Origin of the sequence: Mycolicibacterium houstonense (genome assembly GCF_900078665.2) — a bacterium.
GTDB classification, from domain to species: Bacteria; Actinomycetota; Actinomycetes; order Mycobacteriales; family Mycobacteriaceae; genus Mycobacterium; species Mycobacterium houstonense.
Genome location: NZ_LT546207.1, coordinates 5338397 through 5394668 on the forward strand (window position 1 = coordinate 5338397; position 56272 = coordinate 5394668).

Below are 56272 nucleotides of genomic sequence, written 5' to 3' on the forward strand. Positions count from 1 at the left end.
CCCGTGCCCGCCGCGATCAGGTGCGCGCCACCGGCCGCGCCATCGCCTCGATCGACCGCCTCTTCGAGGCCTCCGGTGCCACCGCGCTGTCGAATGACGCTCCGGTGCAGCGCTTCTGGCGTGACGCACACGCCGGCCGGGTGCACGCGGCCAACGATCCCGAGCGGGCCTACCTGATCTTCGGCAACAACGAGTTCGGCCTGCCCCCGGCCGACACGATGGTCTGATTCATGACTGCTACGCAAGAGATCACCTTCGAATCCACCTCCCGCTACGCGCAGGTTCGCGATGACATGCGCCTGCACTACCACGAGGCGGGCGATCCCGACGCACAGACCATCGTGCTCTTGCACGGTGGTGGCCCGGGCGCGTCGAGCTGGTCGAACTTCGGCCGCAACATCGCCGTGCTGGCCGAGCACTACCACGTGCTCGCGGTCGACCAGCCCGGCTACGGTCACTCCGACAAGCACACCGAGCACGAGCAGTACAACCGCTACAGCGCCAAGGCGCTGCTCGGCCTGTTCGACCACCTCGGGCTGCAGGGCCGGATTCCGTTGCTGGGCAACTCACTCGGCGGCGGCACCGCGGTGCGCTTCGCGCTGGACTACCCGGACCGCGCGGGCAAGCTGATCCTGATGGGCCCGGGAGGCCTGAGCGTCAACCTGTTCGCGCCGGATCCGACCGAGGGCGTCAAGGCGCTTGCCAAGTTCAACTTCGAACCGACGCGCGAGAATCTCGAAGCCTTCATCCGGATCATGGTGTTCGACCAGAAGCTGGTCACCCCTGAACTGGTCGACGAGCGGTTCGCGATCGCCAGCACGCCGGAGTCGCTGGCCGCCACGCGCGCGATGGGCAAGTCGTTCGCCGGTGCCGATTTCGAGCTCGGCATGATGTGGCGCGAGGTGTACAAGCTGCGTCAGCCGGTGCTGCTGATCTGGGGGCGCGAGGACCGGGTGAATCCGCTCGACGGCGCGCTGGTCGCGCTCAAGCAGATTCCGCGGGTGCAACTGCACGTGTTCGGGCAGTGTGGACACTGGGCTCAGGTCGAGAAGTTCGACGAGTTCAACAAGCTCACCATCGATTTCCTTGGGGGTTAGCAGATGAGCATCAAGGCACTCGGCTATATGCGCATCGAGGCCACCGACGTGGCGGCCTGGCGCGAGTTCGGGCTGAAGGTCCTGGGCATGGTGGAGGGTTCCGCCCCTGACAACGTGGGCATCCCTGGCGCGCTCTACCTGCGGATGGACGACTTCGCGGCCCGTCTGGTGATCGTGCCCGGCGAGCAGGACCGGTTGCTGGTCTCGGGCTGGGAGGTCGCCGATGCGCCCGCGCTGCAGAACGTGCGCGAGAGCCTGTCCAAGGCCGGCGTCGATTTCGTCGAGGGCACCAAGGACGAGATCCGCGAGCGTCGGGTCGAGGGCTTCATCCGGTTCTCCGATCCCGCGGGCAATGTCCTCGAAGCGTTCTACGGCGCGCAGTACCTGGGCCGGCGCTTCGTCAGCCCCTACGGCCATAAGTTCGTCACCGCCGAGCAGGGCCTCGGGCACGTGGTGCTGACCTGCGATGACGACGCTGCGGCGCAGGCGTTCTACCAGGACGTGCTGGGCTTCCGGCTGCGCGACTCGATGAGCCTGCCCCCGCAGCTCGCGGGCCGGCCGGCCGACGGCGATCCGGTGTGGCTGCGGTTCTACGGCTGCAACCCGCGTCACCACGCGCTGGCCTTCATGCCGATGCCCAACCCGACGGGCATCGTGCACCTGATGGTCGAGGTGGAGAACTCCGACGATGTGGGCTTGTGCCTGGATCGCGCCAACCGCCGGAACGTGAAGATGTCGGCGACGCTGGGCCGGCACATCAACGACAAGATGCTGTCCTTCTACATGAAGACCCCGGGTGGGTTCGACATGGAATTCGGTTGTGAGGGACTGGAAGTCGAGGATGAGAGCTGGGTGGCCCGCGAGAGCGTGGGAATCAGCCTGTGGGGCCACGATTTCTCCGTCGGCTTCAAGTGACGCGGGTTCTTCTATGACTGAGGCGCAGCCGATCGATCCGCGCACCTTCCGAAATGTGCTCGGCCAGTTCTGTACCGGCGTGACAGTGATCACCACGCTTCACGAGGACGTGCCGATCGGCTTTGCCTGTCAGTCGTTCGCGGCCCTGTCGCTCGACCCGCCGCTGGTGTTGTTCTGCCCCACAAAGCAGTCGAGGGCCTGGCAGGCCATCGAGGCCACGGGGAAGTTCTGCGTGAACATGCTGCACGAGAAGCAACAGCACGTTTCGGCGCAGTTCGGCTCCAAGGCGCCTGACAAGTTCGCCGGGATCGATTGGACCCCATCGGAACTCGGTTCTCCGGTGATCGACGGGAGCCTGGCGCACATCGACTGCAACGTGCATTCGGTGCATGACGGCGGTGACCACTTCGTGGTGTTCGGTTCGGTGCACTCGCTGTCCGAAGTCCCCAAGCGCAAGCCCCGGCCGCTGCTGTTCTACCGCGGCGAGTACACCGGGATCGAGCCGGACAAGAACACTCCGGCGCAGTGGCGTGACGATCTGGAAGCCTTCCTCACCACGACCACGCACGACACCTGGCTCTGACTTTCCGTCATTGACGAAACTGGGCCCCTCCTTCCTGGAGGGGCCCAGTTCGTGTGTGGCGGCCGGTATTTACGCTCCGGCAAATAGGGTAGGCATACCTATTGATATTTAGGGAACGCTAAGCTAATTTTTGGTCGTTCCTCAGTCAAATATCAGCTTTCAGGAGAATTCGTGCCCCATCCCGACCCCTCGTCCCTCGGCGCCACCGCAGCGGTGAGCCGCAAGGACAGGTTCCTTCTCGCCGGCGTCGCCATGGTCAGCGCCAGCGCCATCGCGGTGACCCCGGTTGCCCAGAACTCGACGGTCATCCAGCAGGCGCAGAACTTCGCCTTCGACCTGACTGCGTCGACGATGGACGCCACCGCCTCGCCGGTCGATGTCTACGGGACGCTGGTCAGCAACACGTTCAGCAACCTCGAGCTGCTGGGTGCGGCGCTCGCGGCCAATCCGGCGCCGCTCCTGAGCCAGGTGCTGGAGAACCAGCAGGGGTACGCGGCGAAGTTCGGCGCGGCGTTCCAGGCCATCCCCACCAACCTTCAGAACTGGTACAACGGCCCCAACGGCCAGGCCCGGTTGGCGCAGGCGCAGGCCGCTCTCGAGGCCGGTGACATCGGTGAGGCCTACCGGTGGTTCAACCACTCCATGCTGTACGCGTTCCAGGGCGCCTTCGGCTCGCTGATCGCCCCCGGGTTCATCCTTTCGGGCGTGCCGCGTGGCGGCACCGAGTACCTGGCCGGTATCCCGGAGCAGATCGCTCAGAACGTCACGAACCTGATCGCCGCGACCTTCACCTCGAGCGTCGTCGTGAGCGCGGTGTTCCAGGGTGCCTTCGCCACCGTCAGCGGTCCGGCGTTCGAGCTCGCCCGCATTGCCGAGGCCATCAGCACCAGCGTGGCCGCCGGCGATGCGCAGGGAGCCTTCAACGCAGTGGTCAACACGCCGGGCATCCTTGTCAACGCGGCGCTCAACGGGTTCAAGTACTCCGACCCGGACCCGGAGACGGGCACCGGTGGCTTCACCGAGTGGCCGGCGCTGCTCACCTGGGCCGAGCCCGGCGAGCAGGGCGGCGCCCGGGTCGTCGCGGGTCTGCTGCAGAACCTGCTGGTGAACATCCCCAAGACCCTCGCCGACGCCATCGACAACACCCCGGAGACCCCCGCCCCCTCGGCGGTGCCGGCGAGCGTCACCGCTCAGCTGGTCTCCGCGGTGACCCCGGAGGCGCCGACGACCGCCCCGGTCGTCGAGACGGTGAAGGAGACGGTCCCGGCCGTCGAGGCGCCGAAGGCCGAGACCCCGGCTGTCGGAGCACCGGCCCCCCACACCCCGGCCGGTGAGGCCNTCGGCGGTGCCGGCGAGCGTCACCGCTCAGCTGGTCTCCGCGGTGACCCCGGAGGCGCCGACGACCGCCCCGGTCGTCGAGACGGTGAAGGAGACGGTCCCGGCCGTCGAGGCGCCGAAGGCCGAGACCCCGGCTGTCGAAGCACCGGCCGCCGAAGCCCCGGCTGTTGAGGCCCCGGCTGCGGAGACTCTGAAGGTTGAGACGCCGGCCGTGTCGGCCGTCGCGGTCCCGAAGGCTCCGGCCGCCGTCAGCACCACGCCGGCGGCTGCCGAGACCACCGACGAGAGCGGCACGGTCACCGGCAAGGCCAACATCAAGGACCGGATCAAGGCCAAGATCAGCGAGGCCAAGGAAGCCCGGCAGGCCAAGCCCAAGGCCGGCGAGTCCAAGACCGAGTCCAAGACCGAGTCCAAGACCGAGAGCAAGGCCGGCGAGAGCAAGGCCGAGTCCAAGGCCGGCGCGAGCAAGACCGAGAGCAAGGCCGGCGCGAGCAAGGCCGGCGACGCCAAGGGTGCCAAGTCCGGTGACTCCAAGGGAGACTCGGGCTCCTCGTCCTCCTGAGTAACGCGAAAGCGGGCCTCCTTCCGGGGAGGCCCGCTTTTTTGTGCGCCGGATTGGCCGATCGATCAATCGCGGCATTGACAACACATCTGCCAGATGTCACTGTTTGATCGACCGATCAAATTTAATGGAAGGATGTCCATGGCAGGCAGAGTCGAGGGCAAGGTCGCGCTCGTCACCGGAGCGGCACGCGGGCAAGGGCGCAGCCATGCGCTGCGATTGGCGCAAGAGGGCGCCGACATCATCGCCGTCGACGTCTGCCGGCCGGTGACCGATACCAGTGCGATCCCGGCGTCGACCCCGGACGATCTGGCGGAGACCGCGGATCTGGTGAAGGGGCTCGATCGCCGCATCGTCACCGCGGAAGTCGATGTGCGCGACTTCGACGCGCTCAAGGACGCGGTCGACGGTGGCGTGGAGCAGCTTGGCCGCCTCGACATCGTGGTGGCCAACGCCGGCATCGGCAACGGCGGCGACGTCTTGCACGAGACCAGGGAATCCGACTGGGACGACATGATCGGCGTCAACCTGTCCGGTGTGTGGAAGACCGTGAAAACCGCGGTGCCGCACATCCTCTCCGGCGGGCAGGGCGGCTCGATCATCCTCACCAGCTCGGTCGGCGGGTTGAAGGCGTACCCGAACACCGGCCACTACATCGCGGCCAAGCACGGGGTGATCGGGCTGATGCGCAGCTTCGCGGTCGAATTGGGGCAGCACTCGATCCGGGTGAACGCGGTGTGCCCGACGAATGTGAACACCCCGATGTTCATGAACGAGGGCACGATGAAGCTGTTCCGTCCGGATCTGGAGAACCCGGGCCCGGACGATATGGCCGTGGTGGCCCAGCTGATGCACGTGCTCCCGGTCGGCTGGGTGGAGCCCGCGGACATCAGCAATGCGGTGTTGTTCCTGGCCTCGGACGAGGCCCGCTACATCACCGGTCTTCCGGTCACGGTGGACGCGGGCAGCATGCTCAAGTAGCGGGCTGCTCGTTGCCGAACCGGCGCAGGAACCGCTCGACGAAGGCGCGGAACTCGGCGTGGCCCTCGGTCACGCCGACCGCCTCTTCGTTGCAGAGGCTGCGGGCGGACTGGGTGAGCAGCATCGACATCACCACCGGTGGAAACTCCTCCATGTCGACGCCGTGGGCGCGGAGCACGCCGGCCATCGCGGTGGCCTCGATGTCGCGGACCCGCTCGGAGTAGGCCTTGAGCTCGACCCCGATCGCCTTGCGGTGGTTGGCCAGCGCCATGAACTCGGTGTTCAGCCCCGTCACCCGCGAGTCGGAGTTGATCAGCCACAGCGCTCGGAGTGGGTCGTCGGTGGTGATGGCCTCGCGCAGCCGGGCCAGGGCGGCGTCGGCGCCGCTGCGCAACACCGCGATGTAGAGGTCGTCGAGGGTGTCGAAGTAGTAATAGACCAGCGCCGAACGCACGCCTGCCACGGCCGCAATCCGTCGGGTGGTGGCCGCGGCGTACCCCTCGTCGCGGATGACCTGGGCGGTCGCCTCGATCAGGCGCTTGCGGGTGCCGGCGTCCTTCTCCTTGGCCGCACGTGCCGCCGGCATCAGCGCCGCCTCCGAAAATCATTGCCCGACAACAGATGTTTCTGGCCGGGTGACATCCTTGACCGCCGAAGGTCGGGGGTGGTAAGCATGAGCCATCCTAACGGTTTGATCGAGTGATCAAATTTGGAACTGAGGAACCAGATGCCTGAAGACATGAGTGCGAGCCGGGTCCGGGTGGACGCCGGTCTGTGCGAGGGCCATGCATTGTGCATCCAACTTGCCCCTGAGGTGTTCGACCTGTCCGACGACGAGGTGGCCGGTGCTGTCCCGGCGGACGGACAGTGGGACCAAAGTACCTGGGAAGCCGTGAAATCGGCCGTCGACGCCTGCCCGCGTCAGGCCATCAGCCTGCTCAACACCAGCACGAAAGGCCAGTGAGCCATGACCGATCTCGCCTCCGTCGACTACTTCGCCGACCCGGCCGTCGCCCAGGATCCGTACGAGTACTACGAATACCTGCGCAACAACGGTCCGGTGTTCGCCGAACCCCACCACGGCGTGGTGGCCGTGACCGGCTACCAGGAGGTCATGGCGGCCTTCAAGGACCATGCCTCGTTCTCGGCGGTGAACGCGATCGGTGGCCTGTTCCCGCCCCTGCCCTTCGAACCGGAGGGCGACGACATCAGCGAGCAGATCGAGGCGCATCGCCACCTGTTTCCGATCCACGAGCACATGGTGGTGATGGACCCGCCCCAGCATGAGCGGGCCCGCTCACTGCTGAGCAAGCTGCTCACGCCGCGGCGGCTCAAGGAGAACGAGGACTATATGTGGCAGCTGGTCGATCACCAGATCGACCAGTTCATCGAAAACGGTAGGTGTGAGTTCCTCTCCGAGTACGCCAAACCCTTTGCCACCTCGGCGATCATTGACCTGCTGGGGGTTCCCGAAGCGGACCGGCCGGAATTCCTGGCCGCCCTGGGCGCGGAGCGGCCCGAGGGAAACCGGGTCGGTGCCCTCGACGGTGAGCCGGTCGGGCTCGACCCCCTGCAGTACCTCGACGACAAGTTCGCCGGATACCTCGCCGAGCGCAGGCGCGAGCCACGCGGAGATGTGCTGTCCGGCATGGCCACCGCCACCTATCCCGACGGTTCGACGCCGGAGCTCCTGGAGGTGGTCAAGCCCGCGACGTTCCTGTTCGCCGCCGGGCAGGAGACGGTGACCAAGCTGCTCAGTGCCGCGGTGCAGACACTCGGCGATCGCCCCGAGTATCAGCAGACGCTGCGCGAGAACCCGGAGGGGATACCGACTTTCATCGAGGAAGCGTTGCGGATGCATGCCCCGACGAAGGTCGACTTCCGGTTGGTCCGCAAGACCACCACTCTCGGCGGCGTGCACCTGAAGGCAGGCACCATCGTGATGCTGTGCCTCGGCGCGGCCAACCGCGATCCCCGAAAGTTCGAGGATCCGCAGGAGTTCCGTCCGGATCGCAAGAACGTCCGCGAGCACATCGCCTTCGGCCGGGGCATCCACACCTGCGCGGGTGCACCGCTGGCCCGGGTGGAGGGGCAGATCACGGTCCGACGCCTCCTGGATCGTATGCGCGACATCGGGATCGACGAATCCGCGCACGGTCCGGCCGGGCGCCGGACCTACACCTACGAGCCGACGTTCCTGTTGCGTGGCCTCACCGAACTGAACATCACCTTCACCCCAGCGAGAGGCTGACCGACCCGCCGCGGTGATCGACGCCGTCGAGGATGCTCGAGGGCACCCGGAACACCCGGCCCGGTGAGGCCGGCCACGGCAGGGTTTTGCGGCCGATGACCTTGCCGTCTTGGCGGGCAACCACTTTGGGGATGCGTACCAGCGCATCGGTCCACAGCAGCAGCCGATGCCGTGCGGGGGCCGGATCGCCGGGCCGTAGCAGCCCGGGCGCGACCCAACGCAGCGGGGCCGCGGCCTCGATGCGGACCGCCTGGCCCGGGGTGGGCGTGCCGTCGAGGTAGCGACGCACCTGGGCCGCCACGTGGCGCCCGTCGAGCGCGGCGATGTCGGCGGTGTCCACCGGGTGCAGCAGGTTGCCGATCGCAAACACGCCATCCCGGCTGGTCCGCAGCGCGGTGTCGACGACGGGCCCCAGGCTGCTCGGGTCCATGTCGAGGCCGGCGGAGCGGGCCAGTTCGTGGTCGGGAATCCAGTCTCCGGTGAAGACCACGGTGTCGCAGGCCACGATGCGGCGTTGGCCGGTGCGGGTGTTCTCGATCTCCACTCCGGCGACGAGACCCTTGCCGATGATGCGGGTCACCCGCGTGGTGGTGGCGACCTCGACGCCCATCAGCGGGCTGCGGCCGGCGATGTTGAAGACCGCGTAGGACTCGGGGGAGGGGTATTCGCTTGTCATCAACGCGGTTTCGCATCCCGCGTGCCTGAGGGTGAGCACCGACGAGTAGCTGACCAGTTCGGCACCGACGATGACCGCGCGCTTGCCCACGCTGCGGTGCTGCAGGTGCACGGTGTTCTGCAGCTGCCCAGTGGTGTAGACGCCGCCGGGCCGGTCTCCGGGGATCATCCGGGCCGGGCGGGCGCGTTCGCGGGCGCCGGTGGCCAGGATGACCGCGCGGGCGTCGAGGTGTTCGCGCCCGGCGGGCGAGGTGAGTTCGAGGGATCTGTCACCGGCCCAGCCGGTCACCATGGTGGTGGTGCGGATCTCGGCCCCCGCGGTGGTGGCCTCGCGGACCAGGCGGCGCGCGTAGGCCGGGCCACCGATGAAGGTCTTCATGTCGCGGATGCCGTAGCCCGGATGGTCGCTGTGTCGTGGAATGCCGCCGGCCTCGAACTCGCGTTCCAGCACAACCACATTCAGGTTCGAACCGCGCGCCAGCTCGGCGGCGGCGGTCAGTCCGGCGGGTCCGCCGCCGATGATCGCGACGTCGTAGGTGCTCACTGATGTTTCTCCTGAGATTCCCGCTCGAATATCGACTGCACCTCGGCGCCGCAGAAGAAGGCCTGGCAGCGGCCGTTCATCACGCGGGTGCGGCGGCGGAGGCCCTCGAGGGCCGCGGGTGGGATGACGGAATGGCAGGCGTCGCGCAGTTCACCTTCGGTGACGCGCTCGCAGAAGCACACGATCCGGCCGTAGGCGGGGTCGGCGGCGATCTGCTCGGCCTGCTGGTAGGGACGGGGGAATGCCTCCCCCAGGTTGGGCATCCGCGGCGGGGCGGGCAGTTCACCGGCCGGGATCAACTCGAGTCCGGCCGAGATCAGTTGCTCGCGAGCGTATTCGGCGATGGCCATGCCCGCGGTCAGGCCGGTGGACCGGATCCCGCCCACCAGCAGGTAGTGCTGTGCCGGATCGGCCTCGATCAGGTAGTCGCCGTGGTCGATCGCGGCCCGCAGCCCGGCATAGGTCGCGGTGACCTCTTCCTCCAAAAGCCGCGGCATCAATCCGCGACCCTTGTCCAGCAGGAACTCGAATCCGGTCTCCGAGGTGCCGGTGGCGGTGCGGTCGGTGAGGTCCTCGGAGGTGGGGCCGAGCATGACGTTGCCGTAGATGGTGGGGCTGACCAGGACTCCCTTGCCGCGCGAGGTCGGCACCGGCAGCACGATCTTGTCGACCAGCGGCCGGGCCAGCTTGTCGTAGACGATGAGTTCGCCGCGACGGGGGGTCACGGTGAATCGTGAGAAGCCGAACAGGTTGTCGATGACGTCGGCGCCCAGCCCGGCCGCGTTGACCACCCATCGGGTACGCACGGCGCCCGCGGAGGTGTGCAGGGTGGTGCCCTCGGCGCCGGTCTCGACGCGCTCCACCCGGTGATTCGTGAGCAGGGTGGTGCCGCGGTTGACGGCATCGGTGGCCAGCGCCAGGTTGACGGTCCAGGTGCAGATGATCGATTCGTCGGGCACGGTGAGGCCGCCGAGGGCACCCGGGCCGAGCGCGGGGATCGCGGCGTAGACGGCGGCGGAATCGACGATCTCGCACCGGTGGTACCCGTTGGCCTCGGCCTTGTCCTTCAATCCCGGTAGCGCGGCGAGTTGTTCGTCGTCCCAGGCCACCAGGATCGCCCCGGTGTGCTCGACCGGGATGCCGGTGTGCTTCGCGTATTCGGACAGCAACTCGTAGCCGCGGCTGACCATGGCCGATTCCAGCGTGCCGGGTTTGGCGTCGAATCCGGTGTGCAGGATCGCGGTGTTGGCCTTGCTGGTGCCGTCGCCGACATCGTCGCGGGCTTCGAGCAGGGCCACCGACAGTTGGTATCCGGAGAGCTCGCGGGCGATGGCTGAGCCGACGATGCCGGCTCCGATGACCACGACGTCGAAGCCGTCGGAGGTCGGGGTGTTCATGAAATCTCCTGGTGATACGTGGTCTCGGCGAGTTCGCGCCACGCCGAGCGGAATTCGATGGCGCGCGCCGGGCGCCATCGGGGTTCGTAGGTGGCCGACGGCGCCCAGTCGGCGACGACGTCGGCCACCGACTGGTCGGGCGCCAGGCTGAGCCGGGCCAGGGCNTGTCGACGACGGGCCCCAGGCTGCTCGGGTCCATGTCGAGGCCGGCGGAGCGGGCCAGTTCGTGGTCGGGAATCCAGTCTCCGGTGAAGACCACGGTGTCGCAGGCCACGATGCGGCGTTGGCCGGTGCGGGTGTTCTCGATCTCCACTCCGGCGACGAGACCCTTGCCGATGATGCGGGTCACCCGCGTGGTGGTGGCGACCTCGACGCCCATCAGCGGGCTGCGGCCGGCGATGTTGAAGACCGCGTAGGACTCGGGGGAGGGGTATTCGCTTGTCATCAACGCGGTTTCGCATCCCGCGTGCCTGAGGGTGAGCACCGACGAGTAGCTGACCAGTTCGGCACCGACGATGACCGCGCGCTTGCCCACGCTGCGGTGCTGCAGGTGCACGGTGTTCTGCAGCTGCCCAGTGGTGTAGACGCCGCCGGGCCGGTCTCCGGGGATCATCCGGGCCGGGCGGGCGCGTTCGCGGGCGCCGGTGGCCAGGATGACCGCGCGGGCGTCGAGGTGTTCGCGCCCGGCGGGCGAGGTGAGTTCGAGGGATCTGTCACCGGCCCAGCCGGTCACCATGGTGGTGGTGCGGATCTCGGCCCCCGCGGTGGTGGCCTCGCGGACCAGGCGGCGCGCGTAGGCCGGGCCACCGATGAAGGTCTTCATGTCGCGGATGCCGTAGNCGTCGGTGCCGATCGCCGAGACCAGCTCGGCGACCTGTGCGGCGATGCCCTGCAGGACGGCGAGCACGATATGCCCGCGACCGGTGGACAGGGACATGCCCGAGATCGTCGCGGTGGCTTGGGATTTCCACCAGGGCGCGGCCAGGCCGGCCAGCGCGGGCACACACAGCACCCCGGCGTTGTCCGATTCGGCGATCGCGTCCATCTCGGCGGCCCCGCTGATCACGCCGAGCGAGGCCAGCCATTTGACGGCCGATGCCGCGGTGTAGACCTGGCCGTCGATGCAGTACGAGTCGAGGCCGGCGATTCGCCAGGCCACCGACGACGTCAACCCCGTGGTGGAGCGCACCGGGGTGTTCCCGGTGTTCGACAGCAGGAAGGCGCCGGTGCCGAACGTGCACTTGGCCATACCCGGCTCGAAGCACGCCTCGGCCAGCAGCGCGGCCTGCTGGTCCACCACAATGCCGCCGACCGGCACGTCCGGCCCGAATGCCGATGTGGTGCCGATGATCTCGTCGTTGGCGGCGATGCGGGGCAGGTGCTCGCCGGTCAGGCCGAACAGTGCCAGCAATTCAGGGCTCCACTCGCGGCCGCCCAGTTCCACGGCGGCCGAGCGGCTGGCGGTGGTGGCGTCGGTGACGAACTCGCCGGTGAGTTGGTGCAGCAGCCACGTGTCGGACGTCGTCACCACACCGGCGGACTCGACATTGCGGCGCAGCCACGCCATCTTCGGAGCCGAGAAATAGGGATCGAGCACCAATCCGGTTCTGGCCGCGATCATGTCGGAGTGTCCGGCGAGTTCGCCGCACAGTGCCTCGGCCCGCCGGTCCTGCCACACGATGGCCTGGGTCAAGGGCCTGCCGGTGCGGGGGTCCCACGCCAGCACGGTCTCGCCCTGATTGGCCAGCGACACCGCGGCGATCGGGCGGCCGGCCTGCTCGACGGCGGCGCGTCCGGCGCCGAGCACGGATTCCAGCAGTTCCGCCGGATCCTGCTCGACACCGCCGCCGTCGAGGTAGCGCGGTTGAACCGGAACCTCGGCCAGACCGACCACGCCGTCTTCGGGGTCGACGACGATCGCCTTGGTCCCCGAGGTGCCCTGGTCGATGGCCAGCACCGTCATTTCACGGCGTCCAGTTCAGCATCGATCGAGGCCATCTCGGGCATCTTGAGCCCGTCGCGGCCGCGGGTGAACAGCAGGTAGCAGAGGTAGACGGCGCCGATGGCGACCATCGCCAGCACGTACAGCCACGGATCCTTGAACGATGCGTCGCGGAACAGCGACAGCTCGAACACCAGCCAGACCACGGCCACCACCAGTACCGGAACTTCCCACCGGCCCAGGCTGAATCCGGCGCTGGGCGGCAGCTTCTTTCGCGTCGCGATGTACAGCGCGATGGTGATGGCGTAGATGGACGCGGGCAGCAGCGTCGCCGCGGAGAACAACTTGAACAGTGCGTCGGTGCTCGTCGAGAAGATGCCGAGGATCACCGCCGAGGTGGCTGCCATGAACACGGTGGCATTGGCCGGGGTGCGGAAACGCGGCGAAACCTTGTGCAGGAATTGCCATCCCGGGAAGCGCTGATCACGGGACATGGCCCAGACCAGGCGCACACCGCTCATCAGGATCACCAGCCCGCAGGCGAAGATCGCGATCGCCACCAGGACGAGCAGTGCGGTGCCGACGAACGAGCCGAGGATGTCGCGGATGACGTCGGCGATCGGGGTGCCCGATTGCGCCAGCGCGGTCGGATCGTTGACGGCGGCGGTCACCACCAGCAGGAACAGGAAGCCCAGCACGCCCGAGGCCAGCACGGCCTGCCACATCGCCCGGGGCACGACGATTTCGGGCTTCTTGGTCTCCTCGGCCAGGTTGGCTGCCGACTCGAAACCGACGATGGTGAATGCGCCGAGCAGGAAGCCGAGCATCCACGGCCCCACCGAGGTGGCCGTCCCGAAACTCCAGTAGCCCTCGGCGGGGACGTCGCCGCGGGAGAACAGGTTGCCGACCGAGAGCTTGTGCGCGATCACGCCGACGATGAACAGCAGGACCACCAGGGCGACCATCCCGATCAGCTCCGCGGTGACCGCGAAGTTGTTGACCCGCTCCGTCCACTTGGTGGACAGCCCGACCAACAGCGCCTGCAGCAACAACACCCCGGCGGTGATCTCGAATGAGGTCAACGGCGTCCCGGAGAAGTCGAACAGGGCGGGCACCACAGTGGCGGCCACGGTGTAGTCGACGGCGACCACGACGATGGCCAGAAAGGTGAACGAGATCCAGCCGGTGATCCAGCCGAGGATCGGGTTGGCCAGTCGCGAGACCCACTGGTAGGCATAGCCGGTCACCGGGATGCGGGCGGCCAGCGAACCGAGCAGCAGCGCGACGGCCACCTGGCCGACGATCACGATCGGCCAGGTCCAGATGCCCATCGGGCCGGAGCTGTTGAGCACGCTGCCGTACGTGGTGAAGATGCCGGTGGCGATGGAGACGAACGCGAAGGCCACGGCAAACGAGGCGAACTTGCCCGTGCCGCGTTCGAGTGTCTCGGTGTAGCCGTACGGCGATGTGGAAGAATTTGTCATCGATCGGGCTTTCTGAGGGAAATTGACTGTTTCGCGAAGGAATGGCTCGGTCCGCGGGCGGCGCTGCAACGTCGCCCGCACCCGTTTCAGGCGCTTGCCGGCCGTGCCGGCATGACCACACCTCCCGTCTCCTGCAGGACCGCTGCAACGGCCGGATCGGTGTTCTGGTCGGTGATGAGTCCGTCGACCGCGCTCAGGTCGCACACCCGGTAGGGCGCCACCCGCCCGAGCTTGGATGAGTCGGCCAGGATGTAGCTGCGAGCGCTGTTGGCGATGATCGTGCGACGCACGTCGATCTCGTCGAGGTGGAAGTCGGTCAGCCCGGCCGCCGCGTCGACGCCGCCGGATCCGAGGAAGGCGATATCGGCGTAGACGTCGTTGAAGAACGCCTTGGTGTGCGCGTTCGAGCAGGCCAGATCACCGGCCCGGACGCGTCCCCCGGCCAGCAGCACCTCGATTCCGGGGCGGTCGGCCAGTTCCACGGCGACCGGCAGGGACGGGGTGATCACGGTTCCGGTGAAGCCGCGGGGGATGGCGTGGGCGACGGCGACGGCGGTGGTGCCGATGTCGATGATCACGGTCTGACCGTTTTCGAGCAGCCCCGCGGCGACCCGGGCCAATTGGGCTTTCGCCTGGTGGCGGATCATCGTGCGCTCGGAGTAGGACGGCTCGATGGGCCGGTGGTCGGCGACCGCGGCGGCGCCGCCGTGAACCCGGCGCAGGGCGCCGCGTTCCTCGAGAAGTGCCAGGTCGCGGCGGACGGTCTCGGCGGATACCCCGAGGCGGCGGACGAGTTCGTCCGTGCTGATCGCTTGGGCGGTACCTACCGCCTCGACGATCGCCTCATGACGCTCAACCGGCAGCACGGCTGACCGTCTTTGTGGATTTCTGCCCGTACATGACGGTTATTGTGGGGTGTTGCGTGGCTCACGTCAACCCGATCCGGATGTTCTTCACCTGCTGGAACTCGCGCAGACCCTCGACGCCGCCGGTCCGGCCCGACCCGCTCTGCTTGTAGCCGCCATACGGGCCCTGTGGCGAGATGTCGCTGAACTGGTTGATCCACACCGAACCTGCTTCCAGCCGGCGAGCCATGCGATGCGCGCGGTTGAGATCCGTCGTCTGCACGAATGCGTTCAGCCCGTAGGGGGTGTCGTTCGCGATCTGCACGGCCTCGTCCTCGTCGCCGAACCTCATCACCGACACCACCGGACCGAAGGTTTCCAGCTGAGCCAGGTCCGAGGAGTTGTCCACGCCGCCGAACACCGTCGGCTCGATGTAGTAGCCGTTGGCGAGCTCGCCGCCGATCCGCTTGCCGCCCAACAACAACTCGCCCGCGCCATGGGTCACCGCGGCGTCGATGGCGGCCAGGATCCGGTCGGCGGCCGCCTGGCTGATCACCGGCCCGAACGTGGTGGCCGGATCCGTCGGATCGCCGATGCGGGCCGCGCCCACCACGCCGAGGAACTTCTGCAGGAATTCGTCGTAGACCGCATCCTGCACCAGCACCCGGCTCGCGCACGCGCAGCTCTGCCCCGACTGCATGAGCGGACCCTGATGGGCCGACAGTGTGGCGGCCCGGTCGAGATCGGCATCGGCGAAGATGAGGTTCGCCGATTTCCCGCCGAGCTCGGTGATCACCGGGGTCAGATTCGTTGCGGCGGAATGCAATACCTTGCGTGCGGTCGCGCCACCGCCGGTGAAGGCGATCTTGCCGATGCCGGGGTGCCGCACCAGCGCGTCGCCGCCCTCGGCATCGGCGGGGGCGACAGGGACCCGCCCCCCGGGAAGGGCCCNGAACCGCAGCGCCGCGAACGGCGCGAGCTCGGACGGTTTGAGGACGACGGCATTGCCCGCGGCGAGCGCCGGGGCGACACACGATCCGGCGACCACCAGCGCACCGTTCCACGGCGTGATGACGGCGACGACGCCATAGGGCTCCCGTTCGATGAGGTTGATGTCGAACGATCCGTTGACCGGCGTGCTCGCCCCGTTCGGCTTGTCGGCGTAGCCGGCGAAATGCCGTAGGAACCGTTCGAGCAGTATTGCGTTGCTCGCGAACGAGATCGGTACCGCGTAGTCGGCCACGTTGAGCTTCGCGAGTTCGTCGAGGTGCTCGTGCACCACATCGGCCAGATCGATCAGCAGGTCCCGGCGCCGGTCGGCGGTCAGCGCGGTCCATTCGCGTTGCGCCTTCGCCGCCGCCCGGACTGCGGTGTCGATCTCGGTGGGGCCCGCCAGCATCACCGTCCCGTTCGATTTCCCGGTGGCCGGGTAGATGTGGTCGAAGATCACGCCTCGGCGTCCCATTCCTGCAACACCCGCTGCTTCTGCTCGCCGATCACCTGATTGAGGTTCGAGGCCTTCGGCCAGCCGTAGTAGGCCGCGAAATGCAGTGCCAACTCATCCATTTCCTCGAAGGAGACGTCACGGCTCTTGAGGGCGCCGTACACGTGGCTCAGGATCGGCAGCGGGGCATCCTGGAATGCCACGCAGGCCACCGTCACCAGGCGGCGTTCCTTCATGCCCAGGCCGGGGCGCACCCACATCTCGCCGAAGACGAAATTCAGAATGCCTGCCCCGGAATAGGGGTTGTCCCGGGTGGGCGCGAACGGGATGCAATTGATGTCGCGGAACGACTGCTCGCCGCCGGCCAACCGGTCCTCAGGGTCGCTCGGCGTGGTCAGTGGTAGGAGCGGCTCGGGTGCGGGTGGGATGAGCCCTCGTTCGCGGTGGATGCGGTCCCACTGCTCGTCCACTACGCCATTGAAGCGAGACGCCTTGGGCCAACCGGCGTACACCGCGAAATGCAAGACGGTCTCCCGCATTTCGACGATTGACACGTCACCGCTGTTGAGGGCGGCGTAGACGTGGTCACGTAGCGGGCCTTCGGCATCGGCCGCGGCCACACACGGCAGGGTGACGAATCGGCGGTCCCGGCGGCTCAGCCCGGTGCGTGGCCACACCTCGGCGAACACGAAGTCGATCAGGTTCGCACTCGCCGGGGAACCGTCCTCGGGCGGCGCGAACGTCATCACCTCGGCGAATTCGCGCCTGCCGCGCTCGGCCCGGGTATCGGAGGCGGTCATCGGATCGTCACTCCGGCATCCACTTTGAACTCCAGGCCGGTCACGTAGCGGGATTCGTCGGAGACCAGGAACAGCACCGCGTTGCTGATATCGATCGCCTCGGCCATCACGATGGGGATGGCGTTGCCGAACAGCGGCGCCAGGTCGGGACGTTGCTCGGCGATCAGGTTGTGCAGCGTGGCCGGGCGCATGCCGGTCTCGACGCCGGTGGGGTGCACGGTGTTGACCCGGACATGCTGGGCGGCAAGCTCATTGGCGAGCGCCTTGCTCATCCCGACCACGCCGTGTTTGGAGGCGGTGTAGGGCGTGTGCAGTGGTGTGCCCTTGATACCCGCTGCTGAGCTGATGTTGACCAGGCTGCCGCCGCGCTCGACCAGGTGCGGCAGTGCGGCGGCGCACGTGTTCCAGGACCCGATCAGGTTGATGTCGACGACGGTGCGCCACTGCTCGGCGGTGGTGGTGTCCCAGGTGCCCGCCGTGATCACACCGGCGTTGGCCACCGCGGCCTCCAAACCGCCCAACTCTTCGACGCCTTCGGCGACCGCGTCCGCCAGCGCGTCGGCGTCGCGCACATCGACCACGTAGGTCAGGGCGTGTCGGCCCTGCTTCTCGACCAGCCGTGCGGTCTCGTCGAGGTCCTCCCGCGAGGCTAGCGGATAGTCGATCTCGTCCAGCGATCGGCACAGGTCGACGAGGATCAGGTCGGCGCCTTCCTCGGCGAGACGTACCGCGTGGCTTCGGCCCATGCCGCGTGCCGCGCCGGTGATCAGCACGCGCTTGCCGGTGACCCGTCCCATCAGAGCTTGTTCGTGAAGCCGGCGTCGACGGGGAGGGTGACCCCGGTGACGTACTTGGCGGCATCGGACACCAGATAGCTGATGGCTGCGCTGATGTCCTGCGGCTCCAGCAGCGATACGGGCATCGGGTTCTGCAGGTGCGGCCCGCCGCCGGGGTAGTTCTCCAGGAAAGCGGTCATCGCCGGGTTGACCGCCATCATGGTGTTGACCGCGGTGGGGTGCACGGTGTTGACCCGGATGCTGTGCGGGGCAAGAGCATTGGCCAGCGTGCGCATCAGGCCGACGATGCCGTGCTTGGACGCGGCGTAGCCCAGGCCGCCGCCCTGCAGGCCGCCGAAGCCGCGCAGTCCGGCCGTCGAGCTGGTGAAGACGATCGACCCGCCGCGGCCGCCCTCGATCAGATGGGGGATGGCGGCCTTGGCGGTGTGGAACGAGCCGACCAGGTTGACGTCGAGCACGTCGGTCCACATCTCGAGATCTTCTTCGATGGTCAGCTCGCGGAACGCCATCGTCGCAATGCCCGCGTTGGCGAGCACGATGTCCAGGCGCCCGAACTGTTCGACGCCGGCGTCGAGTGCGCTCTTGAGGGCGTGGAAGTCACGCACGTCGGCGACCGCGGCGATCATCTTGCCGCCGGCGGCCTCGACCAGGGCGACCGTCTCGTCGAGTTCGTCCCGGGTGGCCATCGGGTAGCCGTTCGACGGGATGTCGGCGCAGATGTCCACCCCGATCACGGCCGCGCCTTCGCCGGCGAGTGCTATCGCATGGCTGCGGCCCTGACCTCGGGCTACCCCGGTGATGAAGGCGACTTTTCCGTCCAGATTTCCCATTGATCCTCGCTCCGCCGAATGGCTGTAACCGTGTTACAGCGGTACGGTAACGTGGTTACTCGCCGGCGGCAAGGGTGTTCTCGTGGCAGAAGATCGTGATCGGATCCTCGACATCGTCGTGGACCTCATCGAGACCGACGGCTATGACGCCGTGCAGCTGCGTGAGGTGGCGCGCCGGGCCAAGACGTCGCTGGCCACGATCTACAAGCGCTACTCGACGCGCGACGAGCTGATCCTCGCCGCGCTCGACTCATGGATGGCGGAGAACCGGTATTCGGGAGTGGCCGGGCAGGTGCGCGAGCCTGAGGAGTCGCTGTACGAGGCGCTGATGCGGATGTTCCGCACCATCTTCGAGCCATGGGAGAAGCACCCCGACATGCTCAGGGCGTACTCCCGGGTCAGGGCGGCGCCGGGCGGAGACCGTCTGGTGCGCCGCGGACTCGACGCCGTGGTGCCCGCGGGCCTGTCCATCCTGGCCGGGGTCGACGAGGACTTCGTGCACGACCTCGACACGATCGTGACCAGCCTGGTGTTCGGACTGGTCGGCCGGTTCACCGCCGGCGAGATCGAGATCACCGAGATCCTGCCCAGCCTCGACCGGACGGTGTACTGGTTCACCGCGGGATACGACGCGCGGCGTTAACCGATCTGTGCGTCGATGAACGCCACGATCGCCGCGGCCACCTCGCGGTGCGTGGACTCGTTGAGCACGTCGTGTTTGCCGCCGGGAAACTCCTTGAACTGCAAGGGTTCTATCTGCTCGGCGTACGCCTTCACCGCGCCGGCCGGGGCGATCACGTCGGCCGAGCCGTGCAGCGCCAAGGTCGGCACCGTGAGCTTGGGCAGCTCGGCGCCGAACCGGTCCCAGGCCCGGTCGAGCTCACGCGTCAGGGCGGCGCCGTCGGCATCCGCGAATGCCAGCGGGTCGTTCTCCAGCGTGTCCAGATAGAACGGGTCGGACGACAACCAGCTCGGGTCCAGGTCCAATTCGGTGTCCCTGTCCAGCATTTCGGGTATGGGTACCAGTGGAGCACCCGAGATGACGCCGGCCCGGTATCGGTCGGGGTCCGCCAGCAGCCGGAACAGGGTCACCACCGAACCGAACGAATGTCCTTGCGCCACCAGTGGTACGTCGGGGGACGTGCGCTCGGCGAGCGCGGTGAGCGACTCGGCCAGCGCCGAGCTGTCCTCGAGCGTGCCGAAGTCGCCGCGGGTGCCCGGAGTCAGCCCATGGCCGAACTGGTCGACCGCCCACAGATCGATGCCCGCGGCGTTGAGGGCGAAACCGTAGCGGTGGTAGACGCCGGTGTGTTCACCGAACCCGTGCAGGAAGATGACGGCCGCGCGGGGATCCGGTGTGGCCCAGTGCCGGTAGTAGGCCCGCCCGCGATCGTGCTCGATGAATGGCATACCCCTTACTGTGCATCAGCGCATGCCGAGCAGCACCTCGTATTGGTCAGCCATCCGATCGTGGATCGCCTCGACCACCGCGGCCACCACCGGCCGGCGCAGCGTCTCGGCCCTGGCCACCAGCCAATAGCTCAACCGGACCGTCAGCTCCGCGGGAAGGACCCGCACCAGATCGTCGTGCCGGTCGGCCATGAAACAGGGCAGCAGACCCAGGCCGGCCGCGGCCCGCGTCGCCTCGACGTGGACGAACACGTTGGTCGAGGTCACCGATTCGCGCATGGCCGGCGCAAAACTGGTGGCCATGTCGAGGTCGTCGACCTGCAGCATCGAGTCGATGAAGTAGACCAGGGGGAACCGGGCCAGATCCGCGACATCGGCCGGGGTGCCGTGCTCGGCGAGGTACTCCCGCGCCCCGTACAGCCCAAGGCAGTAGTCACCCAGCCGGATCGCCTCGGCCCGTCGCACCTGCGGTGTGCCGACCACGATCTCCAGGTCAAGGCTCGAACGTTGTTGGGAGGCGCGCCGGGTGGCGGTCACGATCTCGACCGTCAGGCGGGGGTGACGACGCTGCACCTGGGCGGCCGCGGGTGCGGCGATGTATGCGCTGAAGCCGTCGGTGGCCGAGATCCGGACCACGCCCGCGAGTTGCCGGGGGCCGGTGGTCCCCAAGGCCGACACTGCCGACTCGACGGCCTCGGCGGCGGCGAGTGCCTCGCGCCCCAGATCGGTCAGCTCCCAGCCGCCGCCGGCCCTGGTCAGCACCCGCCCGCCGATCGCCTGCTCGAGCGCGGCGATACGCCGCGAGATCGTGGTGTGGTTGATGCCGAGTTCGTTCGCCGCGGCGGTGTAGCGGCCGGACCGGCCGACCGCCAACAGCACGAGCAGATCGTCCGCGCTGGGTCGTCCGGGTCGTTGCACGCCGTCCATTTGTGCATTTTTGCAGACTGATCGTGCGGATTTACCCATTGCCTCGGGTGCAACGTGCATGAATACTCACGTGGGATTGTGGTCCAGGTCATAACAAGCCCAGAAGGAGAGCCGCGGATGAGCACGCCCAACGCGACCGGCCTGCGCCGCGTCGTCGCCGCCTCGATGGCAGGCACGGTGGTCGAGTGGTACGAGTTCTTCCTCTACGGGACCGCCGCCACCCTGGTGTTCAACAAACTGTTCTTCCCGCAGGGCGGCAACGAACTCGACGCCATCATGGCGGCCTTCGGTACCTACGCCATCGGATTTCTGGCCCGCCCGCTCGGCGGCCTCGTGTTCGGGCACTACGGCGACAAATTCGGCCGCAAGAAGCTGCTGCAGTTCAGCCTGATACTCGTCGGCCTGGCCACATTCCTGATGGGCTGCCTGCCCACGTTCGGGCAGATCGGCTACCTGGCTCCCATCTTGCTCGTCATCCTGCGCTTCCTGCAGGGCTTCGCCGTCGGCGGTGAGTGGGGTGGGGCGGTTCTGCTCGTCGCCGAACACAGCCCGAATCGTTCGCGCGGATTCTGGGCCAGCTGGCCCCAGGCCGGCGTTCCGGTGGGCAACATGCTGGCCACCATCGTGTTGCTGGTGCTCTATGGCTGGCTCGACGACGCGGCGTTCCTGTCCTGGGGCTGGCGCGTGGCGTTCTGGCTGTCGGCCGTGGTGGTGCTGGTCGGCTACTACATTCGCACCAAGGTCACCGACGCGCCGATTTTCGTTGCGGCCCAACAGGAGGCCGAGCAGATCAAAGCCAGCTCGTTCAGCGCGATCGAGGTGCTCAAGCGCTATCCGCGCGGTGTGTTCACCGCGATGGGCCTGCGCTTCGGCGAGAACATCATGTACTACCTGGTGGTCACCTTCTCGATCACCTATCTCAAAGAGCACGTGAAGGCCGACACCAGCGACATCCTGTGGTGGCTGCTGTTCGCCCACGCGGTGCATTTCCTGGCGATCCCGGTGGTCGGGGCGCTCTCGGATCGTTACGGGCGCCGGCCCGTGTACTTCGTCGGTGCCGTCGGCGCGGCCTGCTGGGGGTTTCTCGCCTACCCGATGATGGACAGCGGAAAGTACCTGCCGGTGATCGCGGCGATCACGCTGGGCCTGGTGATCCACGCCCTGATGTACGCGCCCCAGCCCGCGATCATGTCCGAGATGTTCCCGACTCGGATGCGCTATTCCGGTGTCTCCCTTGGCTATCAGGTCACCTCGATCGCGGCCGGATCGCTGGCCCCGATCATCGCGGTGTGGTTGTTGAAGACGTACGGCTCCTCGGTGCCGATCGCGATCTACCTCGCGCTGGCCGCGCTGGTGACCCTGATCGCGCTCGCCTTTGCCCGCGAGACCAAGGGTGTGGACCTGGCCGACATCGACGCCGCCGACCTGCAGCGGGCCACGGCATGACCGAACTGACCGGCCGCACCGCCCTGGTCACCGGCGCCGCCAGCGGCATCGGTGCGGCATGTGCCCGCGCACTCGCGTCCCGCGGGGCCGTGGTGACCGTTGCCGACGTCGATGCCGCCGGAGCCGAGGCCGTGGCCGCCGAGATCGGTGGAAAGCCGTGGGCGGTAGACCTTCTCGACGTGGCCGCGCTGGAGACTCTGAAACTCGAGTGCGACATCCTGGTGAACAACGCCGGGGTGCAGAGCATCCACCCGATCGAGCAGTTTCCGCCCGAGCGGTTCAGGATGCTCATGGCGTTGATGGTCGAGGCGCCGTTCCTGTTGATCCGCGCGGCCCTGCCGCACATGTATGCGCAGGGGTTCGGTCGCGTCGTCAACATCTCGTCGGTCCACGGGCTGCGCGCCTCGGAGTTCAAATCCGGCTACGTCACCGCCAAGCACGCGCTGGAAGGTCTGTCCAAGGTGACCGCGCTGGAGGGCGGCCCGCACGGCGTGACGAGCAACTGCGTCAACCCCGGCTACGTGCGCACCCCGCTGGTCACCAAACAGATCGCCGATCAGGCCCGCATCCATGGCATTCCGGAGGCCGACGTGCTCGCCGAGGTGTTGCTCAAGGAGAGTGCGGTAAAGCAATTGGTCGAGCCCGAAGAGGTGGGCGCGTTGGTAGCTTGGCTGGCATCACCGAACGCCCGGATGGTCACCGGGGCGTCGTACACGATGGATGGTGGGTGGAGCGCACGATGAGCACGCAATGGGAACCGACGCCCGAAGGCATCGAGGCGGCCCGGATCACCGATTTCGCGCGGTTCGTCGAATCGCGCACCGGTGTCAGCGCGCCCGACTACCAGAGCCTGTGGCAGTGGTCCGTCGATGACCCGGCGGCGTTCTGGGGCGCGTTGTGGGACTACTTCGACCTCGGCGAGCGGCCGGAGCAGGTGCTCTCCGGCGATCAGATGCCCGGCGTCCGGTGGTTCCCGGGCGCCCGGCTCAACTACGTCGACCAGATCGCCCGTCAGGCCCGTACCGACCGGCCCGCGATCCTCAGTGTGGCCGAGGGCGGCGCGGTCACCGAGCTGTCCTGGGCCGAATTGCTGCGCCGTACTGCCGCTTTCGCGCACACCCTGGATTCGCTCGGCGTGCGGCCGGGAGATCGGGTGGTCGGTTACCTGCCCAATATCCCCGAGGCCATCATCGCGTTCCTGGCCACCGCCAGCATCGGGGCGACCTGGAGCGCCTGCGGCCAGGACTACACCGCCAAGGCCGCCCTGGACCGGCTGGGCCAGTTGGAGCCGACAGTGCTGGTGACCGCCGACGGTTACCAGTTCGGGGGCAAATCCCACGACAAGAGCGCCGACATCGCCGCGGTGCGCGACGGCCTGCCCACGCTGAAGGCCTCGGTGCTGGTGGCGCGATTGGGTGCGGCGCGCGATGACTGGCTGGATTGGGAGTCGGCGACCGCAGGCAGGGCCGAATTGAGCACAACGCCGGTGGAATTCGATCATCCGCTGTGGGTTCTGTACTCCTCGGGAACGACCGGGCTGCCCAAGGGCATCATGCACGGCCACGGCGGCGTGCTGCTCGAACATCTCAAAGCGGTTGCCCTGCAGTCCGATATCGGCCGGGACGACACGTTCTTCTGGTACACCAGCCCGAGCTGGATGATGTGGAACTTCCAGGTCGCCGGGCTCCTGGTGGGCGCCACCATCGTCTGTTACGAGGGCAGCCCCACCTATCCGACGGCCGACGCGCTCTGGAGCATCGCCGCCACCATCCATGCCACGGTGTTGGGCACCAGCCCCGGCTATGTGCTGGCCTGCGCCAAAGCCGGCGCGGTACCCCGCGACGAACATGACCTCTCGGCCCTGAAAACCGTGGGCATCACCGGTTCGTCGCTGCCGCCGTCGTCGGCGCTGTGGCTGCGCGACAACGTCGGCGAGCGAGTCCAGGTCTCCTCCCTCAGTGGCGGCACCGATGTGGTGTCGGCGTTCATCGGCGGTGCGCCGACCGTCCCGGTGTGGCCCGGTGAGCTTTCGACCCGATACCTCGGGGCGGCCGTGGATGCCTGGGACGAGTCGGGCAACCCCGTGCGCGGTGAGGTCGGCGAGCTGGTGATCACCAAGCCGCTGCCCTCGATGCCGATCGGGTTCTGGAACGACGCCGACGGATCGCGCTACCGCGACGCCTATTTCGAGATGTTCCCCGGCGTCTGGCGCCATGGCGACTGGATCACCATCACCGATCACGACAGCGTCGTCGTGCACGGCCGGTCGGATTCGACGTTGAACCGCAACGGCATTCGGATGGGCAGCGCCGACATCTACCAGGCCGTCGAGCGGTTGCCCGAGGTCGCCGAAGCGCTGGTGATCGGCGCCGAACAATCCGATGGCGGCTACTGGATGCCGTTGTTCGTGGTGCCGGCCGAGGGTGTCGAGCTCACCGATGCCGTGCGCGACAAGATCGTTCAGACCATCCGCACCGAGGTGTCCCCGCGGCACGTGCCCGACGACATCATCGTGGCCCCGGCCATACCTCACACCCGCACTGGCAAGAAGCTCGAAGTCCCGATCAAGAAGTTGTTCCAGGGCGCCGACGCGGCCAAGGTGGTCGAGCGCAGCGCGGTGGACGACCCCGACCTGCTGGACTGGTACGCGGCCATCAAGCGGTAGGTCAATCCGCTGCGCCCGTCAGTGGAGCGGGGTAGTATCGAACACATGTTCGAAGGCGATTCCGGTGCCGAGCTGATCGATCAGATCAGTGCGGCCGCCCGCGCGGAATCGGTGGCGATCGCCGCCCGGTTGGCCGCCATCGGGGCATTGGACTCACTGCGCGAACACGAACTGATCGACTCGATCTTGTGGCGCACCGATCCGTTCGAAGAGGTGGCCGCCGAGATCTCAGCAGCAATGCGGATCAGCCGGGGCCGCGCCGGCACCCAGATTCACCACGCCCGGGTGCTGCGCGACAAACTGCCCCAGGTGGCGGCCCGGTTCGCCGTCGGCGACATCGACTACCGGGTGATACGCATGATCATCACCCGCACCGGCATCGCCGATCCCGCGGTGTGGGCCGGGCTGGATGCCGAACTGGCCGCCCGCGCGCACCGCTGGATGCGACTGTCCGAACGGCAGTTACGTGATCGGGTCGATCAGTGGGTCGCCAAACTCGACCCCAACGGGCAGCGGGTCCCACCCGACCTCACCGAAGAACGGTTCGTCCAGATCGAACCGGGCAGCCCCGGCAAATCCACCATCTGGGCCAACGTCGACGCCGCCGACGCGGTGGCATTGGATCAACGCCTGGATGCCCTGGCCGCCACGGTATGCGACCAGGACCCGCGCACCCGTGAACAGCGGCGCGCGGATGCGATCGGCCCGCTGGCCAGGTTGCAAGCCCACCTGTCGTGCCGGTGCGGACGCGACGACTGCCCCGCCGTCCAGACACGGGCGGCCGCGGATGCGGCGATGCTTCACCTGCTCGCCGAGCAGGCCACCGTGGCGGGCACCTCGAACGCTCCCGGATATCTGCTGGGGTATGGGATTGTGCCGGCCGAGACGGTGCGGGATTTGGCTGCCCACGCCAAGATCAAACCGCTGCGGGTACCCAACGGACAGGTCCAGCCCACCGAACCTGCCGGGCCGACCGAACCGACTGGGCCGACCGAACCGGCTGGGCCTGTCGGGCCGAGCGATCCGGCCGCCGAGCCCGGGTATCGCCCCTCGGTCGCCTTATCGGAATTCATCCGCTGGCGCGACCTGACATGCCGATTCCCCGGCTGCAACGCCCCCGCGGCGCGCTGCGACATCGACCACACCACACCCTGGCCGCACGGACCCACCCATCCGTCCAACACCAAGCTGTACTGCCGCGTCCACCACCTGATCAAAACGTTCTGCCCCGGCTGGACCGACCGCCAATACCCCGACGGCACCGTCGAAATCACCACACCCACCGGCCACACCTACACCACCGAACCCCACGGCGCCGCACTGTTTCCCGACCTCGCCGGCCCGACCGGGGACCTCACCCTTCCCGACCCACCCGAACACGGCCCCCACCGCAGCGCCAAGATGCCCAAACGCACACAGACCCGCGAACAAGACCAACAAGACCGCATCGCCGAAGAACGCCGCCTCCGCGCCGAACTCAACAACGACCTCGCCCATGAACGCGCCTACCAAGCCTGGCTCGCCGAAGAATACGGACCACCCCCACCCTTCTGAACGGCAGCATTGGCATGACTTCACGATGCCGAGCAGGATGTCTGCATGAGCATGCCGTGGTGGGAGAGGTACATCGGGCTACCGATGTTGTTGCTGCACGACAAGATCTACAAGGTCACCGAAGGACGGATCGGGCATCGCATCCCGGGTGGCCCGACGACCCTGATCCTGCACACGGTCGGCGCCAAGACCGGTCTGCAGCGGGCCAACTCGTTGGCCTATGCCCGCGACGGCGATGACTACCTGGTCGTGGCGTCCAAGGGTGGCGAGCCGACCGCGCCGGGCTGGTACCACAACCTGAAGGCCAACCCGAAGGTCGAGATCAACGTCGGTCCCAAGCGGCTGAAAGTGACTGCCAAGCCGGTTCTTCCGGACGCAGCCGACTACCCCCGCCTGTGGGGAATCGTCAACGACATGCCGGGCAACAAGAACCGCTACATCGGGTATCAGAAGCGGACGACGCGACCGATCGCGGTGGTGGTGCTGACGCCCGAGGTCACTCCCCGGTGAGCTTCAGCGCGCTCGCGGGGCACAGCTTGACGGCTTCGCGGGCGTGATCGATTTCGTCGTCCGATAGCTCGTCGACGAGGACTTCCACGACGCCGTCGTCGTCCTGATCGAAAACGACGTCAGAGACCATCACGCAGTTGCCCGATGCGATGCAGGCGTCCCGATCTGCTTCTACTTTCATGGCATTCACCACGTTACCGCCAGCGATTTCAACCCGTAGATGAAGTGGAAAGACCGGTAGGAGACGTCCTCGAACGGCTCGGCCAGCGCGAGATTCGGGAAGCGTCGGAGCAGGGCGGGGAAAGCGATCCGCATCTCCATGCGGGCCAGCGGAGCCCCGAGGCAATGGTGCACGCCGTGGCCGAAGGCCAGGTGCCCCGGGGCGCCACGGCTGATGTCGAGCACGTCGGGCGATTCGACGAAACCGGGATCACGGTTGCCGGCTGGCAGTGAGGCGAAAACCAACTCGCCCGCGGGGATCCGCACCCCGGCCACCTCGACGTCGGTGGTGGTGAACCGCGGGATCGCGTTCTGGACGATGGACAGCCACCGCAGCAGTTCCTCGACGGCCGGGCCGACGGCATCCGGATCGTCGCGTACCGCGGCCAGTTGTTCGGGGTGGCGAAGCAGCGCCAGCACACCCAGGCCCAGCATGTTCGACGTGGTTTCGTGCCCGGCGAGCAGCAGCAGCCCGGCGATGCCGACGAGTTCGTCGTCGGTCAGGTCGGCGCCGTGCTCGCGCACCAGCATGCCCAGGATGTCCTCACCCGGCTCGCGACGGGCCCGCTCGACCAGGCCGAGCATGTACTCACGGGCGCTGCGTTGCAGGCCTAGACGTTCCTCGATGGACAGCGACAGGTCGAGTTGCCGTGCCGAGCGATGCTGGAAGTCCTCGCGGTCGTCGTACGGCACCCCGAGCAGTTCGCAGATCACCAGCGACGGGATGGGCAACGCGAAGTCGGCCACCAGGTCGGCGGGCGGGCCCGCCGCGGCCATGGCGTCCAGGTGGGCGTCGACGATCTCGACGATGTGTGGTTCGAGGCGCTTCATCCGGCGGATGGTGAACTCCGCGGTGAGCATGCGCCGCAACCGCTGATGTTCGGGTGGATCGAGGCCCAGCAGATTGCCGGCGCGGGCACTGGCCTGGTCCTCGGCGGACAGTTGCGGTACCCCGGGCAGCGCGAAATCCGGCGGTCGGACGTTGGAGAACCGTTCGTGATCACCCAACATCGCCTTGACGTCCTCATGGCGGGTGACCAGGTACACCGGATTGCCGAGCGCGCTGATCACCGTGCGGACCCCGTCGGTCTCGCGGATCTCACCCAGATCGGGGGTGGGATCGAACGCGTTGCGCCGCATGTGCAGTGGCGGCAGGGCGGGTGCCTCGGTCATGGCATCGACGGTACGCGTGCCGCCGCTAGGGGTCGGCCCGCAAACCCGGCCGCCAGATCCGGGGACCGATCAAGGTGAACAGCGCCGGGATGATCACGGTGCGCACCACGAACGTGTCCAGCAGGATGCCCAGGCCGACGATGATGCCCAACTGCGTCAACACGATCAGCGGCAGCACACCGAGCACGCAGAACACGGCGGCCAGCACCACACCCGCGCTGGTGATCACCGCACCGGTGGCCGATACGGCGCGCACGATGCCCTGGCGCGTGCCGTGGTCGGGGGTCTCCTCGCGGGCCCGGGTGACCAGGAAGATCGTGTAATCGACGCCCAGGGCCACCAGGAACAGGAACGCGAACAGCGGGGTGCTGTTGTCGAGGGCGGGGAAGCCGAACAGGTGCACGCTGGCCCAACCGCCGAGCCCGAGCGCGGCCAGTGCGCTGAGCACCGTGACCCCGACCAGCACCAGCGGGGCGAGCACCGAGCGCAGCAGCAGGTACAGCACGGCCAGCACGATGGCCAGGATCGCGGGGATCACCACCAGCCGGTCGCGCTGGGCCGCCGCGGCGGCGTCCCTGGCCTGGGCATCGGAGCCGCCCACCACCGCGGTCGTGTCGGCGGCACGGACCGAATCGCGAAGGGCGTCAATGGTTTCGAACGCCTCGTCGGAGGCGGGTTCGGCCTTGAGCACCACCGACCACTGGCTGAGGCCGGTCGGGGACTGGCCCGCGGGAACGGCCGAGACGACGCCCGGGGTATCGGTGATCGCGCGCTGCACCGAGCCGGCCTTGGCGGCCGACGCGATGACGCGGGTCGGGTCGGTCAGGCCGCTCGGGAAGTGCGCCGACAGGGTCTGGTAGCCGGTCACCGATTCGGCCTGCACCCGGAACTGTTCGGTCTGCGTCAGCCCGATCGGCGTCGACAACAGGGCGCCGCACAGCACGGCCAACCCGGCCAGTGAGGCCACGGCGACGCGGCCGGGCCGGCGGGCCACCGAGTCCGCGATCCGGTGCCAGACACCGCTTTCGGTCAACGGCGTGGCGCCGACCTGCGGAATGAACGGCCAGAACAGCCGCTTCCCGCACAGCGCCAGCAGCGGCGGCAACACCACCAGCACGAAGATCGCGGCCACCACCAGACCCGCCGCCGCTTGGACTCCGAGGCTGCGGTTGCTCGGTGCCGAGGCCAGCAACAGCGTCAGCAGCGCCAGCACCACGGTGGCGTTGCTGGCGACGATCGCGGGAGCGGCGGCCCGTACCGCGGTGACCAGGGCGTCGCGGTGCCGCTCGGTGCGCCCGAGTTCCTCTCGATACCGCGAAATCAACAGCAACGCATAGTTTGTGCCAGCGCCGAACACCAGCACACTGGTGATTCCGGAGGTCGAACCGTCCGGGCTCATCCCGAACCCGGAGGCCACGGCGGTGCCGACGACGGATCCGACGCGGTCGGCGAACGCGATGACCAGCAGCGGAACCAGCCACAGCACCGGCGACCGGTAGGTGATGATGAGCAGCAGCGCCACCACCGTCGCGGTCACCACCAGCAGCGTGATGTTCGCTCCGGCAAACGAATTCGCGATATCGGCGCCGAAGGCCGGGCCGCCGGTGATCTCGGCCCGCAACTCCGGCGGCAAGCCGTCGGTGGCCTTGGCGCGCAGATCCCGCACGGCGTCGTTGAGGCCGAAGCCGGACAGGTCGGCCTTCAACGGCACGGTGGCCACCGCGGCCTTGCTGTCGTCGGAGACCACCACGGGCGGGCCGGCTTCGGCGGTCATCCGGGCGCGGGCGTCGGCCGTGGCGTCGACGTCGGCCATGGTGAGNGGGAACGGATCGCCGGCCAGCGTGGTGGCAGGCACGGCGAACGCCGCGGCGAGCGACACCACCCCGCGCATACCGGCCCAGGCGACGACGAACACCTGGGCCCGCGGCGGTTCGGGTTCATGTTGGCGGATCCGCTTGGACAACAGCCGGGGCAGATACGTGGTGGCATATACCCACACCATCCGGACCGCGATCACGGTGGTGAGTACGGCGGCCGACGAGATGGCCAGAGTGGCCGCCGAGATCCCGGCCAGCTCGCTGATCACCTTCGGCAGCTGCAGCCCGATCAGCAGGAACGCGAACGATTCCAGGATCAGCTGCAATGCCTTCCACACGGCCTTGTCCTGCAGCCGCGTGGCGTAGCTGGCCTGGGCGTCCCGCTGACCCAGCAGCAGCGCGGCCACGACCACGGCGATGACGCCCGAGCCGTGGATCTCCTCGGCGAGCAGGTAGATGAAGAACGGGGCCACCAGGCCGATCGCGCTCTCGACCAGTGGATCGTCGAGCCGCGTGCGGATGAAGTGCACGACCATGCCGATCACCCAGCCCACCACCACGCCGCCGACCGCGGCCAGGGCGAACGTGCCCAGCCCGCTGCTCCACGTGGCGGCGGTGCCGATCGCGGCGCCGAGCGCCACCTTGTAGGCGGTCAGCGCGGTGGCGTCGTTGAGCAGGCTTTCCCCGCCCAGCAGCGTCATGGTGCGCCGGGGCAGGCCGAGCCTGCGGCCGACCGCGGTGGCCGACACCGCGTCGGGCGGGGCCACGATCGCGCCCAGGGTCAGGGCCGCGGCGATCGTGAGTTCGGGCACGGTGTGGAACGCGACGATGCCGACGACGAACGTCGTGGCCAGCGGCAACCCGACCGCGAGCAACCCGATCGGCCGGATATTGCGGCGCAGCGCCACGTAGCTGCTCTCCAGTCCCGCTGACCACAGCAGCGGCGGCAGGATCACGAAGAGCACCAGCTCGGGATCGAGGTGGACGTCGTGGAAGCCGGGTAGGGCGCTGCCGGCCAGTCCGGCCACCACCAGCGCCAGCGGAGCCGAGACGTCGAAGCGGCGGGCCACGGCCGCCAGCAGAACCGCGGCGACCAGCGCCGCCAGGAGTGAGGCACCCACGTTGTCGTTCCTCCTTCGTGTGCCGTGCCTATCCTTGATCAACATGTTGAGGAGATCACGCCGGCGTGAGCACAATCCGGCGCCTCGTACCTGCGAACACCTCGATGCGGCGGTCGACGAGCCGCAGCCGTTGACCCCCGGGGAGTGCCAGGAATGCGAAGAACTCGGAGAGCACAGCTGGGCGCACCTGCGGATGTGCCTGGCGTGCGGTCACGTCGGCTGCTGTGATTCGAGCCCGCATCAGCATGCCACCAAGCACTTTCAGCAGAGCGGCCATCCGGTCATGCGTTCGGCGGAACCTGGCGAGAGTTGGCGTTGGTGTTATATCGACCATCGGGTTGGGTGATGATCTGGCAGGCTGGGGTGTGCGATGAGTGAATCGATTGAGGACGCGCAGGAGGCTCCGGCCGAGGCAACCGACAACGGATCGGATGTGGTGACGGAGGCGGTCGCTGACGTGACCGCCGATCCGGCCCCGAATCCACCGGCGACGGTGCTGCTGCTCGGGGCGGGCGAGCTGAGCCGTGAGCTCGCGCTGTCCTTCCAGCGCCTTGGCGGTGTCGTGGTGGCCGCCGACCGGTACTACGCGCCAGCACACGGTGTCGCCGACCGATCGGCCGTGGTCAAGATGAACGACGCCGAGGAGCTCGCCGCGCTGATCGAGCGTGAGAAACCGAAGTACGTGGTCGCCGAGTCCGGCGTCATCGCCGCCGACGCGTTGATCGCGGTGGCCGAGCGTGGCGACATCGAGGTGCTGCCGACGCCGCGCAGCATCCGGCTCTCCCAGGATCGCGAAGGTCTGCGCCGGCTGGCGTCGGACGAACTCGGCCTGCCCACCGTGCCGTTCTGGTTCGCGGGTTCGGCGGAGGAGCTCAAGGCGGTGGCCGAGCACGCCGGGTTTCCGTTGGTGGTCAAGCCCGTGGTGGGAGCGCAGCGCGACGGCGAGTCGGTGCTGCTGCGTCCTGAGGACGTCGAGCCGGCCTGGCAGCGTGCCACCACCGCCGGGCACATCGCGCACAACCGGGTGCTGGCCGAATCCGTGGTCGAGGTCGAGTACGAGATCACGATGCTGACCGTGCGGACCACCGGGCCGGTCGGTCCGGGAGTGCAGTTCTGCGAGCCGATCGGGCACCGTCAGGTCGGCACCGACGTGCTGGAGTCCTGGCAGCCTCAGCCGCTGTCACCTGCCGCGCTGGATGCCGCCAAGTCGATCTCCGCGCGCATCGTCAACTCGCTGGGCGGGCGCGGTGTGTTCGGGGTCGAGCTGCTGGTCCAGGGCGAGGACGTGTACTTCTCCGACGTGCGGATCCGTCCGCACGACAGCGGCCTGGTGACGTTGCGGTCGCAGCGGTTGTCGGAGTTCGAGATGCACGCCCGGGCGATCCTGGGTCTGTCGGTCGACACCATCATGATCTCCCCGGCGGCGGCCGAGGTCACCTACGGCGGCGCCGACGCCGGCGAACCGTCGACCGAGGTGAGGGCGGTGCTGGCGGAGGCGCTGGCCACCTCGGAGAGCGATGTCCGGTTGTTCGGCCGGTTGGGCGAAGCCGAGGCGCCGCGGCGGCTCGGGGTGGCGCTGGCCACTGCTCCCGACGTGATCATCGCCCGCGATCGTGCGCGCCGGGTGGGCACCGCGCTGCGCAAGCTGTGGTGAGCCACGATGGCTGACGGAACAGATGAATTCTCGGCGCGCGACCGGCCCACGATGGCGCCGTTCCTCGGCGCGCTGGCCGTCATTGTGTTCGCCGTGATCGTTGTGGTCCTGCTCAACACCTTCGGTGGCGACGGGCTCAGCGAGGAGCAGCGGGTGGGTCGCGCCGCGGTCGGCCAGAACGATGCCCTGCAGCGCGAGAATTTTCGCGAGTTCTCCGATTACACCTGTACCGCCCAGCGCGGGACCGAGGCAGATTTCCTTGCCCGCCAGCGTGATTCGCTGACCACCAGGGGCGCCCGGTACGTGGACGACGTGACGGCCGTGCGCATCGAGGGGGACCGGGCCACCGCGACCGTGGTCTACCACTTCGACAAGACGCCCGACACCAAGGTGAACACCGAGACCGCCTTCGTGCGTGAGGACGGCGCATGGCGCGTCTGTTCGAGTATGGGAGACTCACGCCCGTGAGCTATGCAGGAGACATCACGCCTGAGGAGGCCTGGAAACTGCTGAGTGAGAATTCCGAGGCCGTGCTGGTGGACTGTCGTACCGACGCCGAATGGCGCTTCGTCGGTGTACCCGATCTGTCCACCCTTGAGCGTGACGTGATCTACGTCGAGTGGAACCGGACCGACGGCAGTCACAACGACTCGTTCGTCGACGATCTCCAGGCGTCGGGTGTGACGCCGGGCGAGCGGCCGGTGGTCTTCCTGTGTCGTTCCGGTAACCGTTCGATCGGTGCCGCCGAGGCCGCCACCGCGGCCGGGATCGCGCCGTCGTACAACGTGCTCGACGGGTTCGAGGGCAATCTCGACGAGAACCGCCATCGCGGCGGTACCGGCTGGAAGGCCGTCGGTCTGCCTTGGACACAGAGTTGAGCAGCGGAGCTGAGGGTTCGATGTCCGATATCCCATCTGTCCGGATCCCGGCTGCCTTGCCCGAGGGCGTCAGCCAGGCCACCATCGGCGTGCGCGGCGGTCTGCTGCGGTCGGAGTTCGAGGAGACCGCCGAGGCGATGTACCTGACTTCCGGGTACGTCTACGAATCCGCGTCGGCCGCGGAGAAGGCGTTCACCGGCGAGATCGACCGGTTCGTGTACTCCCGCTACGGCAATCCGACCATCTCGATGTTCGAGGAGCGGCTGCGGCTCATCGAGGGTGCGCCTGCGTGTTTCGCCACCGCCACCGGCATGGCCGCGGTGTTCACCGCACTGGGTGCGCTGCTGGGCGCCGGTGACCGGCTGGTTGCCGCGCGCAGCCTGTTCGGCTCGTGCTTCGTGGTGTGCAACGAGATCCTGCCGCGCTGGGGCGTGGAGACGGTGTTCGTCGACGGCGACGACCTCTCCCAATGGGAGGAGGCGCTGTCGGTGCCCACCCAGGCGGTGTTCTTCGAGACCCCGTCCAACCCGATGCAATCCCTGGTGGACATCGCCGCGGTGTCCGAGCTGGCGCATGCCGCCGGCGCGAAGGTGGTGCTGGACAACGTCTTTGCCACTCCGTTGCTGCAGCAGGGCATTCCGCTCGGGGCGGATGTGGTGGTCTACTCGGGCACCAAGCACATCGACGGGCAGGGCCGGGTGCTCGGCGGGGCGATCCTGGGCGACCAGGAGTACATCGACGGCCCGGTGCAGAAGCTCATGCGCCACACCGGCCCGGCGATCAGCGCGTTCAACGCCTGGACTCTGCTGAAAGGCCTTGAGACACTTGCCGTTCGGGTGGACTACGCGAACCGCTCGGCTCAGCGGATTGCCGAGTTCCTCGAAGATCACTCTGCGGTGCGCTGGGTGAAGTACCCGTTCCTGAAGTCGCATCCCCAGTACGAGCTGGCCCAACGGCAGATGCGCGGCGGCGGCACCGTCATCACCTTCGAACTGGACGCCGACGACGGCAAGGCCCGTGCCTTCGAGGTGCTCGACAAGCTGCGCGTCGTCGACATCTCGAACAACCTCGGCGATGCCAAGACGCTGATCACCCACCCGGCCACCACCACCCACCGTGCCATGGGCCCGGAGGGCAGGGCCGCGATCGGGCTGGGCGACGGCGTGGTGCGCATCTCGATCGGCCTTGAGGGCACCGAGGATCTGATCGCCGATCTGGATCAGGCGCTGAGCTAGGCCGTGTCCCGGGACAGCGCAGCCAAGAAGGCCCGCCGCAAGAAGCGGCAGGCCGCTCGTGATGCGCGCTGGGTGCCGCAGGAGATGGTCGAGCAGCTGGCCGACATCCCCGATGCCGTGGTCGCCGATCTGGCCGAATTCGATGAGCGAATCACCGAGCGCGGCTGGACTTTTGACGAGGAGCAATCCAACGACGACTACGCGGTGTGGTTCTTCGAGCCGTCCGGCGCGCCCGTGGCGGACGGTCTGCCGGTGACCTCGCTGTGGCTGGATGCGGCCGAGGACGGCGAGATCGTGCGCGTGGTGTTCGTCGGCAGCGTCGAGCGCTACGAGTTCACCCACGAGGAACTGTTCGCCGGTGCCCTCGACGTCGTCGAGGGCTACCGGGCCGGGGCGCCGTTGCCCGAGTTCGGCTAAGTCGTCCCGTCGGAGTCGATCACGCCCTGGGCGGACTGGGCGCGGTCCTCGTAGCTCTTGCGCTTGGCGGCGTCGAACTCCAGGAACACGTCGTCGAGGCCCAGCTTCTTGTTCATCCAGCGCCGGCCCTTGGGCGGCAGCATCTGCGCGGCCTGCGCGGTGAAGCGCAGCGGCGGCGGCACCGACACATGCGTCTTGGGCTTGTTGAGGGTCTTGACGATGGCCGCTGCAATGTCTTCGGGCTCCACCGGCTTGATCGCCCCGCCGGATTTGGTGCCCGCGATCAGGTCGGTGTTGGTGAACGGCGGCATGACCACGGAGACGTCGACCCCGTGCGGGGCCATCTCGTCGGCCAGCGCGGTGGACAGCCCGACGACGGCGTACTTGGCGCCGACGTAGACCACCTGGCCGGGCAGCGGGATCAGACCCGACAGCGAGGCGATGTTGATGATGTGCCCGCTGCGACGCTTGACCATCTCCGGCAGCGCCAGCTGGCAGCCGGTGAGCACGCCGTACACGTTGACCTCGATGTTCGACCGGATCGACTGCTCGCTCTGTTCCAGGAACGGACCGACGGGCATCACGCCGGCGTTGTTGATCAGCACGTCGATGTGGCCGCCGCCGTCGGTGCGGGCCTTGTCGAGGAACGTCGCGAAGGACTCCCGGTCTGTCACGTCGAGCGGGTAGCCCGAGACCGGACCGAGCTTGGTCAGTTCGACGACGGCCGATTCCTGAAGGGCCACGTCACGGTCACCGATCACGACGCGGGCACCACGGGCCAGCAGGGCCTTGGCGGTGGCGTAGCCGATGCCGCGGGCGGCTCCGGTGATCGCGATGGTCTTGCCCCTGATGTTGTCCATGGCGGCGAACTTTACACGTGTCAAGTTTGGGGCGGAAGGGGTCGGCGCAGCGTCAGCCGTTCTTCCGGTACTGGCTGGGTGTCGCGCCGGTGCGGGCGCGGAACGTGGTGGCGAAGTGGCTCGGCGTCGAGAAGCCGGCGTCCCGGCTGATCTCCGCGATTGATCTGGCGGTGTGGACCAGCAGCTGTTTCGCCCGGTGGATGCGACGGTCGAGCAGGTATTGGTGCGGTGAGGTGTGGAACGTGGCGCGGAACGTCCTGGCGAGTTGATCTCTGGTGAGCCCCATGTGGGCGGCGAGCCCGGACAACGAGATGTCGGAGTCCAGGTTGTCTTCCAGATACTCGACCACCTTGGCCTGCGACGACTGATCCCAGACCCGATCGCGGCCGTGCCGTTGCAGGAAGCCGGCAGCGATCCGCCGTCGGAACGCGTCGGCCAGCGATTCGCAGAGCAACCGGGCGAGCACGTCTCTCCGTCCGGCCACGTCCTGCATACGGCTGACGAGGTGCAGCAGGAGCGGATCGTGATGCTGCACGGTCGGAGCGATGTCGCGGTCACCGAAAAGATGCGTCGGGACGCGTATTTCGCAGAACTCCACCGCGCGGCCCTGAGCCAGGGCGGCATACTGCTGCCCGGCCGGGATGATCCAGAGATCGCCGATGCGGGGGATGGCCGGTCCCGACGGGCCGCGTTCGAACTCGACCTCCATCGTCGCGAGGTCGCCGGACCGGTGGACCACGAAGATGTGCTCGGGATCGCTGAACGTCCAGTCGGTCGGGGTTTCGATGGACTCGGTCACGAAGGCGAACTGCATCCCGTCGAACGGCAGGATCTTCCGGGACAGGTAAGTGCGTTCACTCGCCTGAGTCATGGGTACGGCTTTCCCGCAAGTCCGCAGCAAATTCGGAAGCGGCCGACGCCGGTGATTCCTAGAGTCATGGCAGTGTCCTTCGAATAGGCGGTAAGGACGCGTCTCCCGATCGCCCCGCTGACCTCCCTGCGTGCAGGGTGGGGCGATCGGGATTTTCCCGATATTGGGTCGGGGTGACCCCGATTCGGTTCTTGAACACGGTGCTGAAGTGGCTCGGGGTGGAGAAGCCGACGCTGAGGCCGATATCGGTGACCGACTCGGCTGTGGTGCGCAGCAACGATTTCGCGCGGGCGATCCGCCGGTCGATGACGAACTGATGCGGGGTGGTCCGATAGGCCGCGGCGAACGCGCGGGCAAATGCACGAACCGGCATCCCCAGATGGCGGGCGAGCGCGGGCTGGCTGGTGTCGACATCGGCGCCACGGTCGATGTACTCCAGCAGCCGCTGCTTCGCGGCGTCGCCGAAGGCATCGTCCACCGCGCCCGATCCCGCGGTGAAAGCCTCGATGAGGTGCAGGCGCAGGGCAGTGGTGAGGGATTCGGCCAGCTGCCGTTCGGTGATGTCCGTGCGACCGGTCAGTTGCCGGATCGACCTGGCGAGTTCGCGGGTGAGCGCGTGCCGGGGCCCGGTCAACGGCTGACCGGCAGTGCCGTCGACGACGCGGGTGGGGAGCGCGACTTCGGCGATGGTGCCGATGGACCGGTGGGCGGCGAAGCGCTGATCGGCGGGGATCAACCAGAGGTCATCGCGATGCGGCTGTGCGCTGATCGTGGCGATGAGCCAGTTCCGTTGCCCCGCAGACGGATGCGGGCGAACCGGGTCACCGCGGCCGGCAAGCTGGCCCATGGCGGAACTCCTGCGCGTTCTTGCGTACACATCACCTCACCCGGAGGTGGCCGTGTCTCGTCCGTGCCGGACGTCGTCTCGCGTTGAACTCGGGCAAATCCCGATGCTACCGGGTGGGGCAGGGTTTCGATCACGCTGATCGTGGACGGAATCCCGCGGGCGAATCTGCGTTGGAAGTGCTGTGGGTATAGAAACGGTGGTGATGTCAGCCTCCGTGAGTGGTGTGCAGTTCGTTGCGGCCGGCCTGGATGACCCGGTGGCCGCACCGTTGTTGGCTGAGCTTGCGGTCGAGTACTCGGAGCGCTACGGCGGAACGCCCGACCAGATGATGGTCTGGCTGCGCGGCAGCTCGGACGGCGAGTTCGCGCCGCCCGGCGGCGGGCTGTACATCGGGCTGCTCGACGGCGTACCGGTCACCGGTGGTGCCTTCACCCGATTCGACGACGAGACCGCCGAGCTCAAACGCATCTGGACCGACAGCCGTTACCGCCAACGCGGATTGGGTACGGCACTGCTGGCACACCTGGAACGTGAGATCACCGGACGGGGGTATCGGCGGGTCTACCTGACGACCGGTCACCTGCAGCCCGAGGCCGAGGCGCTGTACGGCTCGGCGGGTTACACCCGGCTGATCGCGCCGTTGCCTGCCGAGGGCGCGGGCACGGTGTTCCCGATCGCGTTCGAGAAGAAGCTGGCATGAACGTCCCGCTCTCGCTTCTCGACCTGGCGCCGATCAGCGCGGGGAGTGACGCGGCGACGGCTCTGCGCAACACGGTCGATCTGGCTCGGCACGCCGAACAGTGGGGTTATCGGCGATATTGGGTTGCCGAACACCATTTCGTCTCGGTGGCCAGCTCGTCGCCCGCGGTGCTGGTGGGCCAGATCGCCGCAGCCACCGAACGGATCCGCGTCGGCACGGCGGCCGTGCAGCTGGGCCACACTACCGCGGTCGCGGTGGTGGAGAGCTTCGGGACGCTGGCCGCGTTCCACCCCGGCCGGGTCGACCTGGGCGTGGGCCGTTCGGGGCAGAAGCGCGCCGAAGCGGCGCGGAACAAGCCCAGGGAGCCCAGGCCGCCGCGTGAGTGGCACGAGGTGGACGGTGTGGTGATCCCCACGCCCTACGACATCGCCGCGCTGCTGCGTGACCCGCGGTTGCGGTCCCGGATGGCCGTGTTGCAACAAACCGGAGCTGTCACACCGGATTTCGCCGAACAGCTGGACGACATCCTGGCCATGCTCGCGGGCAGCTATGAGGTGGGCACCGTGGTTCCCGGTGCCGGTACCGACCTGATGCCGTGGGTGTTCGGCAGCACCAAGGGGCAGAGCGCGCGGGTCGCGGCGGCGCGCGGACTGCCGTTCGTGGCCAGCTATCACATCACCCCGGCGACGGCGCTGGAGGCAATCGAGGTGTACCGCAACGGTTTCACCCCGTCGTCGTACTTGTCGGCGCCGTACGTGGTGGTTTCGGCCGACGTCGTGGTGGCCGACGATGAGGCGACCGCACGCCATCTGGCGTCCAGCTACGGCCGGTGGGTGTATTCGATCCGGGCCGAGGGCGGCGCGGCACCGTATCCCGATCCAGACGACACCCGGCCGTTGAGCGCCGAGCAGCTCGAGGTGGTCCGGGACCGCACCGCAACGCAATTCGTCGGTGACGCCGACCAGGTGGCCGCGCGGCTGGAGGCGCTGCAGCGGCTCAGCGGGGCCGACGAACTGGTGATCACCTCGGTGACCCACCGACACGACGACCGGTTGCGCTCTCACCAGCTGTTGGCCGAGCGATGGGGTCGATAGCGGCTAGGCTGGCCCCGAAGTGTCGTATCGCTGGGGGTGTATTTGCCGAGTGCGCAGGTAATCGTGGGATCGCTGCTGCTGGCAGCGGCTGCGGTGGTGTTCGCGAGCGGGGTGGCTTTGCGGCTGTTCATCGGCCGCCGGTCGGATTCGGCGCGGACCCGGGCGCGGATGCACGCCTTTCGCCGCACCAGATTCGCCCGCGTGCTGTTCGGGGCGGTCTATGACGACGAGGTGTTCGATCCCGACGAACTCGACCAGATGGTCCTGATGCCGACCATCGTGCTGGCCTGCGGCCTGTGCCTGACCGGGTTCTTCCTGCTGGGGTACCGCCTCCTGCAGCACTAGACGCACGCTCAGTCGTTCTTACCGAGTCCGGATGCCATGAACCGGCCGATCGACGTCAGTGCCCGCCGCCGCGACATCAGCCGCGTCTGCACGAACAGAAACGCGCGGCTGGCGAAACCGGGTACCACCGTCGGCTTGCGGCCGAGGGCGGCAAGCACTTCCGGCACCACGGCGGACGGCTCGGCCATCAGCCACCGCGGGTACTTGGACAGGGCGTCACCCTGGGTGTTCATCAAGCCGGCGATCACCACCAGGACGTCCACGCCGGTGCCGCGCAGCTCGTACCAGAGTGCCTGACCGAACATCAGCTGGAAGGCCTTGTTGGCCGCATACGCCCCGGTGTACGGGCCGGAGGTGAGACCGACGCCCGAGGACACGATGATGATCGCCCCGCGGCCGCGGTGGCGCATCACGGTGCCGAAGCGGTGGATGAGATTGGTGTAGCCACGCGCGTTGATGTCGATCATCCGGCTGTGCGTTTCCAGCGGCATGTCGAGGATCGGCGGCGTATCGGGCGGGGTGAACATATGGTTGCACACCAGCACATCGACCTCGATGTCCTCGATCGACGCCTCGATCGGTACATAGGGCGCTGGTTCGCCGAGATCGCATGTGGCAGTGCGTACTTCGGTCCCGAACTGGTTCCGGAGTTCGTCGGCCCGCCGGTCCAGGTCCTCGTCGAGCACGTCGACGAGGACGAGGTTGAGGCCTTCCGCCGCGAGTCGGCGCGCGAAGGCGTACCCGAGCCCGTGCTCACGCGCGGCTCCGGTGACGAGCGCCCAGCCGCCGGCGTAGTCGGAGATCTTCGACCGTGCTGCCATGGCTCAACCGTGCCGAGAGGCGGCGGAGGCGGCGTCGGCGATCGAGCCGCGCCATACCGGTCCGTGACCGGGCAGCATGACATCGGCCTCGACTGCCGCCAGAGCGGTCAGGCTGGCCAGGCAAGCCGCCTCGTCGTGGTTGAACAGCGCGGGCAGCAGCTGCGGGCCGGGCTGCTTGAGCAGCGGATGGCCGGTGACCAGGGCATCGCCGCTGACCAGGATCCCGTCCACGAGGTACGAGCAGTGCCCACCGGTATGCCCCGGGGTGGGCACCGGCACCGGCGCTCCCGGCAGATCGTCGGCGTCGGTCAGCGCCCGCGCGGTCGGTATCCCGTCGTGGTTCATCCCGCCCTTGGCGGTGATGGTGGCCGCCCACTTGAGCCAGCGGGGCTGCCAGATGTTGCGCACCACGTCGGCCGGAGCGGCCTGCTCGAGATACTCGCGTTTGGTGTGCCCGAGCTCGGAGCTGTGGCAGAACACCGGTGTGCCATGGGTTTTCGCGAGCCAGATCGCGGTGCCGAAGTGATCGATGTGGGCGTGGGTGAGCAGCACGCCCGCGATGTCGTCGACGGTGAACCCGAGCTGGCGTACCGAGCCGATCACGTCGTCACGCTGGCCCGGAAATCCGGCGTCGATCAGCAGGACGCGATTCCCGTCGGTCACCAGCGTCCAGTTGACCAAGTCGGTCTGGGCGAAGTGCACATGGTCGGTGATCGCGCTCAGGGCTGCTGCCATGTCGCGAGTCTAGGGACTGGAATGAAGTCTCCGCCGTCTTGAAGGAGGCGGTTTCCCTACTGGCGCCGTTGGTTAGGCGGCGGTTTTCGGGGTTGACCACCATCAACTCGCTCACAGCGGCGGTATCGTCCACACCCCTGACACGTGCATCGGGTCCTCGTCACCAAGTGTGCAAGGTCGGTTTGTAGAGCTGCGCAAAGTTAGTCGGTAGAAACGCACCCGTGGCGCACCCGTGGCGCACCCAAGGAGTAGAAACGAACCCGTGGCTGAACTCAAACTGGGATATAAGGCATCGGCGGAGCAGTTCGCGCCGCGGGAACTGGTCGAGCTGGCGGTGCTGGCCGAGGCGGCAGGGATGGACAGTGCGACGGTCAGTGATCATTTCCAGCCGTGGCGCCACGAGGGTGGGCATGCCCCGTTCTCGCTGGCCTGGATGACCGCGGTGGGTGAGCGGACCGAGCGGCTGGTGTTGGGCACGTCGGTGTTGACGCCGACGTTCCGGTACAACCCGGCGGTGATCGCGCAGGCGTTTGCCACCATGGGGTGTCTGTATCCCGGGCGGATCTTCCTGGGGGTGGGCACCGGTGAGGCGCTCAACGAGATCGCCACCGGTTACATCGGGGCGTGGCCGGAGTTCAAAGAGCGTTTCGCTCGGCTGCGGGAGTCGGTCAAGCTGATGCGTGAGCTGTGGCTGGGGGACCGCGTCGATTTCGAGGGCGAGTACTACCACACCAAGGGCGCCTCGATCTACGACGTGCCCGAGGGTGGGATCCCGGTGTACATCGCCGCCGGTGGGCCGGTGGTGGCCAAGTACGCCGGCCGCGCCGGTGACGGGTTCATCTGCACCTCGGGCAAGGGTGAGGAGCTGTACCAGGACAAGCTGATCCCGGCGGTGAAGGAGGGTGCCGAGGCCGCCGGCCGCAACGCCGACGATATCGACCGGATGATCGAGATCAAGATCTCCTACGACCCGGATCCGAAGCTGGCGCTGGAGAACACCCGGTTCTGGGCGCCGCTGTCGTTGACCGCCGAGCAGAAGCATTCGATCGATGATCCGATCGAGATGGAGAAGGCCGCCGATGCACTGCCCATCGAGCAGGTCGCCAAGCGCTGGATCGTGGCCTCGGATCCCGACGAGGCGGTGGCCAAGGTCAAGGACTATGTCGACTGGGGCCTCAACCACCTGGTGTTCCACGCCCCGGGGCACGATCAGCGTCGCTTCCTCGACCTGTTCAAGACGGATCTGGAGCCCCGGCTGCGCAAGCTCGGCTGAGCCCACACGCAGTTGATCCGGATTCTCGCGACGCTGCTCGGCGTGGTCGCGGCCGGGGTGGCCGTGGTGGGCCTGGTGGCGCGCTACCTGCCACTGGGCCGCCACAGCTCGTTGCTGTTGGCGACGGCGTCGCCGTACCTGACGCTGGCGGCGCCGGTCGCCGTGCTGTTGCTGATCCTGAGCCGGCGCTGGGTACTGACGGCGCTGACCGTGGGGTTGACGCTGGCGGTCGGCTACGTCCACGCCCCGCAGTACATCGGTCAGGAGTTCGGCCCGCAGAGTGCCGCGCCGGCATCGTCCCCGGTGCGGGTGCTCAGCTCGAATCTCGGGATGGGCCGCGGGGATCCGGCCGCCGTCGTGGCCGCGGCCAGGCGAAGTGCCGATGTCGTCGTCCTGCAGGAGCTCACCCAGGAGGCCGCCGACGGGCTCGCGGCGGCCGGGCTCGACACCACCTTCGGTCACCGGATCATCGATCCGCAGCCGATGGCCGGGGGAATCGGCATCTGGAGCCGGTTCCCGCTGACCGACACCGCCCACGTGCCCGGATACTCGCTGGCGATGGTGCGGGCGCGCGTGCAGCTGCCCGACGTGGCCGTCGCCCCGGTCCTGGTGGGCATCCACTTCGCCGCGCCGTGGCCGCAGCCGGTGGAGCCGTGGCGCACGGACATGGAGAAGTTCCCGACGATGTTGCGGGAACTGGTCGACGAAGCCGGCCCGGGTGCGGTGATCGTGGCCGGTGACTTCAACGCCACTCACGACATGCTCCCGTTCCGGGAGCTGCTGGCCACCGGCTACCGGGACGCCGCCGAGCAGGCCGGCGGGGGCATGGTCCGTACCTTCCCGGCCGGGCCGCGGCGGGTACCGGCGGTCGGCATCGACCATGTGCTGCTGCGCAACGCCGATGCCACCGCCGTTCGCACCGAGCTGATCCCGGGCGCCGATCATCTCGCGCTCATCGCGGATGTCCTTGTGCCGCAAGGCGGCTGACTTCAGGCGCTGCTCACCGAACGTTGCACGGCACCCGCGGTTCCCCGGCTGGTGGCGGTCAGCCGGATCCGGTCGGCGCGAAACAGGTCGTAGGCGTACTCGAACGGGCGGTCCGCGCCGTCGCGCGTCACCCGTGTGATCGCCACCAGCGGTTTGCGCTGGGCGATCTGCAGCCACTCGGCCTCCCGTGGGCTGGCCATGACCACCTCGATGGTCTCGGTGGTGGTGGCCGGCACCAGTCCGTAGCGGATCCGTAGCAGCTCGTAGAGCGATCCGCCGAGCGGCTGCTCGAGCAGATCCTCCATGGGCGCGGCGACGAAACAGGCCTGATCGAGCGACAGCGGCACCCCGTCGGCATACCGCAGCCGCCGGATCGTGAAAACTGCTGCCCCTTCCGATATTTCGAGGGCCTGTGCCTCGACGGCGGTGGCCGGCCGGCGGTCGGTGGCCAGTACCCGGCTGGTGCTGGTGTGGCCGCCGCTGTGCAGCCGTGCCGGCAGCCCGGTCAGTTCGGCCGCGTGGCGTTCGACGATGTCCGCGCGCACGAAGGTGCCGCCGGTGCGGCCCGGGCGCCGTTCCAGCACACCCGCCTGGCTCAACGGCAGCAGAGCACTGCGCAGCGTGGACCGGGACACCGCGAACATCTCGGCCATCTCGCGTTCGGTGCCCAGGCGTGAGCCGCGCCGGAGCGTGCCCTGCGCCAGCATGGACAGGATCCTTCGGCGTACGTCTTCGGCCACCGGGCCGCCGGGGGACTCGTCCATATCGGCTCGAGTGTGGACCAAATAGGCCGACCCGGCAGACCAAATAGAACACTTTTACACGACCGTAACGAACCCCGTTGATCTGCAAGTATTTAACGGTTGACCAAGCGATCAGGGCGCGGTAAGAATTGCCACCGTCGCACAACGAAGCCGTCGTCGACGACCGAAATCCAGACCAAATACTGGCCGGATAATTACCTCACTGGGACAGATTGGGACCCACTATGAGCGAGATCGCCGATCCTGCCGCTCCACCCCCACAGTCGTCGTCGGCGGCTGGCATTCAGCGCCTCAAACCCAACGCCGTCGGGTTGGTCGGCGTGATGTTCATGGCGGTTGCCACGGCCGCCCCCATCACCGCCATGGTCGGCAATGTGCCGATCGCGGTCGGCTTCGGCAACGGCGCCTATGCTCCTGCCGGATACTTCGTCGCCACCATCGTGTTGACCCTGTTCGCCATCGGCTACGCGGCGATGAGCAAGCACATCACCGCCACCGGCGCGTTCTACGGGTACATATCGCACGGCCTGGGACGTGTCGTGGGTTTGGGCGCCGGGTTCCTGACGGCGTTGGCCTACATGGTGTTCGAGGCATCGCTGATCGGCATCTTCTCGTTTTTCGGCAACGATCTGTTCAAGTCGTTCTTCGGCATAGACGTGCCCTGGGTCATCTTCGCCGTGGTGATGTTGGCCGTGAATGCCGTGCTGACCTACTTCGACATCAACCTGGCCGCCAAGGTGCTCGGGGTGTTCCTGATCACCGAGATCATCATGCTCGGCATGATGGCGTTGTCGGTGGTCTTCACCGGCGGCGGGCCGCAGGGCTGGTCGCTGGGATCGCTCAACCCGCTCAACGGTTTTCAGAGCCTCTCGGGTGAGGTCGCCGGCGTCGACGGCACCATGATCACCGTCGCCGGATCGGCCGGTGTCGGCCTGTTCTTCGCGTTCTGGTCCTGGGTCGGGTTCGAGTCCAGCGCGATGTACGGCGAGGAGTCACGCAATCCCAAGAAGATCATCCCGATCGCGGTGATCTGCTCGGTCGTCGGCATCGGCGCGTTCTACATCCTGGTCTCGTGGCTGGCGATCGTGGGCACCGGGCCGCAGAATGCGATTGCGCTGGCACAGGATTCGGCCACGGCCGGTGACATCTTCTTCACCCCGGTGCATCAGCATCTGGGTGAGTGGGCCGTCGACCTGTTCAAGATCCTGTTGATGACAGGCTCGTTCGCGTGCGGCATGGCGTTCCACAACTGCGCCGCCCGCTACCTGTACGCCATCGGACGGGAGAACGTCATCCCGGGCATGCGCCAGACCATCGGCGCCACCCACCCGGTGCACGGTTCGCCGCACATCGCCGGATTCGTGCAGACCGGGTTCGCCACGGTGGTGGTGTTGTTCTTCGACATCACCGGACGTGATCCCTACACCGGCCTCTATGGGCTGATGGCGTTGCTGGGTACCACGGCGATCATGATCGTGCAGGCCCTGGCTGCCTTCTCGGTGGTCTCCTATTTCCACGTGCAGAAACGGCATCCCGAGACGGCGAACTGGTTCACCACGTTCCTGGCCCCGCTGCTCGGCGGTGTCGGCATGCTCTACGTCATCTACCTGCTCGCCAAGAACGCATCGTTTGCTGCCGGTTCGGCCGCTTCCGACTGGATCTTCACTTCGATCCCGTATGTTGTTGGCATCGCGGGAATCGGGGGTGTGCTGTGGGCGCTGTTCCTGAAATACAGGGATCCGCAACGTTATTCCGACCTCGGGCGCACGGTGCTGGAGGAAGCGCACGAGCGCTAGCGGGGCGAAAGGACGTGCCATGACGTTCTCGAACATCATGGACTCCAACAGCTATTCGGGCGGGGTGTCCACCGATCCCGAGACCGACGAGCTGATCCAGGCCCGCACCCATCTGCTCGGCCCGGCGTACCGACTGTTCTACGAACGGCCGGTACACCTGGTCCGGGGCACCGGCAGCCACCTGTTCGACGCCGACGGCGCGCGCTACCTGGACGCGTACAACAACGTCGTCAGCGTCGGGCACTGCCATCCGCATGTGGTCGCCGCCATCACCCGCCAGGCTCAGACCCTCAACACCCACACCCGGTACCTGCACGAGGGCATCGTCGAGTATTCGCAGCGCCTGCTGGACACCCTGCCCGGGGAAGTCGACCAGGTGATGTACGCGTGCACCGGTTCGGAGGCCAACGACCTGGCCCTTCGGGTGGCCAAGATGTACACCGGCGCCCGCGGGGTCATCGTGACTCGTGATGCCTATCACGGCAATACCGAAGCGGTGACCGCCATTTCGCCGTCGCTCGGCGGCGCCACCACCATCGGTCCGCACGTGCGCACCGTGACCGCACCGGACAGCTACCGGGCCGGTGCCGAGGTGGCCGCGCGGTTCCTGGCCGACGTGAACGCGGCGATCGCCGACCTGCGCGCCGCCGGCCACGGTGTGAGTTGTCTGATCGTCGACACGTTCTTCTCTTCCGACGGGATCTATCCCGACCCCTCGGTGCTGGCCCCGGCGGTGGCGGCGGTCCGGGCGGCCGGTGGCGTGTTCATCGCCGACGAGGTGCAGCCCGGCTTCGGCCGCACCGGTGAGACGATGTGGGGCTTCACCCGGCACGGCGTGGTGCCGGACCTGGTCACCATGGGCAAACCGATGGCCAACGGCTTGCCGGTGGCGGCAATGGCCGCCCGCAGCGACGTCCTGGAGGCGTTCGCCCGCGAGGTGCCGTACTTCAACACCTTCGGTGGCAATCCGGTGTCGATGGCCGCGGCGGGCGCCGTGCTCGACGTCATCGCCGACGAGCAGTTGATGGCGAATGCGGCCCGGGTGGGCACCGCGCTGCGCGACGAGCTCGCCCGCCTGGCCGCCGATCACCCGCGCATCGGTGAGGTCCGCGGTGCCGGGCTGTACGTCGGGGTCGAGATGGTGACCGATCCCGATCGCAAAACCCCCGATCGCGCCGGTGCCCACGATCTGGTCAACGCGATGCGGGAGCGGCGCGTGCTGATCTCGGTCTGCGGAGCGGAGGGCAACGTCCTGAAGGTGCGGCCACCGCTGGTGTTCTCGATGGACGATGCCGACTGGTTCTGCACGGAGTTTGCCGGGGCGGTGGCGCAGCTGCCGGTGTAGTCGGGGATGAGGCAAGATCTGAGGGGATGACCGCGATCTACATTGCCTCGCCCGAAGGTGACACCGGTAAGTCGACCATTGCGCTGGGCATCCTGCACCGGCTCGCCGCGACCGTGCCCAGGGTGGGGGTGTTCCGCCCCATCACACGCCTCGGCGAGGATCGCGACTACATCCTCGAGCTGCTGCTGGCCGGCACCACCGCCGGGCTGAGCTATGACGACTGCGTCGGCGTCGGCTATCAGCAGGTGCACGAGGATCCCGACGCGGCCATCGCCGAGATCGTCGACCGGTTCCACCAGGTCGCCGAGCGGTGCGACGCCGTGCTGATCGTCGGCAGCGACTACACCGACGTCGCCACCCCGAGCGAGCTCAGCATGAACGCGCGCATCGCGGTCAACCTCGGCGCGCCGGTGGTGCTCGCGGTCAAGGGCGCCGACCGCACACCCGAGGAGGTCGCCCATGTGGTCGAGGTCTGCCTGGCCGAGCTGAACCATCAGCACGCGCACGCCGCCGCGGTGGTGGCCAACCGGTGTGACCCGGCGCAACTCGCCGCGGTGGCCGAGGCCCTCAAGCCGCTCGGCCCGCCGGCCTACGTGCTGCCGGAGGAGCCGCTGCTGGTGGCGCCGTCGGTGGCCGAATTGCAGGTGGCGGTGGACGGCACCGTGATCGCCGGCGATCCCGAACTCTTGTCCCGCGAGGCGATGGGCGTGCTGGTGGCCGGGATGACGGCCGAGCACGTGCTGGAGCGGCTCACCGAGGGCGTGGCGGTGGTGACCCCGGGTGACCGGTCCGACGTCGTGCTGGCCGTCGTGAGTGCCCATGCCGCAGAAGGCTTCCCGTCGCTGTCCTGCATCATCCTCAACGGCGGGCTCGAGCTGCACCCGGCCGTCGCCGCTCTGGTCGAGGGGCTGGGCCTGCGGCTGCCCATCGTGGCCACCAAATACGGCACCTTCGAGACCGCGAGCCGGGTCGCCGATACCCGCGGCCGGGTCACGGCCACATCGCAGCGCAAGATCGACACCGCGCTGGCGCTGATGGACAAACACGTCGACGTCAACGATCTCCTCGCGCAACTCAGCATCCCGATCCCGGCGGTGACCACACCGCAGATGTTCACCTACCAACTGCTCGACCGGGCCCGCTCCGACCGCAAGCGCATCGTGCTGCCCGAAGGCACCGACGACCGCATCCTCAAGGCGGCCGGGCGCCTGCTGCAGCACGAGGTGGCAGACCTGACCATCCTCGGCGAGGAGAGCCAGATCCGTTCTCGGGCAGCCGAACTCGGCGTGAACATCGATGCCGCCGTGGTCCTCGATCCCCGCACCAGCTCGTTGTGCGACCAGTTCGCCGAGCAGTACGCCGAACTGCGCCGCAAGAAGGGGGTGACGGTCGAGCAGGCCCGCGAGATCATCCACGACGTCTCGTACTTCGGCACCATGCTGGTGCACAACCAGATGGTGGACGGCATGGTGTCCGGCGCCGCGCACACCACCGCACACACCGTGCGGCCGGCCTTCGAGATCATCCGCACCGCGCCCGGGATTTCGACGGTGTCCAGCATTTTCCTGATGTGCCTGGCCGACAAGGTGCTGGCCTACGGTGACTGTGCGATCGTTCCCGACCCGTCCTCCGAACAACTCGCCGACATCGCGATCTCCTCGGCGCTGACCGCGGCACAGTTCGGCATCGAGCCGCGGGTGGCGATGCTGTCCTATTCGACCGGAACCTCGGGCACCGGCGCGGACGTCGACAAGGTCAGGGCGGCAACCGAACTGGTTCGCCAACGCGATCCCAGCCTGCTCGTCGAAGGCCCGATTCAGTATGACGCAGCGGTGGAACCGTCGGTGGCCGCGACGAAGATGCCGGACTCTCCGGTCGCCGGGCGGGCCACCGTGCTGATCTTCCCCGACCTCAACACCGGCAACAACACCTACAAGGCGGTGCAGCGCAGCGCGGGCGCCATCGCGATCGGCCCCGTCCTGCAGGGCCTGAACAAGCCGGTCAACGACCTGTCCCGGGGGGCGCTGGTCGAGGATATCGTCAACACCGTGGCGATCACCGCGATCCAGGCGCAGGGGCAGGCATGACGCGCACGCATGGAGCGGACGACGCCACGGTCCTGGTGGTGAACTCGGGTTCCTCGTCGCTGAAATATGCGGTGGTGAAACCGGATTCGGGAGAGTTCCTGGCCGACGGGATCATCGAGCAGATCGGCTCGGAGCAGGTGCCCGACCATGATGCCGCGCTGCGGGCAGCGTTCGACGAACTGGCCGGTCAAGGTCTGCACCTGGACACGTTGGGCCTGGTGGCGGTCGGGCACCGGGTGGTGCACGGCGGCAAGACCTTCTACCGGCCCACCCTGATCGACAGCGAGCTGATCGCCAAGGTCGAAGAGCTGTCGCCGCTCGCCCCGCTGCACAATCCGCCCGCGCTGCTGGGCATCGAGGTGGCACGCAAGCTGCTGCCCGATCTGCCGCACGTCGCGGTGTTCGACACCGCGTTCTTCCACAACCTGCCCGAGGCGGCCGCGACCTACGCCATCGACCGCGAGGTCGCCGAACGGTGGGGCGTCCGGCGCTACGGCTTCCACGGCACGTCGCACCAGTACGTCAGCGAGCAGGCCGCCGCATTCCTGGGCCGTCCCTACGATTCGCTGAATCAGATTGTGCTGCACCTGGGTAACGGGGCGTCGGCCTCGGCCATCGCGGGCGGCCGTCCGGTGGATACCTCGATGGGCCTGACCCCGATGGAGGGTCTGGTCATGGGCACCCGCAGCGGTGACGTCGACCCCGGCATCATCATGTACCTGTGCCGCGCGGCCGGCATGGATGTGCAGGGCATCGACACCATGCTGAACCGCGAGTCGGGGGTGCGCGGCCTCGGCGGCGACAACGATTTCCGAAAACTGCACGCGCGCATCGAATCCGGCGACGAGAACGCCCAGCTGGCCTACGACGTGTACATCCACCGGCTGCGCAAGTATGTCGGGGCATACCTGGCGGTGTTGGGCCGTACCGACGTCGTCAGCTTCACCGCGGGCGTGGGCGAGAACGACGCCGCGGTGCGTCGCGACGCGCTGGCCGGGCTCAGCGGACTGGGCATCGAGATCGACGACGCGCTCAACGCGTCACCGTCGCGGGATACCCGCCGGATCTCGGCGCCGGACTCCCCGGTGACCGTGCTGGTGGTACCGACCAATGAGGAGTTGGCGATCGCACGAGCGAGTGTCGCGCTGGTCTGACCGTGCGCGTACGGCGCAGAGTGTGCACGTGTGGCGCCAATTCAGCCGATATGTCGCCGCTGACGCACGGTGGATTGTCTTTGGGTGAGGGCCGCCCTCACCCGGCGGAGGATGGCAGCTGAACCGTCCTCGGCCACCACCCGGATCACGATCCAGCCGAGGTCCTTGAGCATCTCCAGTCGGCGAATGTCCTTGACGTACTGCCAACGGTCCGTCCGATGCTGGTCTCCGTCGTACTCGACAGCGACCATCCACTCCTCCCAACCCATGTCGAGGTAGGCGACAGGCAGCCCGTCGACGATGACCGGAATCTGGGTCACGGGCTTGGGCAACCCGTCGCGGACGAGCAGGAGCCGCAGCCGGCTTTCTCTGGGCGACTGCGAGCCGGCATCGACAAATGTGAGCGTGGTTTCGAGGCGGCGGAGGCCGGGCGCTCCCGGGTGTCTGGCGGCCAGCGTTTCGACGTCGCCGATCGTGCAGCCGGTCGCATTGAGCAATGCGTCCAGTCGTGCGACCCCCGCACTGAGAGTGCTGCGCCGTCCGATGTCGAAAGCGGTTCTCTCACAGGTGGTCACCGTGACCCCACGTAGCGAGACTGTCTCGCCGTCGAGGAGCACATCTCGCCGGGTGATCACACCGTCGGGGCCGCGCGGGTTCGTATGGATCAACTCGATTGCCGTTGTCCGGTCGACCCATTTCGTGCCGTGCAACGCGGCGGCCGCCTGTCCGGCGACCACACCCTTGCGTTGCGACCACAACCATGCACCAACAACGCGCTCGGAGAGCGTGGGCGCCATCTCGGTTGGGATGTAGACGTTGGGATACAGAGCCCTGAACCGGGTCCGCAATTGGTGGCGGTTCACGACCCCGGCTGCCAGGGCCTCACTTCCCAGGAAAGGTACCGGGATCGCAGTCATGGACGCAGATTCGCATCACGGTCCGACGTGCCCGCCGACTGTGTGCTCAGGGCGGGCGGGTTATCCACAAACCGCCGTTCATGCACAGACGACGCCTTGATCGCACACTCCGAAGCTCTCGACGAGCTCAGAACGTGCTCATCGGCCGCACGCTGTTGGCCAGGTCGACCAGGGCATAGCGATGTGACTGGGTGGGGGCCACGCGGGCCAGTGCCCGCAGCGACGCCTCGACACCGAGCTTGAGGCCGTGCTCGGTGAACGGGAAGCCGAGAATGTGGTTGCTGCTCGCCGAGTTGTCGGCCAGCCAGTCCATCGCGGTGCCCAGCACCAGCGCGCGGATCTGCAGCACCCGCGGCTCGGAATCCGGCAGGGCCTCGACTCGCCGGGCCGCGTCGCGGATGTTCTGTTCAGTGATCTCACCGGTGGACCGCCCAGACAGCAGGGTGACCGCGCTGGTCAGCCGGGCGGTGGTGAAATGCCTTGAGGTGGGCGGGACCTCGTCGAGAGTCTGGACGGCCTTGTCCCGCTCGCCGGCGACGGACTCGGCGCGGGCCAGGCCGAAGCCGGCCGAGATCACGCCGTTGTCGGTGCTCCATACGGTGTTGTAGAACTTGAGCTCGTCGGCGGTACCGGCCAACTCGGCCGTCGCCGCCAGGGCCAGTTTGGGTGCCAGCTCGCCGGGCAGGGTGTCGAGCACCTCGGTGAAATGCTTTGTGGCCGACTCATAATCGGCCGACAACATCTCCGCGACGGCGCGGAACCAGACCAGGCGCCAGCGCCATCCGACGCGGTTGGCCAGGTCATCGAGCTTGCGGGTGGCCTTGGCGACATCGCCCAGATCCAGCAGGGCGCGAGCCTCCATCAACGGCAGCTCGACCGATTCGGACACGTCCACGCCCTCGGAATCGATCGCCCCGTGGCGGGCCGCCCGCAACTGGTCCAGGGTATGCACGGGCTGGCTGAGCACGCTGGCCACCAGCAACGGGGCCCCGACATCGGTGCGGTCCACCAGCGGTACCGGCAGCGCCCGGACGATCTCCTGCGCGGTGAGCTTCTCCGAATGGACCTGGCCGTCGACATAAACGTCGGTGTGCGCGACCAGCAGATCGACCCCGAACGTCGACCGGGACGGGCTGAACACCGTCGACAGGCCGGGGCGGGGAACTCCGCTGTCGGCGGCCACCACCTCGCGCAGCACACCGAGCAGCTGGGACGACATCTCCTCGGCGCTGTTGAACCGGCGGCGCGGATCGGGATCGATGGCGCGGCGCAGCAACCGGCCGAACGAATCGTAGGTGTCCAGCACCGGGTCCTCGGATGGCAGACCGTCGACGTAGCGGCCGCGCCGGGTCCGCAGATTCAAGGTCAGCGCGGCCAGCGTGCGGCCCACGGTGTAGATGTCGGTGGCCACCGTCGGCCCGGTGCGTACGATCTCGGGAGCCTGGAATCCCGGTGTGCCGTATAGGTACCCGTAGGAGTTGAGCCGGGACACGGCACCGAGGTCGATCAGCTTGAGCTGTTCCTCGGTGATCATGATGTTCTCGGGCTTGAGATCGTTGTAGGCCAGCCCGATCGAATGCAGATAGCCCAGTGCAGGCAGGATCTCCAGCATGTAGCCGATGGCCTCGGCCACCGGAAGTCGCGTTCCCCTGGCCTGTTTGAGCGACGTTCCGCCGACGTACTCCATCACGATGTAGCCGACCGGATTGCCGTGCTTGTCATCGTGTTCGACGAAGTTGTAGATCTTCACGATCCCGGGGTGCGTCACCTCGGCCAGGAACTGGCGCTCGGCCATGGCGATGGCCTGGGCCTCGGCGTCGCCGGAATGCACCAGGCCCTTGAGCACGACCGGCCGTTCGTTCACGTTGTGGTCGAAGGCCAGATACACCCAGCCCAGCCCACCGTGCGCGATGCAACCCTTGATCTCGTACTGATCGGCCACGATCTCGCCAGGGGACAGCTGTGGCAGGAACGAATAGGCACTGCCGCAGTGCGGGCACCAGCCTTCGGACAGGGCATGGCCTTCGGAGGAGGACCGGCCGACGGGCTTGCCGCAGTTCCAGCAGAACCGCTTCTGCTCGGCGACCACCGGGTTGGTCATCAACGCCGTCAACGGATCCCGCTCGGGCACCCGCGGGATCTCGACCAGCCCGCCGCCCAGCCTGCGGATCGGCGAGAGGACCCGGGTGGCGATCGTGGCATGGTTCTGCGGTTCGGTGTCGCCCCCGCCGTACGGGCCGTCGTCGGAGTCGTCGAACTCCGGGCGGAACACCGCCTGGGTGGCCATCGGCCGCATGGTCGACCGCGAATCCATGTCGAGGTCTTCCAGGCTGGCCGGTTGCGTCCCGGGGCCTTCGTCGGTGTCGGGCGTGGCCGTGAAGTCGGCGTCGTCTTCTGGGGCCATCAGTCGACATACCTCGCGGCCGGGGGAGACGGCGCCGGGCCCAGCACCGTCAACCACTTGCGGTACAGCGTGTTCCAGGTGCCGTCGCGGCGAATGCGTTCCAGGGTGCCGTTGACGAACCGCACCAGGCCGGTGTTCTCCAGGTTCAGCCCGATGCCGTACGGCTCCTCGTTCAGGCTGGGCCCGACGATGTGCAGGTACGGATCCTGGGCCACCAACCCGGCCAGGATCGAATCGTCGGTGCTGACCGCGTCGGCCTGCCGCTGCTGCAGCGCCACCAGGCAGTCGGCCCAGGTCACCACCGAGACGATGATCGGAGACGGGCTGATCTGCTGGATCCGCTTGAGCGACGTGGTGCCGTCCACCACGCACACCCGCTTGCCCGACAGATCGGAGGCCTGCGAGATGTTGGAGTCGCGCGCGGCCAGGATGCGCTGGTGGGCCATGAAGTACACCGTCGAGAAGTTCACCTGCTTGCGGCGCTCACAGGTGATCGTCATGGTCTTGACCACGATGTCGACCTGACCGTTCTGCAGTGCGGTGATGCGGTCGGCCGAGGACAGGATGCGGTACTCGACCTGTGACGGGGTACCGAAGATGTCGCGGGCCACCTCCCCGGCGATGTCGACGTCGAACCCGTTGATCTGACCGGTGATCGGATCCCGGAACGAGAAGAGGTTGCTGCCGATGTCGAGGCCGACGACCAGCCGCCCGCGGTTGCGGATCTTGGTCACCGCCGCGTCCGCGTCGGCCTGATTGCTGAACGGCCGCAGGCTTGCGGTGCGATTGCACTCGTCGGTCTCCACCGTCGGGACCCGCACCGGCTGGGGCGCGAGTTCCTGCATGCCCGCCGGGCTGGGCGGAGCCAGCGTCATCGTCGGCAAGGTCAACGCCGGCGCGTTCTGGCTGCATCCGGCCACGGCCAGCGTCGCGGTGAGCACCGCCAACACCTTCTGCACGGTTCGTATCATGGCTGTCTCTTCTTCGCGCAAGCGCTCATCAGCGGTACTCACTCAGTCTCGGCCACAGCCCCAACGCCACGGCCAGCGCCGCGGCCAAGCTGAGCAGTGCGGCGCCCACCGTGGCGCCGGACAGCACCCGGCGGGCGTTGGCGATGTCGTTGCGCAGCTGGCTGCGGCCCTGTTCGATGCCCTTGGACAGCGCCTCGTCCAGCTTGTCGAACGCCGGCGTCGAATCGCCCTCGCCGGTGCCGAGTGCCACCTGCGTCGCGGCCTGGTAATTGCCGACCGCGATGTAGGCGTTGATCCGGTCGTCGGCCGCCCGCCACTTGGTGAGCAGTTGTTCGGCACCGGTCAGATCGCTCTTGTCGATGCCGGTGTCGCGGGCCAGGTACTGAGCGAGCTGCTGCTGCATGGCGTCGATGCGCTGGTAGTAGGACTGCTTGCGCAGGTTCTCGTCGCCGCGGCGGATCAGCGCCAGCGTCTCGTCGGCCCGGGCCTGCTGCGCGGTGATGGCCAGGTTGGTCACCGTCTTGAGCGATTCGGCGGCGGTCTCCTTGGCGCTGCGGCTGTCGGAGGTGGAGATCACCAGGGCGGTGGTCACCCAGATCAGCATGATCAGCACCGCCATGCCGCCGGCCACGAAGCCGATGTTCACCCGGCGCCGCGTGCGCCGGGCCAGCCACCGGTTGGCGAACGCGCCGAACATCAACGTGGCCAGCACCACCAGCATCACCGGAGCCGGGATCCGCGTCGAGGCCGTCGTCTCGGCGTCCACCCGCGCCGAGGTCTCCTCGTACAG

Annotated in this window: 53 protein-coding genes and 3 pseudogenes (1 of these 56 only partly in view); 29 read left to right on the forward strand and 27 right to left on the reverse strand. The window is 67.8% G+C overall.

Annotation, left to right across the window (positions count from 1 at the left end):
- The 6 genes and pseudogenes from BN4332_RS26900 to BN4332_RS26930 form a co-directional block, all read left to right on the forward strand.
- Positions 1–227: pseudogene (locus BN4332_RS26900) on the forward strand (3-hydroxy-9,10-secoandrosta-1,3,5(10)-triene-9,17-dione monooxygenase oxygenase subunit); the annotation flags it as partial.
- A 3-nt stretch (positions 228–230) separates the two neighbouring features.
- Complete coding sequence (gene hsaD, locus BN4332_RS26905) at positions 231–1097, forward strand: 4,5:9,10-diseco-3-hydroxy-5,9,17-trioxoandrosta-1(10),2-diene-4-oate hydrolase (RefSeq protein ID WP_066902468.1); 867 nt, start codon at positions 231–233, stop codon at positions 1095–1097.
- A 3-nt stretch (positions 1098–1100) separates the two neighbouring features.
- Positions 1101–2012 carry an iron-dependent extradiol dioxygenase HsaC gene (gene hsaC, locus BN4332_RS26910; protein ID WP_066902469.1) on the forward strand — a complete coding sequence of 304 codons (912 nt, stop codon included), beginning with the start codon at positions 1101–1103 and terminating at the stop codon, positions 2010–2012.
- A gap of 13 nt (positions 2013–2025) precedes the next feature.
- Positions 2026–2595: a 3-hydroxy-9,10-secoandrosta-1,3,5(10)-triene-9,17-dione monooxygenase reductase subunit gene (gene hsaB / locus BN4332_RS26915; RefSeq protein WP_064848423.1), complete on the forward strand. Its 570-nt coding sequence runs from the start codon at positions 2026–2028 to the stop codon at positions 2593–2595.
- Between the two features lie 1549 nt (positions 2596–4144).
- Positions 4145–4495, forward strand: coding sequence for a hypothetical protein (locus BN4332_RS26925; protein ID WP_160110940.1), 351 nt, complete (start codon positions 4145–4147; stop codon positions 4493–4495).
- Between the two features lie 141 nt (positions 4496–4636).
- Complete coding sequence (locus BN4332_RS26930; protein ID WP_066902571.1) at positions 4637–5476, forward strand: mycofactocin-coupled SDR family oxidoreductase; 840 nt, start codon at positions 4637–4639, stop codon at positions 5474–5476.
- Here the strand turns inward: BN4332_RS26930 and BN4332_RS26935 are convergent.
- A complete protein-coding gene (locus BN4332_RS26935) occupies positions 5469–6062 on the reverse strand; it encodes a TetR/AcrR family transcriptional regulator (RefSeq protein WP_066902471.1) in 594 nt (197 codons plus the stop codon). The two genes, BN4332_RS26930 and BN4332_RS26935, sit on opposite strands and share 8 nt — an antisense overlap.
- Before the next feature lie 141 nt (positions 6063–6203).
- On the opposite strand from BN4332_RS26935, the gene BN4332_RS26940 reads away from it, so the two are divergent.
- Both BN4332_RS26940 and BN4332_RS26945 read left to right on the forward strand, forming a co-directional pair.
- Positions 6204–6440, forward strand: coding sequence for a ferredoxin (locus BN4332_RS26940; RefSeq protein WP_084459424.1), 237 nt, complete (start codon positions 6204–6206; stop codon positions 6438–6440).
- Positions 6441–6443: 3 nt separating this feature from the next.
- Positions 6444–7727: a cytochrome P450 gene (locus BN4332_RS26945; protein WP_066902472.1), complete on the forward strand. Its 1284-nt coding sequence runs from the start codon at positions 6444–6446 to the stop codon at positions 7725–7727.
- Here BN4332_RS26945 and BN4332_RS26950 read toward each other — a convergent pair.
- The 11 genes and pseudogenes from BN4332_RS26950 to BN4332_RS26995 all read right to left on the reverse strand — a co-directional run bounded on the left by BN4332_RS26950 (position 7708) and on the right by BN4332_RS26995 (position 18485).
- Positions 7708–8946, reverse strand: a complete 1239-nt coding sequence (locus tag BN4332_RS26950; RefSeq protein WP_066902473.1) for an NAD(P)/FAD-dependent oxidoreductase — start codon at positions 8944–8946, stop codon at positions 7708–7710. The genes BN4332_RS26945 and BN4332_RS26950 overlap by 20 nt on opposite strands.
- Positions 8943–10343, reverse strand: coding sequence for an NAD(P)/FAD-dependent oxidoreductase (locus BN4332_RS26955; protein WP_066902474.1), 1401 nt, complete (start codon positions 10341–10343; stop codon positions 8943–8945). Before BN4332_RS26955 ends, BN4332_RS26950 begins: the two co-directional genes overlap by 4 nt.
- Positions 10340–10471 carry a hypothetical protein gene (locus BN4332_RS34960; RefSeq protein ID WP_268811531.1) on the reverse strand — a complete coding sequence of 44 codons (132 nt, stop codon included), beginning with the start codon at positions 10469–10471 and terminating at the stop codon, positions 10340–10342. The genes BN4332_RS26955 and BN4332_RS34960 overlap by 4 nt, the downstream gene beginning before the upstream one ends.
- Before the next feature lie 38 nt (positions 10472–10509).
- A pseudogene (locus BN4332_RS26960) lies at positions 10510–11181 on the reverse strand (NAD(P)/FAD-dependent oxidoreductase); the annotation flags it as partial.
- A gap of 3 nt (positions 11182–11184) precedes the next feature.
- A pseudogene (locus BN4332_RS26965) lies at positions 11185–12306 on the reverse strand (FGGY family carbohydrate kinase); the annotation flags it as partial.
- On the reverse strand, positions 12303–13769 hold the full coding sequence (locus tag BN4332_RS26970) for an amino acid permease (protein ID WP_066902477.1): 1467 nt from the start codon (positions 13767–13769) through the stop codon (positions 12303–12305). The pseudogene BN4332_RS26965 and the gene BN4332_RS26970, both read right to left, overlap by 4 nt.
- Positions 13770–13855: 86 nt before the next feature.
- Positions 13856–14635, reverse strand: coding sequence for a DeoR/GlpR family DNA-binding transcription regulator (locus BN4332_RS26975; RefSeq protein WP_066902479.1), 780 nt, complete (start codon positions 14633–14635; stop codon positions 13856–13858).
- A 61-nt stretch (positions 14636–14696) separates the two neighbouring features.
- Positions 14697–16079, reverse strand: coding sequence for an aldehyde dehydrogenase family protein (locus BN4332_RS26980; RefSeq protein WP_066902481.1), 1383 nt, complete (start codon positions 16077–16079; stop codon positions 14697–14699).
- Entirely contained in the window at positions 16061–16858 is a 798-nt protein-coding gene (locus BN4332_RS26985) for a carboxymuconolactone decarboxylase family protein (RefSeq protein ID WP_066902483.1), read from the reverse strand. Before BN4332_RS26985 ends, BN4332_RS26980 begins: the two co-directional genes overlap by 19 nt.
- Positions 16855–17655 carry a mycofactocin-coupled SDR family oxidoreductase gene (locus BN4332_RS26990; protein ID WP_200820359.1) on the reverse strand — a complete coding sequence of 267 codons (801 nt, stop codon included), beginning with the start codon at positions 17653–17655 and terminating at the stop codon, positions 16855–16857. Before BN4332_RS26990 ends, BN4332_RS26985 begins: the two co-directional genes overlap by 4 nt.
- Complete coding sequence (locus BN4332_RS26995) at positions 17655–18485, reverse strand: mycofactocin-coupled SDR family oxidoreductase (protein WP_066902485.1); 831 nt, start codon at positions 18483–18485, stop codon at positions 17655–17657. Before BN4332_RS26995 ends, BN4332_RS26990 begins: the two co-directional genes overlap by 1 nt.
- An 82-nt stretch (positions 18486–18567) precedes the next feature.
- On the opposite strand from BN4332_RS26995, the gene BN4332_RS27000 reads away from it, so the two are divergent.
- Positions 18568–19128, forward strand: a complete 561-nt coding sequence (locus tag BN4332_RS27000; RefSeq protein ID WP_066902487.1) for a TetR/AcrR family transcriptional regulator — start codon at positions 18568–18570, stop codon at positions 19126–19128.
- On the opposite strand, the gene BN4332_RS27005 is transcribed toward BN4332_RS27000, so the two are convergent.
- Both BN4332_RS27005 and BN4332_RS27010 read right to left on the reverse strand, forming a co-directional pair.
- On the reverse strand, positions 19125–19895 hold the full coding sequence (locus BN4332_RS27005; protein ID WP_066902489.1) for an alpha/beta fold hydrolase: 771 nt from the start codon (positions 19893–19895) through the stop codon (positions 19125–19127). The two genes, BN4332_RS27000 and BN4332_RS27005, sit on opposite strands and share 4 nt — an antisense overlap.
- A gap of 15 nt (positions 19896–19910) precedes the next feature.
- Entirely contained in the window at positions 19911–20822 is a 912-nt protein-coding gene (locus BN4332_RS27010) for a LysR family transcriptional regulator (RefSeq protein WP_096866998.1), read from the reverse strand.
- 117 nt (positions 20823–20939) lie between these two features.
- Between BN4332_RS27010 and BN4332_RS27015 the strand changes: the two genes are divergently transcribed.
- The 5 genes from BN4332_RS27015 to BN4332_RS27035 are packed head-to-tail and all read left to right on the forward strand — an operon-like array spanning position 20940 to position 26997.
- Positions 20940–22268, forward strand: coding sequence for an MFS transporter (locus BN4332_RS27015; RefSeq protein WP_066902493.1), 1329 nt, complete (start codon positions 20940–20942; stop codon positions 22266–22268).
- Positions 22265–23011: a 3-hydroxybutyrate dehydrogenase gene (locus BN4332_RS27020; protein ID WP_066902495.1), complete on the forward strand. Its 747-nt coding sequence runs from the start codon at positions 22265–22267 to the stop codon at positions 23009–23011. Before BN4332_RS27015 ends, BN4332_RS27020 begins: the two co-directional genes overlap by 4 nt.
- Positions 23008–24933 (forward strand): acetoacetate--CoA ligase, encoded by a 1926-nt coding sequence (locus BN4332_RS27025; protein WP_066902577.1) that lies wholly within the window; start codon positions 23008–23010, stop codon positions 24931–24933. The genes BN4332_RS27020 and BN4332_RS27025 overlap by 4 nt, the downstream gene beginning before the upstream one ends.
- A gap of 45 nt (positions 24934–24978) precedes the next feature.
- Positions 24979–26487 carry an HNH endonuclease signature motif containing protein gene (locus tag BN4332_RS27030; protein WP_066902497.1) on the forward strand — a complete coding sequence of 503 codons (1509 nt, stop codon included), beginning with the start codon at positions 24979–24981 and terminating at the stop codon, positions 26485–26487.
- A 51-nt stretch (positions 26488–26538) separates the two neighbouring features.
- A complete protein-coding gene (locus BN4332_RS27035; RefSeq protein ID WP_084459429.1) occupies positions 26539–26997 on the forward strand; it encodes a nitroreductase family deazaflavin-dependent oxidoreductase in 459 nt (152 codons plus the stop codon).
- Here the strand turns inward: BN4332_RS27035 and BN4332_RS27040 are convergent.
- Genes BN4332_RS27040 through BN4332_RS34700 form a run of 3 tightly spaced genes read right to left on the reverse strand, consistent with a single transcriptional unit; the run spans position 26984 to position 31327 of the window.
- Complete coding sequence (locus tag BN4332_RS27040) at positions 26984–27178, reverse strand: ferredoxin (RefSeq protein WP_066902579.1); 195 nt, start codon at positions 27176–27178, stop codon at positions 26984–26986. The two genes, BN4332_RS27035 and BN4332_RS27040, sit on opposite strands and share 14 nt — an antisense overlap.
- Before the next feature lie 5 nt (positions 27179–27183).
- On the reverse strand, positions 27184–28389 hold the full coding sequence (locus tag BN4332_RS27045; RefSeq protein WP_066902501.1) for a cytochrome P450: 1206 nt from the start codon (positions 28387–28389) through the stop codon (positions 27184–27186).
- 25 nt (positions 28390–28414) lie between these two features.
- Positions 28415–31327: an MMPL family transporter gene (locus tag BN4332_RS34700; protein WP_084459427.1), complete on the reverse strand. Its 2913-nt coding sequence runs from the start codon at positions 31325–31327 to the stop codon at positions 28415–28417.
- Positions 31328–31370: 43 nt separating this feature from the next.
- Here BN4332_RS34700 and BN4332_RS27055 point away from each other — a divergent pair, with 43 nt between their 5' ends.
- The 6 genes from BN4332_RS27055 to BN4332_RS27080 are packed head-to-tail and all read left to right on the forward strand — an operon-like array spanning position 31371 to position 35511.
- Positions 31371–31673, forward strand: a complete 303-nt coding sequence (locus BN4332_RS27055) for a UBP-type zinc finger domain-containing protein (RefSeq protein ID WP_074133202.1) — start codon at positions 31371–31373, stop codon at positions 31671–31673.
- 24 nt (positions 31674–31697) lie between these two features.
- Entirely contained in the window at positions 31698–32981 is a 1284-nt protein-coding gene (gene purT / locus BN4332_RS27060; RefSeq protein WP_084459428.1) for a formate-dependent phosphoribosylglycinamide formyltransferase, read from the forward strand.
- A 6-nt stretch (positions 32982–32987) separates the two neighbouring features.
- The gene (locus tag BN4332_RS27065; RefSeq protein ID WP_066902506.1) at positions 32988–33449 is read left to right on the forward strand and encodes an Rv0361 family membrane protein; all 462 of its coding nucleotides are present in this window, start codon (positions 32988–32990) and stop codon (positions 33447–33449) included.
- Positions 33446–33859 carry a rhodanese-like domain-containing protein gene (locus tag BN4332_RS27070; protein ID WP_066902508.1) on the forward strand — a complete coding sequence of 138 codons (414 nt, stop codon included), beginning with the start codon at positions 33446–33448 and terminating at the stop codon, positions 33857–33859. Before BN4332_RS27065 ends, BN4332_RS27070 begins: the two co-directional genes overlap by 4 nt.
- A gap of 20 nt (positions 33860–33879) precedes the next feature.
- On the forward strand, positions 33880–35094 hold the full coding sequence (locus tag BN4332_RS27075; protein ID WP_066902510.1) for an O-succinylhomoserine sulfhydrylase: 1215 nt from the start codon (positions 33880–33882) through the stop codon (positions 35092–35094).
- A 3-nt stretch (positions 35095–35097) separates the two neighbouring features.
- Positions 35098–35511, forward strand: coding sequence for a hypothetical protein (locus BN4332_RS27080; protein WP_066902512.1), 414 nt, complete (start codon positions 35098–35100; stop codon positions 35509–35511).
- Here the strand turns inward: BN4332_RS27080 and BN4332_RS27085 are convergent.
- From BN4332_RS27085 to BN4332_RS27095, 3 genes are all read right to left on the reverse strand, one after another.
- Entirely contained in the window at positions 35508–36371 is an 864-nt protein-coding gene (locus BN4332_RS27085; protein ID WP_066902514.1) for an SDR family oxidoreductase, read from the reverse strand. The two genes, BN4332_RS27080 and BN4332_RS27085, sit on opposite strands and share 4 nt — an antisense overlap.
- A gap of 52 nt (positions 36372–36423) precedes the next feature.
- Positions 36424–37242: a helix-turn-helix domain-containing protein gene (locus BN4332_RS27090; RefSeq protein ID WP_066902516.1), complete on the reverse strand. Its 819-nt coding sequence runs from the start codon at positions 37240–37242 to the stop codon at positions 36424–36426.
- 64 nt (positions 37243–37306) lie between these two features.
- Positions 37307–38089, reverse strand: a complete 783-nt coding sequence (locus BN4332_RS27095; protein ID WP_066902518.1) for a helix-turn-helix transcriptional regulator — start codon at positions 38087–38089, stop codon at positions 37307–37309.
- 202 nt (positions 38090–38291) lie between these two features.
- Between BN4332_RS27095 and BN4332_RS27100 the strand changes: the two genes are divergently transcribed.
- From BN4332_RS27100 to BN4332_RS27110, 3 genes are all read left to right on the forward strand, one after another.
- A complete protein-coding gene (locus BN4332_RS27100; protein WP_066902520.1) occupies positions 38292–38789 on the forward strand; it encodes a GNAT family N-acetyltransferase in 498 nt (165 codons plus the stop codon).
- Positions 38786–39883 (forward strand): LLM class flavin-dependent oxidoreductase, encoded by a 1098-nt coding sequence (locus tag BN4332_RS27105; protein WP_066902522.1) that lies wholly within the window; start codon positions 38786–38788, stop codon positions 39881–39883. The genes BN4332_RS27100 and BN4332_RS27105 overlap by 4 nt, the downstream gene beginning before the upstream one ends.
- A gap of 63 nt (positions 39884–39946) precedes the next feature.
- The gene (locus tag BN4332_RS27110) at positions 39947–40228 is read left to right on the forward strand and encodes a hypothetical protein (RefSeq protein WP_235654213.1); all 282 of its coding nucleotides are present in this window, start codon (positions 39947–39949) and stop codon (positions 40226–40228) included.
- Positions 40229–40236: 8 nt separating this feature from the next.
- Here BN4332_RS27110 and BN4332_RS27115 read toward each other — a convergent pair whose 3' ends face one another.
- A complete protein-coding gene (locus BN4332_RS27115) occupies positions 40237–41049 on the reverse strand; it encodes an SDR family NAD(P)-dependent oxidoreductase (RefSeq protein WP_066902526.1) in 813 nt (270 codons plus the stop codon).
- A 3-nt stretch (positions 41050–41052) separates the two neighbouring features.
- Positions 41053–41784: an MBL fold metallo-hydrolase gene (locus BN4332_RS27120; RefSeq protein WP_066902528.1), complete on the reverse strand. Its 732-nt coding sequence runs from the start codon at positions 41782–41784 to the stop codon at positions 41053–41055.
- A gap of 262 nt (positions 41785–42046) precedes the next feature.
- Here BN4332_RS27120 and fgd point away from each other — a divergent pair, with 262 nt between their 5' ends.
- Both fgd and BN4332_RS27130 read left to right on the forward strand, forming a co-directional pair.
- Positions 42047–43057 (forward strand): glucose-6-phosphate dehydrogenase (coenzyme-F420), encoded by a 1011-nt coding sequence (gene fgd, locus BN4332_RS27125; RefSeq protein WP_066902530.1) that lies wholly within the window; start codon positions 42047–42049, stop codon positions 43055–43057.
- 12 nt (positions 43058–43069) lie between these two features.
- A complete protein-coding gene (locus BN4332_RS27130) occupies positions 43070–44044 on the forward strand; it encodes an endonuclease/exonuclease/phosphatase family protein (RefSeq protein ID WP_066902532.1) in 975 nt (324 codons plus the stop codon).
- A 2-nt stretch (positions 44045–44046) separates the two neighbouring features.
- Here BN4332_RS27130 and BN4332_RS27135 read toward each other — a convergent pair whose 3' ends face one another.
- Entirely contained in the window at positions 44047–44808 is a 762-nt protein-coding gene (locus tag BN4332_RS27135; RefSeq protein ID WP_066902534.1) for a GntR family transcriptional regulator, read from the reverse strand.
- 224 nt (positions 44809–45032) lie between these two features.
- Between BN4332_RS27135 and BN4332_RS27140 the strand changes: the two genes are divergently transcribed.
- Genes BN4332_RS27140 through BN4332_RS27155 form a run of 4 tightly spaced genes read left to right on the forward strand, consistent with a single transcriptional unit; the run spans position 45033 to position 51190 of the window.
- Positions 45033–46604 (forward strand): APC family permease, encoded by a 1572-nt coding sequence (locus BN4332_RS27140; RefSeq protein WP_066902536.1) that lies wholly within the window; start codon positions 45033–45035, stop codon positions 46602–46604.
- Positions 46605–46623: 19 nt separating this feature from the next.
- Positions 46624–47949, forward strand: a complete 1326-nt coding sequence (locus BN4332_RS27145) for an aspartate aminotransferase family protein (RefSeq protein WP_066902538.1) — start codon at positions 46624–46626, stop codon at positions 47947–47949.
- 26 nt (positions 47950–47975) lie between these two features.
- Entirely contained in the window at positions 47976–50036 is a 2061-nt protein-coding gene (gene pta, locus BN4332_RS27150) for a phosphate acetyltransferase (RefSeq protein WP_066902540.1), read from the forward strand.
- Positions 50033–51190, forward strand: a complete 1158-nt coding sequence (locus tag BN4332_RS27155) for an acetate kinase (protein WP_066902542.1) — start codon at positions 50033–50035, stop codon at positions 51188–51190. The genes pta and BN4332_RS27155 overlap by 4 nt, the downstream gene beginning before the upstream one ends.
- Positions 51191–51231: 41 nt before the next feature.
- Here BN4332_RS27155 and BN4332_RS27160 read toward each other — a convergent pair whose 3' ends face one another.
- From BN4332_RS27160 to glnX, 4 genes are all read right to left on the reverse strand, one after another.
- Positions 51232–52107 carry an endonuclease domain-containing protein gene (locus BN4332_RS27160; RefSeq protein ID WP_066902544.1) on the reverse strand — a complete coding sequence of 292 codons (876 nt, stop codon included), beginning with the start codon at positions 52105–52107 and terminating at the stop codon, positions 51232–51234.
- Positions 52108–52234: 127 nt separating this feature from the next.
- The gene (locus BN4332_RS27165; protein ID WP_066902546.1) at positions 52235–54511 is read right to left on the reverse strand and encodes a serine/threonine-protein kinase PknG; all 2277 of its coding nucleotides are present in this window, start codon (positions 54509–54511) and stop codon (positions 52235–52237) included.
- Positions 54511–55482, reverse strand: a complete 972-nt coding sequence (locus BN4332_RS27170; RefSeq protein ID WP_066902549.1) for a glutamate ABC transporter substrate-binding protein — start codon at positions 55480–55482, stop codon at positions 54511–54513. The genes BN4332_RS27165 and BN4332_RS27170 overlap by 1 nt, the downstream gene beginning before the upstream one ends.
- Before the next feature lie 28 nt (positions 55483–55510).
- Positions 55511–56272 carry the 3' portion of a protein kinase G-activating protein GlnX gene (gene glnX / locus BN4332_RS27175; RefSeq protein ID WP_066902551.1) on the reverse strand. The gene runs 558 nt beyond the window's last position, so only the last 762 of its 1320 coding nucleotides appear in the window; the start codon falls outside the window, past its right edge; its stop codon occupies positions 55511–55513.

Excerpts from the sequence above, each read along its gene's own strand:
- hsaD (WP_066902468.1), top strand. The coding sequence starts at position 231 with ATGACTGCTACGCAAGAGATCACCTTCGAATCCACCTCCCGCTACGCG.
- hsaC (WP_066902469.1), top strand. The coding sequence starts at position 1,101 with ATGAGCATCAAGGCACTCGGCTATATGCGCATCGAGGCCACCGACGTG.
- hsaB (WP_064848423.1), top strand. The coding sequence starts at position 2,026 with ATGACTGAGGCGCAGCCGATCGATCCGCGCACCTTCCGAAATGTGCTC.
- BN4332_RS26930 (WP_066902571.1), top strand. The coding sequence starts at position 4,637 with ATGGCAGGCAGAGTCGAGGGCAAGGTCGCGCTCGTCACCGGAGCGGCA.
- BN4332_RS26935 (WP_066902471.1), bottom strand. The coding sequence starts at position 6,062 with ATGCCGGCGGCACGTGCGGCCAAGGAGAAGGACGCCGGCACCCGCAAG.
- BN4332_RS26940 (WP_084459424.1), top strand. The coding sequence starts at position 6,204 with ATGCCTGAAGACATGAGTGCGAGCCGGGTCCGGGTGGACGCCGGTCTG.
- BN4332_RS26945 (WP_066902472.1), top strand. The coding sequence starts at position 6,444 with ATGACCGATCTCGCCTCCGTCGACTACTTCGCCGACCCGGCCGTCGCC.
- BN4332_RS26955 (WP_066902474.1), bottom strand. The coding sequence starts at position 10,343 with ATGAACACCCCGACCTCCGACGGCTTCGACGTCGTGGTCATCGGAGCC.
- BN4332_RS26970 (WP_066902477.1), bottom strand. The coding sequence starts at position 13,769 with ATGACAAATTCTTCCACATCGCCGTACGGCTACACCGAGACACTCGAA.
- BN4332_RS26985 (WP_066902483.1), bottom strand. The coding sequence starts at position 16,858 with ATGACCGCCTCCGATACCCGGGCCGAGCGCGGCAGGCGCGAATTCGCC.
- BN4332_RS26990 (WP_200820359.1), bottom strand. The coding sequence starts at position 17,655 with ATGGGACGGGTCACCGGCAAGCGCGTGCTGATCACCGGCGCGGCACGC.
- BN4332_RS26995 (WP_066902485.1), bottom strand. The coding sequence starts at position 18,485 with ATGGGAAATCTGGACGGAAAAGTCGCCTTCATCACCGGGGTAGCCCGA.
- BN4332_RS27005 (WP_066902489.1), bottom strand. The coding sequence starts at position 19,895 with ATGCCATTCATCGAGCACGATCGCGGGCGGGCCTACTACCGGCACTGG.
- BN4332_RS27010 (WP_096866998.1), bottom strand. The coding sequence starts at position 20,822 with ATGGACGGCGTGCAACGACCCGGACGACCCAGCGCGGACGATCTGCTC.
- BN4332_RS27015 (WP_066902493.1), top strand. The coding sequence starts at position 20,940 with ATGAGCACGCCCAACGCGACCGGCCTGCGCCGCGTCGTCGCCGCCTCG.
- BN4332_RS27020 (WP_066902495.1), top strand. The coding sequence starts at position 22,265 with ATGACCGAACTGACCGGCCGCACCGCCCTGGTCACCGGCGCCGCCAGC.
- BN4332_RS27025 (WP_066902577.1), top strand. The coding sequence starts at position 23,008 with ATGAGCACGCAATGGGAACCGACGCCCGAAGGCATCGAGGCGGCCCGG.
- BN4332_RS27030 (WP_066902497.1), top strand. The coding sequence starts at position 24,979 with ATGTTCGAAGGCGATTCCGGTGCCGAGCTGATCGATCAGATCAGTGCG.
- BN4332_RS27035 (WP_084459429.1), top strand. The coding sequence starts at position 26,539 with ATGCCGTGGTGGGAGAGGTACATCGGGCTACCGATGTTGTTGCTGCAC.
- BN4332_RS27040 (WP_066902579.1), bottom strand. The coding sequence starts at position 27,178 with ATGAAAGTAGAAGCAGATCGGGACGCCTGCATCGCATCGGGCAACTGC.
- BN4332_RS27045 (WP_066902501.1), bottom strand. The coding sequence starts at position 28,389 with ATGACCGAGGCACCCGCCCTGCCGCCACTGCACATGCGGCGCAACGCG.
- BN4332_RS27055 (WP_074133202.1), top strand. The coding sequence starts at position 31,371 with ATGTTGAGGAGATCACGCCGGCGTGAGCACAATCCGGCGCCTCGTACC.
- purT (WP_084459428.1), top strand. The coding sequence starts at position 31,698 with ATGAGTGAATCGATTGAGGACGCGCAGGAGGCTCCGGCCGAGGCAACC.
- BN4332_RS27065 (WP_066902506.1), top strand. The coding sequence starts at position 32,988 with ATGGCTGACGGAACAGATGAATTCTCGGCGCGCGACCGGCCCACGATG.
- BN4332_RS27075 (WP_066902510.1), top strand. The coding sequence starts at position 33,880 with ATGTCCGATATCCCATCTGTCCGGATCCCGGCTGCCTTGCCCGAGGGC.
- BN4332_RS27085 (WP_066902514.1), bottom strand. The coding sequence starts at position 36,371 with ATGGACAACATCAGGGGCAAGACCATCGCGATCACCGGAGCCGCCCGC.
- BN4332_RS27090 (WP_066902516.1), bottom strand. The coding sequence starts at position 37,242 with ATGACTCAGGCGAGTGAACGCACTTACCTGTCCCGGAAGATCCTGCCG.
- BN4332_RS27095 (WP_066902518.1), bottom strand. The coding sequence starts at position 38,089 with ATGGGCCAGCTTGCCGGCCGCGGTGACCCGGTTCGCCCGCATCCGTCT.
- BN4332_RS27100 (WP_066902520.1), top strand. The coding sequence starts at position 38,292 with ATGTCAGCCTCCGTGAGTGGTGTGCAGTTCGTTGCGGCCGGCCTGGAT.
- BN4332_RS27105 (WP_066902522.1), top strand. The coding sequence starts at position 38,786 with ATGAACGTCCCGCTCTCGCTTCTCGACCTGGCGCCGATCAGCGCGGGG.
- BN4332_RS27115 (WP_066902526.1), bottom strand. The coding sequence starts at position 41,049 with ATGGCAGCACGGTCGAAGATCTCCGACTACGCCGGCGGCTGGGCGCTC.
- BN4332_RS27120 (WP_066902528.1), bottom strand. The coding sequence starts at position 41,784 with ATGGCAGCAGCCCTGAGCGCGATCACCGACCATGTGCACTTCGCCCAG.
- BN4332_RS27135 (WP_066902534.1), bottom strand. The coding sequence starts at position 44,808 with ATGGACGAGTCCCCCGGCGGCCCGGTGGCCGAAGACGTACGCCGAAGG.
- BN4332_RS27140 (WP_066902536.1), top strand. The coding sequence starts at position 45,033 with ATGAGCGAGATCGCCGATCCTGCCGCTCCACCCCCACAGTCGTCGTCG.
- BN4332_RS27145 (WP_066902538.1), top strand. The coding sequence starts at position 46,624 with ATGACGTTCTCGAACATCATGGACTCCAACAGCTATTCGGGCGGGGTG.
- pta (WP_066902540.1), top strand. The coding sequence starts at position 47,976 with ATGACCGCGATCTACATTGCCTCGCCCGAAGGTGACACCGGTAAGTCG.
- BN4332_RS27155 (WP_066902542.1), top strand. The coding sequence starts at position 50,033 with ATGACGCGCACGCATGGAGCGGACGACGCCACGGTCCTGGTGGTGAAC.
- BN4332_RS27160 (WP_066902544.1), bottom strand. The coding sequence starts at position 52,107 with ATGACTGCGATCCCGGTACCTTTCCTGGGAAGTGAGGCCCTGGCAGCC.
- BN4332_RS27165 (WP_066902546.1), bottom strand. The coding sequence starts at position 54,511 with ATGGCCCCAGAAGACGACGCCGACTTCACGGCCACGCCCGACACCGAC.
- BN4332_RS27170 (WP_066902549.1), bottom strand. The coding sequence starts at position 55,482 with ATGATACGAACCGTGCAGAAGGTGTTGGCGGTGCTCACCGCGACGCTG.